This window comes from Burkholderia sp. Ax-1719 (assembly GCF_011753055.1).
Lineage (GTDB): Bacteria > Pseudomonadota > Gammaproteobacteria > Burkholderiales > Burkholderiaceae > Paraburkholderia.
The window spans coordinates 1-57,671 of record NZ_VWWJ01000016.1 but is presented as its reverse complement, the minus strand read 5'-3'; the positions used below and the strand labels follow the sequence as shown (position 1 = coordinate 57,671).

Genomic DNA, 57,671 nt, shown 5'->3' with positions numbered 1-57,671 from the left:
GCCGGACTCTAGTTGTGACATATAACAAAGCGTTGATGCGGTACATCAATAGCTTTTCAAGTGAGATACCTCGAGAAGTCGACGTTCGAAATTATCACCTGTTTGCAAGGGGCTATCTCGCGTCGCAGGGCAAGATGTCGGATACGTCAATAGCGTCGCCGCAGCAGCGCATCAACCTAATTACGCAAGCCCTCTCAGACGTGAAGGACGAATATGTGGAAGATGCATTTTTTCGTCGGAATCTGAAATTTTTCCTTGATGAGATTCAATGGCTTAACGGTCGGAACATTTTGTCTGTCGATCAGTACAATGATGTTGTCCGAACTGGTCGTGCATCCGCCCAAATGAATAGGGTGCTGCGGCCGATAATGTGGGAGATTCTGGAGCGTTACAGAACTCTTCGTCGAGAGCAGGGGAAATTGTACGATCTTGACGATATCGCTGCAGCTGTGTCGACCGCATTTGATGAGGACCGCTCCGCGAGAATGTACAAGCATGTCATCATCGACGAAGGCCAGGATTTGTCGCTGGAAATGATTCGATCTTTGACAAAGGCTGTGCCTCCAACTGGCTCTGTTACATTCTTCGGCGATGTTGCTCAGCGAATTTACGGCCATGGAAGAGGAATGAGCTGGCGCGAAGCGGGGCTGCAAACAAGGCAAGTCTGGAAGTTCGAACAAAACTATAGGAATACTCGTAACGTTGCCAACCTGGCCGTTGCGGTATCGAAGATGCCGTATTTCGCTGCAAATCCGGATATCATCGCGCCAATCGTCTCTGCCGCCGATGGTCCGAAACCGGCGCTCGTCCAATTTTCTGATTTTGAGGCTGAACGGCAGCTAGTTAGCTCACTCGTCGAAAATCGCTTTCGTTCACAAAGCGTTGCTGTTCTGCTGCGAACCCACGAAAAGATTCGAGAGATCAGACCTTATCTTCCGCGCGAAGCGATACAGCTGAAAGACGAAGGGGCAAACTGGACTGCTGGTCATGGAGCCTACTACGGCACATACCACGGGGCAAAGGGTCTGGAATTTGACCTAGTCATCATGCCATTCCTGTCGAAAGACAATATTCCGGATCTATCAGACATCGAAGCAGACGAGATCGCCGAGGTGTTTGCGGACGACGGCAGACTTCTTTATGTCGGCATTACCCGTGCAAAGGCCGGATTGGTGTTGACATACACCGGAGAGCCCACTGAGCTTCTGCCTACTGATGACGACCTTTACGCGCGGAGCGTACGATGAAGCTGGGTGAGGACATTCAGGCTGATTCGGTTCGGAGGGGGATTACGCGACTTTGTCACTTCACATCGTCGCGGAACCTGATTCATGTGTTGGCGACGGGCTATCTGAAAGACCGCGCAACGCTGGATGCAGAGACCGTGCAGGACGTCAATCCCACTGACGACTATCGTCTAGATGGGCATAGGGACAAAATCTGCTGCTCGGTCGAGTATCCGAACAGTTTCTACCTCGACATCGTAGCGAGGAAGGACCCCGTCTTTCTGGACTGGGTAATATTGTTCATCAATCCCGTTGTGTTGTGGAACCCGGGAACTCTATTTTGCCCACGCAATGCTGCTGCGGAGAGTGGCGGCCTCATCTCCGACGGGTGGCCTGGGTACCAGTCGATGTTCGCACAGCAGATAGCTGGCGCTGGAGGCAAGGTCTTCTCGCGAAAAAACGCCCATCTGACCTGCTCCCCTACGGATATGCAAGCTGAGGTCCTCGTACCCGGCCCAATCCCGGTCAATGCCCTGTTGGGCATGGCGATGTCAAGCGAAAAACAGGTCCACACGGAAAGAGCACGGTGGGACACCTTGGGATTGGCGGCGCCTCAGATACCGACTGTGGCCGGGCCTGACCTCTTCGATAAAATATCGCTAAGAAACCACATCTGGACCGGTCGGCGACCGGCCGAAACCGTCGTATGAGCGATAAGGCGTTGAACCATCTCATGGGGCAAAAAATTATCACTAGCCCTGACCGGGCTGTAGCAGCTTTTCTCGGCGCGGCCGTTGGGGATGCCTTGGGCTGGCCATTCGAAGGTCGAGCCGCAGCCAAACCTGTAGCACACGACTGGAGTGGCGAATTTCTGTCTTGGATGAAGCGTGGCGGGAGCCGGTTTGCTCCGACCTGGGAGGAAGTCAAGGCAGGCGAATACAGTGACGATACGCAACTAATTCTCGCGGTGGCACGGGCGCGTGCAACGGGTGAGGAGTGGTGGAGGTACTTTGCGACGGTCGAACTCCCGTTTTGGACGTGCTACGAGCGCGGCGGCGGCGGGGCAACGAAGCGGGCCGCAAGCTCATGGCTCGGTGGCGTAGCACCCTGGGATGCTGTCGGTAAAGATATCGCTAGTCGATACTTCGCCGCTGGAGGGAATGGCGCGGCAATGCGTGTCCTGCCGCACTGCGTTGCGCACGCTGGTAGCGATGATTTTTTGGCGCTCGCCGTAGATGTCCTGTCGGACGCTGTTACCACGCATGGCCATCCACGTGCGTTGCTTGGCGCATTGGCGTTTGCATACACCGTCTGGAACGCCCTCCGACGAGTCGGGGTGCTGGACTACGGTGATTTGGTCGAGCGCTGTATTGAAGACGTTCACGTGTGGGGAGCGCTTCCAGATATATCTCATCGATGGCCATCGTGGCTTTCGGCTGCGGAGGCACACGATCCCGACTATCAGGAGTATTGGGATTCGACTTCCGAAGAGATGATTCGGCAGATGCGCGTCGCTTCGGATGGGCTAACTGCCGGTGTGCTATCTGACGACCTGAGGATCCTTGGCGACATCGGAGGCCTCAATCAGAAGACCAATGGTGCGGGAACGACTACCGCCGTCGGGGCGATTTACCTCGCGTCAAGATACGCGGCATCGCCCGCAGAGGGTATGCGGCGCGCCGCGTCTGCATCAGGTGCCGATACCGATACGTTGGCTTCCATGACTGCCTGTCTGTTGGGCGTCGTGAATGGGACTGCGTGGCTCGATGCATATGTGAGGCACATTCAGGACGAGGAATACATTCGTAGAGTGGCGGAGGAACTCTTCTTCAAACGGGAGAATGAGCCACGCCATAGAGTGTTGGACAAACGCGAAATCAGCACGTTTGTGGCACACGTTGAGGAGTGGAGTCGCGAGTCAGATATCCGGCTCCCTGTCGGCGGACGGGTAATTTCCGTCGCAGAATCTGGTGAGCGCGAAGAGAATGGGCTACGCATCAAGCGGCGGTTGCTTGTGTCCACGGATATCGGGCTTACTCTATTTCTGCGCACCAATGGGACATCAAGAAAGGACGTCAAAAGGAGCATTGCTCGCGAACCCGTCGACGAAGCATCAGATTTTGAGCCCACCGTTGGTGTGGCACTGATGGTCCGCGATCTGGACGCCTCCCGACAGTTCTATGAACGATGTCTAGGTCTGAGAGTGTCGGGTGCGTCGAGCAGATCAATCCGGTATTCTTCAAATCTCGCGTTGCGTGAGACCGAGCGTGAAGTGGCTCCATCTTGTGATGGGCTCAAACTCTTCATAAACGTCGCCGATCTCGATGCTTGCCTTCAGCGAATGTACAAGGCGGCAGTAGTCGTTTCAGACACGGTTGTACGCGGCGACACTCGGTCATTCGAGTGCCGGGACCCAGATGGCTATACCGTCGAGGTATTCGAGCGAACCTCAAAAATGCGCGCCTAAAACTGGCGATTAGCCGCTCAATCTCGCTCCTCGTCGCGTTTGCACGCAGCGGCGATTGCGAGCGCAATGCAAGTTAATGCGTATGAATCGGCTTGCTGCGTATGCGTATCTCAAGGATGTGCTGTTCCGGCTGCCGATGCAATGGCGAGTGGATCGGGAAACTGCGGCCGTATCGCGGATTTCGGGGCTGACCTGGGAACAGTGGGCTCGTCGTGTGCCGACGTTTGACCTAGGTTTCAAATAACCAGTGATTGCACCGCCACCCAGTTACGCGCTTGGTAGGTAACTCTTGAAGGCTTCGCATCGGTCGTTAAGCGTGACCATGTGTTGGCCGCAACGGATATAGATCGGAAATGACGGACAAGCAGAGTAGTGCCGCGATACCAAAGGCGGCCAAGGCGGCCAAGGCGGCCAAGAATCCCAAGATTACTAGCGATAAAAAGACAGGCGGCGGTACGGCGGTAGGCGGCGGGGTCAATTTTCAGGCCGCCACAACGGCCATCGTCGGGATTCATATTCTGCGTGGCACGGCTTTGGGCTGGCTTGACGGCGTGTGCATCGACAAGCCTACCGCAGTTTGGGCAGAGAGCGAGGGGCCCGGCGATGATCTGCGCGTCGAGCTTGCGGACGGTTCAGCTATTGAGGTTCAAGCGAAGAAAGGTCTAGCTCGCGGCGCTAGCCTCTGGACTGCTTTGCAGTCTATTGCAGTCGCAATCGACAAAGGCCAGTTGTCACATGGGGTGTTGGCGGTTGCTGCTGATTCGAGCAATACAGTTCGCGAGGAGCTTGCAAAGGACATCCGACGTCTTGGGCAGGGCAGGACGGACCAACTAAGCGACATCGGTGCTGAGTGGTCTCAGCGATTGAGTCAGGCCAGCATAGCAGCTCAGACGGTATGTCGTTGCATGCGTATCAAGGTGATCCACGCCCTTAGCGAGGAGGACACTGGTATCCGTGCCGCCAAGGAGATATTACGTCACGTGTGCGCGCGGGACGAAGATGCCGATGCAGCATGGAATTGTCTTTACCTTCATGCCGTGCATCTAATCGCAGATCGTGGGCGGTGGACATTGCCCGACTTGGTGCGCCTGCTTAGCAGCTCAAACATCGCCATACGTGCAAACGACTTTCCCGCATCTGTGTTCGATCGCTATTCCAGGTGGATGATTGAGACGAACAGCCATTTCTCCGTTACTGGGATAAAACGCAAGATTCCGCTTGTGCACCTGCTTCCAATGCGTCTGGGGCCAAGACGTTTCGAAGACCCAGCTTTGGGCGACGCCGCGTTAGCGCTGGATCGTTATCACAAAGGCACGGAACGCAAGGCGATTGGGGAGGAGTTCGATTCTGTTTGGACCGCACGCTTCAAGATGCTCGCAGTGGTCGTAGCAGGTCCCGGCTTGGGCAAGTCCACGATGATCAAGGAGCTAGCTCATCAGTACGCTCGGGATGGTTATCTTGTATTGAGTGTTGCACTCAAGCCGATTGCCGCAGCCATGCAGCAAGGCGCAGCGTTCTCAGAGGTGCTCGTGAAGCACGCGCTCGGAGGTTCCTCGCTGACACCTGACCAGATTCGAAGTGTGCCTCGTCAGAATTGGGTCGTACTTGCAGACGGGCTGGACGAATGCGGCAGTGCCCACCACGACGTCGCGGAACAGATCAATAAGTTTGCTTTAGGCCATCCCGGTGTGCGAGTGGTTGTTACAACCAGGCCAATAGGTTATGAGACTGCCGAGTTGTCGAGTTGGACCCATTACAACCTTCTGCCTCCGAGAAAAGAGGAAGGGGCGAAGAATCTCGAGGCACTAGTGCGCGCAGTGCTGATAGTTGACTCTCCAGATTCGAATTCCGTTGATTTGTCGCCATTTCAAATCGGCAAAATATCGCCTAGCGAAGCGATTTCGGTCAGCCCACAACTTCTCGGGATGTCTGCGTCGCTGATTCGTCAGCGTAGTACGTTGCCTGGTACACGGCTAGGGCTTTACACGCAACTCATCAGCCTGTTTGAAAAGCGACCGATCGATAAATCTGCGGAGAAGGCTGACCTCTACAAAGTCGTGCTCGACATTATTGGTTGGATTCTCGTCTGCGATCCGCTGATTGTGTTCGATACACTAATTGATCGCGCGGCCGAGATGCTCGCCCCTCTAATGAAGGCTGCACCGTTGGCTCTAAAAGAAGACATTCGACGTGCGGTAACTCACTGGGAGAGGGTAGGTCTGATCGAAAAGGTGTATCACGACGGTACGGGCTTACTTACCTTTATTCACAAAACATTTTGCGAATTTGTCGCTTCGCGCTTCCTGGTGCGGGAATCAAGCAGTCTGCTTAACGATGTGGTCGACCATCCCGACAGGCAAGAGGTCTTAGGCTTTGCCGTTGGGCAAGGCTTGGCTGATGACTTGATCGAGCTGTACTTGGTTCGACATACCGCCGGGCTTCCACAACAATTGCGGCGAGCCCTTGGGTTGCTCGGCAATAGTGAAATTGTTGTGTCTGAACTGATGGCGCAGGAACTGGTACGACAGTCATTCAAGGCTGTCGAGGACGGTGCGAGCGATAAATTCAGCATAGGCGTTGCTCTCTCGGACATCGGTGCAAAGGCAAATTCCCTCGTCGAGCCCTTAGCTGCGGCAAGGCTTGACGCAACCAATCCGGCGACGAAGCTCGTAGCATGGGCCACCGCTATCCGCTGTGGTGCAATTCACTATGATGCTACGACCCTGTCTGCAGTTTTGGCCGAATTGCTTACAATTATCGAGCCGTTCAATGTACGCAATATCTTCGATAAAAAAGATCGCAGCGACCGCGACCTATTGGAGATTGTTGCCTTGGCGGCACTCAAAGCGCAGCCGGATGACCTGATTAGGTCCTTTGCGGAAAACGAACTCATGGACAAGAAGCTCCGAACTTTAGGGTTTAGCTTTCAAGTCAATGAGATTCTGAAATCTCGTGGAATTGAAGAATTACAGTCGCTCCTGCCAGATGACAAAGAAGTCGTATCGCCTGTCACCCTGGTGCCTGTTGGGCCTAGTATGGAAGATGCTTGGCTTTGCGCCTATCAATCAATTGCCAATGCTTTCGCAAACGGCTATTCAGAAACGACCATAGAGAAAAATCCTCGTCATGCCTTCGTTCAGTTTGCAGGGTTGATACATGCGTCTGGGTTCATGCAGAAGCCCGTTAGCGATATCTACTCTTGGTCGACTATTCACGACGAGCCCGCATTGCAGGCGACAATCAAGGCAGTCGCGCAGTTGCTCCCGCTCGACTTGCACTCTCTGGCGCAGGAAGCCAAAGAATTGGTACATAGAATCGATGCAAAATCATTCAAATCGGTATTTACTTTCCTCCCTGCTGTAGATATAGATCCGCCTGCCTGGGAGAAAGCCGCAAATGTACCGTTGAGCCGTAAAGACGTCATACGCGGACTTCTTCATCCGTCTGTGTGGATCAACGATCTCGCGGCGAATATATTCGAGGGGATTCAGATGACGCGGGAAGAGCTTGAGGCGCTCTTACGTGTCGCGAACGGCGATTCGTTACGCTATGTCATCTTTCTGGTTGAACGTCACCATATTGACGGAATGCCCCAGATGCTATTGCGGCGGCTGAGTGATGATGCCTCAGGTGATGTAAGCGGCATTTTCGATGCGCTTCGCAGGCTAGAGATCCCACCTTCGGCAGAGCTCACGAGTACGACACATACATGTCTATGTTCTGCCGATTCAAATACCGCTGAGTCAGCGACTAAACTTTTAAGCCACTGGCTCGATCAGGGCGTTGCAATAGATCAGGAATCTGTCGGCAAAGCCATCGAACACTGGGGCGGGCGTGATAGCTGGAAGCACAACCCCTTTTTGAAGACCCCGATTCATTTATTGAATGAGCTTTTCAATAGAATCAGAGCCGCTCAATGAGCCTTGTTGCCCTTGGTCGACACTTGCCTTGAATGTCACTGTATGACCGGGGGCGCGGCGAGCGGTCGCCGAACGCTCTCACGCACTGCGAATCTGCGAGCTGCGCTGCTTCACATTCGCATTAGATGAAGTCGTATCGGAAACTGCAGATGAACATCAACTAGATCGGCTTGGACGGACAGACAGTTAAATAGCTGCATCTACTGCATTGTCTGCCCGGCGTAGCGACAACCTGCCCGGAACACATCTTCCCGGCTGCTTTGTAGGCCGTGGTACTTTCAGGTCGTTGACTAATCGGTGCGTCGACCCTCTGTTCCACGACCAGAGTGTGGATGACCATCGGCATGGGGCGCCGTCCTGGGATGCCTCGCAGCAGCGGGCGCAAATATGACGCGGTTGCAGAGGCTCCGAGAGGGGAGAAGCGAACGAGATGTAGTCGTGCCGCGGAGCCTTTTCCTGTTTCTATGACCCAAGGTAACTCAACATCAGCGTCTCTGAGCGTGGCAACGAGCCCTTCACTGAACGTACCGTCGAGTTCCTTGATGACGGCTAACCCGCGCCGACATACAGTCTTTGCATCCCGGATGAGTTGCGGGTCGTCTTCCTCGGAAGGAAGTTGGTAACGAGCCCACGCATCATAGAACACCTGCTTCGGATGGGTTTTGTTTCGAGCATATTCTTCGAGCGTGTCCATGACAGCCCAGCGTGCCCGCAATGCCGCATCGACCTCTTGCTCATTGGGCAAACCCAAGTGGTAGCGGTAGTGATGTTGTAACGGGCAGCGGATATAGGCCTCAAATTCCTCGAACTTGACCGAGAGCGAAGTAGAAGTATTCGCTTCGGGCGCCGCGGCCGAATCGGCCGACGAGATCTCTCCGAGACTTTTGCTCAGGTATTTGGTCGAGTCAGTCGTGAGCTGCTTCAGGCGCGCCCTCGTGGCAAATTCGACGTTCTCGTAGAGTTGCAGCCGATTTTTCGCGCGTGATAGCGCAACATAGAAGAGGTTATTCCGCTCGACGGCTGTTTCAAACTGATGCTCGACGTCATTGCTACCCAATACTGCTGGCGGAACGAGCACCTGTGTAGAGTCGCCGAAGTTCCACGAGGGTTCGTCCGCCCCATAGGAGTCAGCGTCGATGTATCCGATGTGCACGGCTTCAAATTCGAGACCTTTACTCCCGTGAACCGTCATGACACGTACGGCGTCCATGGCGGTCGCTTCAGGAGGCAGCTCCCTGTCACCATGTGTGTCGCCAATGCGCTGCCTTAGCTGTTGCCGCAGCAAATATCTGGACAGGGTCGCTTGGCGCATGTCGCCGTCGCCATTGCGCACGGAATACGCAAACTGCCACAACGCCAGCCGAGCCGTCTGCGCATCAAGTGATGCATCATCCTCTGGTGGTAGACCAAACCGCCGGTCGAGTAGCATGTCGCAAACGAACTCCCAAGGACTCGTGTGGCGCGAAAATCCCGCAAGAAGGGACTTGAGCCGAAAGCTTGTGGATGCGCCTGCTGACGACAAATCCTCCGGTGCTTCGCCAAGCCATCGGCCGCGCTGCCAGGCAATCTGGCCTACCGATTGACTGAGCAAGATCGCAATGTCGCTCATGGGCATAGAAATCCCAGCGGTATTGCTCAGTCCAACTAGCGCTCGAGGAGCACGTTCACACAGGAGTTGCATCAGGCACAGCAGTCGCTTTATCTCCGGTCGATGAGCTAGCTCCCCTATGTACAGAATCGGTACGCCAGCCGCACGCATCTGGGTCGCGAGGTATTCGACATCGGCGGTCTTGCGACAAAGCAGTGCCTGTTCCCGGTAGCTGATGCCGGAATGCTGATGCTTTTTGACTTCATTCACTACGGCCTGGGAGACGGCCGTTCGCGACTCGCATGAAAGAAGTTCTGGCAGCGAGCCGGATTTGCCGTTGACGGCATGCATTTCGTCCAGCGGCAAACGCGATTCGAGCACGTGAACGCGACCGGCTTGGCCGAAGAGCTCAAGGATTTCCCAAGAGCTTCGGCGGTTTGCGTCGAGCGAGTACTTCTTGACCGTCGACGAGTCGCCGGCCGTCTTGAAGGCATGTTCGAATCTCAGGAGACTCTTGACTGATGCGCCGCGCCAATGGTGGATTGCTTGTCGCACGTCCCCAACGACCCAGAGCGATTTGGCGTTCGCGGCGAGCTGGCGCACCATCGTCACCATTGCTTCAGTGACGTCTTGATACTCGTCCACGAGGATGTGTTCAAAGTGGTCCGCAAGTTCGGTGACAGTCTCTCTCGCATCCCGCACTTTCATGGCTGGCTTTGCTACCAGATCCACAAAATCAACCATGTGCGCATCGCGCAGGATGTTTTCATGCAACTCGTACAGCGTTCCAACGTCCTCGCGCTCGTCCTGTATGACCTCTTCGGAGGCGCCCAGGCTCTGGAGCCGTGAACGATATTCCTCCGGGCTGACGAGTTCTTCCTTTAGGCGCTGTATGCAGGAGATGACCGTTTTCAGCCACTCATATGGATCCTCTACGCGCAGGTAGTGCTTCAACTCGACACGAGGAAGATTCTTTACGAGTAGCGATAGCTGCTGGAGTCTGTCTGCGACTAGTACGTCGGCGTTAAGGTCGAAATGCTGGTGATACTTCCGAAGGAACTCCAGGCCGAAGGCATGGAATGTGCCCGCCCATATATCGGCCGCGCGGGATATGCCTGCATTGCGCAACCGCTCAACCAGTTCAAAGGCCGCCTTGTTCGTGAAGGTGAGTACGAGTATCCGACTGGGGTCGACGCTAAGGTCTTCAATGAGGTACTTGACGCGATGAACCAGTGTGGTTGTCTTGCCAGTCCCAGGGCCAGCGACAACGTTTACAAAGCGCTCTTTCGCCTCCGCTGCCTTGCGTTGATCTTCGCTCGGCGCCGGCAATGGTTTTGCCGGCGGCGGCGTATAAGGGGGAAGCAAGACGCCGTCCAGCAACTGTACGCGAACTATCTCCAGCGGGAGAACGTACGTCTTGGCTATCTGGTGGGCGCTTTTGCCTGCCTTCCAAATCGAGTTGGCAGTGTCTCGCGGAAGCAGCAACTCACGAGCGAACACATTTGCCTGCAACTCCTGCCGTTCCCGAGCCCCGTAGGCTTCGACCTTTGCTACAGCTGGCGTCTCTGGTCCTGCAACCATTGCCTTGAGGTGAGCGACGCTGGTTTGTGGCTTGTCTACGTCCAACACCCAATGGCCCAGTTCATGAGCGACAAGATATGCGAACTCGGCTTCGCTGACGTCGTCACGGACATAGATGGAGCGCTCTGGACGGTCGAGAACGGCCGCGCCACCGCCAAGGGCCGGGTAGTCCGCAGGCACTTTCTCGACCGCTAAATCAAGCTCGTCCTCGACGACTGACAGAAGCTCGCGACTAGTTGGTGTGGAAGTGTCGCAGCATTCCAGAAGTCGTTGTCGCAATACCTGCGCTTCCGCGCGAGCTCGGTCAAATGGGTTCATTGATAGCTTAGTCTGCGAACTCGAGAAGTGCAGCGGTGTCTTCGTCTGTCAATTTCAGCGACTTAACCGCATCTTCCCAAGATTGCTTCTCGAGTCTGACTTCAGGCTTTTCGCCTTGAGCCTTGAATGCCGGGATGGGGGTATTCAGGAACGATTCGTTGAAGACTTGCTTGAGGAGCGGAATTGACACCTTAAGCTTCAAAGATAGCGCTCGAAGTACCGCCCGTGGAGCATCTGTCTTGCCCGAGAGGACGCCGCTCAGAAGAGGGCCGCGTTTGCCTAGCCCAATATCATCCGCAAGCCTGCGAACTGCCGGCCCCTTGAATTGCTCAACGATGGCCTTTGCCGACTCAAGCTCCGTTGGAACGACTGCACCTGGCACAATTGCGGTCTGTTTGACCAACGCGTCAGTTATACAAATGGCAGCCATGTACGACGCCGATTTCCCGAACTCTTTTGCGGAGAGCTTGATCCGTGTTGCCAGCCTTCGGTCCACGCGAACCATCCACTGCATGTTCTCGCCTTCGCAGTATGTCGCGAGCTTGGACTCGAAGCTGGCCAGCAACCGACTTTGGCTCTCCGTAAAGGACCGCGTTTCGAAGTCCTCGAATCCCCTCGCGACCATGTCTCGTGCTACCGCTGAAAGCGACTCGCCACGCGCCTGTGCTAGTACACCGATCGCGGTATGTAACGAGGCCTTCGTGCTAACGCCAATCGTTACCTGACGCTCCTTCGTTCGGGATGCGGTGGTTTCGCATTCGTCGAGTTGCATTTTGCCCTCCGGGTCTTGAGTGCAGCTTTGCTCGAGAACGAGCTGGTAGCGGGAACTCCAGTGATCATCTACTCGCGCGCAAAGGACGTCAGTTGTCAGCGCAAGCAGCAAACAACGTGCGGCCTCGTCAGCGCTCCGGGCTTGGCGACAGAGCCGTGTCTCATCTGGCAGCGCCACGGAGCACGTGACCCCATCATTGTCAGGGTTTGCAGTAAACTCGACGGTCCTAGATATTGACTCGACTAGCGCAGCAAATTCACGAACCATGCGGGCAGAACCTTCTGCTTCCAGTAGGGGAAGTGTTACGGATGGCATGGTTTGTCTCGCTTGAGCCGAGGATATCTCAACAGTATAGTCATGTATCAACTATATATCAACTTGATATCAACTCCCCGGGGGCTATCTGATTTCCGCTGAATACGCAGCCGCCGTTCGGGCAGTCGTGGACGCCTGGTGGAAGAACCAAACTCCCGAGCAGGTGAACGATGCGTTGCGCATGCCTGCAAAGCTGGTTGCTGAATTGTCCGATGCGGTCAGGGAAGCCTATGAAAAGGGCGCCGGGCAAGGCTTTGATGCGCTGATTGAGAGTATCCTCGGCGAGCCGTTCGCGTTGCTGCCGAAGGTATTCGTTCAGGGAGAATTGCCACCCACGCCACAGGGCTTCATCTCGGTCCCGGCCGCTGCGGGTACTTTGATTGCTCGCGTTTCAGCGATCATCGCTTTGGGTGCGCTCGGCATGGAAACGGTGTCCTACGGTTGCGAGAATGATGGCGAGTTGTTTGTGAACCTCGTTGTTCTTCCCGGCGAAGGGCGGAATGTCGAAAAGTCGAAGGGTGGCATGCGTGGGCACACCGACGCAGTAACCTTTCCGTTTCGAGGGCACTTCGACCCGGACAATCCAGACATCGCTCCCTCGCCGGACTTCGTCTGCCTTACAGGCCTGCGCAATCCCGATAGCGTTCGCACGACTGTGATGCCAATGACTGGTGTGCTGGCGGACCTCTCCGACGAACAGATTGAAGAACTGAAGAAGCAGCAGTTCGGTATTCGTTCGCAAAGCACTTTTATTTCAGGAATGAAGCTCATTCTTGGAGAGGAACATGGCGTCGACGACGCGGAGATTCTGCTGGACGTTGGCAACGAAACTTGGGTTCGTTATAGCCACAGCAGCATCTCTGTCGACACTGACGAACAGCCAGCGGCTGCTGCCGCCAACGACGCGTTTGCCGCTGCATGTCATCAGCACTGTAAGTCGGTTGTTGTCGAACCGGGCGACATCTTGCTCGTCAATAATCGCCTGGCTTTGCATGGGCGCAGCGACGTAGGCGGAGAACCGGGCGGCGAGTCTCGCTGGATACTTCGCAGCTACGGGCTCGACACGACTGGGTTGACAAAGGGGCAGCGTTATACGAAGCCTCCTTATATGCTCTTTCCCTGAGGGCAGTAGTCTTACGATCGCGCGCGGTCTTGAATCGCCAGCGCACAGAAGCGCCGATGCCGCTTCCGGAAACGCTAGATGCCTCTGATTCCAGAGGTATCCTCCACCCATACCGTGAGGCACCTCGTGCGTGCACAAATACCGTAGGGCCTCCCGTTGGATGATTCCGTCGATCGTGACATCGATCGCGGAATCATCGAGCCGCTGTATGCTCAAACAGCGCTCCCGGATTGGCCTTCACTCGTTGAGACAAATCTAACAATTCACGCATCTCCTTCTCCGATTCTCGAATCAAGTGAAATGAGTCTTGGAGAGCTGCCGCTTGCTCTTTTGCCGGGGCACGCTCGACCTTTTTCACGCGGAAGGTGAGGTCATTTACGAGTGTGAGCAACATCGCACTGAGCTTGGTAGCGGCGTCGACAGGGTCGAATGCACCCAGTTCGTCCCAGGCAAGATGGATATAGTCGCGCAGACTTTCTGGGTTTAAGTGCCCTGTGATTGATGCTACCTTGGCGAGTATTGTGGAGTAGTCCGCATCGTTTAGTGCCTGCATAGCGATGTCCAATCGAGGGGAGCAGAACTCCTTTAGATGAATTGCTACGAGACTTGTGATCGCGCGATGTCGGAACATGCTTAAACAAGCCCGTTCGTTTATATCAGCGTATCGGCAAAGTCTCTCGAATTGCCTAGTAAGTGTCTCTTTGGTTAGCGGATTACCAAGGGTATTCAAAAAAAGGAAATCGCTCGGATTGGGGTTCTTCCCGGCAGTGCGTAGTTGATCGAGCATCTCTGAGCGATATTTTCGTTCGTATACCGCGAGCTTGATGACGATGTTCATAGTGACGGGGACTTCACGTTCGGCCCCCTTCTTTTGCTTCATAGTTGCAAGAACGAGTTTCTTATCCGAACCCATTTTCTCGAGATTCTTGGTTCGACTCATCGTAGATACCTCGGCTGGCCTGCATCCGAAGGCCAAACATACAGTCAGCACTCCATCCCAGGTGGCTCGTTGAAATTCGAGATACTTTCTTAACGCATCTTCGTTCTGGAATCTACGCCTTAGCCGAGGATGGCAGTTCTCAATGTCATACTTCTTTGTGATCGCGTCAAAAAGCTTATCGATGCTCTCTTTAGGCATCGGAGTTTTCAATTGTCGAGTAGAGGATGGCGGATTTCCGAAGAAATGGTAGGAGGTGTACGTCCGACCCGTGCGCTGATCCTTCGTTTTTTTGAGTTTTAATAGAATCTGATGAGGTTTGCCTTTTACGTCTACGATGGTGCGATGGGGAAGGAGTGACTCTTGTAACCAAGTCAAGAAGCGAATGCAGGAGTCTGAGATCTCAAGTACTTGGTTGAGTTCACGCGCTTTTCTTCCATCTGGCTTGATTTCGTCCTTTAATTCATCGATAAAGCGTTGAAAATGATCAGACCAAATATCCCAAAAATTTAAGCCGTTCTTATAGCAAAACCTTACGAGGGGAGAGAGCTTAACGGCTTCTTGTCGAACGGAGCCGCCGTTTCTGTCCAGTCTGGCGCCATTCTCTGCGAGTGACAATAGATAGAGTTCTATCTCGAGACAGGGTTGCCCATTTGGCCATCGCATAAAGACCAGCGCGTCCGCGCGTCTAGTCGTCGAAGTGTCATAGATTCCGCTGTCATTGTCAAAAGATGGATACTCTATAAGATGTACGTCTCGAACAACGGTGAACAGTTGACGACTGGTTGATTCGCCGTCCCGGGTTCCATGTTCTTCACTTCTTCTCATCGGTTCCTCCCGCTTCGGAAAGCAGTTTGATGTCAAACATAGCCTCGTGGCGCTTTAGGCGGTCAGAGAGATTGGGACTTAGTGTTCGATAGGTCTTGAGCAAGTCAACAATATCGGAGTAAGCCTGAAGTAGGGTGGCCCTGCTACGTAAGAGATGCTGGTATCGATCGTTCAAGATCGCGATTTCGTCCTTCTTTGTGCGCAGCTGAAATCCCAGGCCGCGTCGGCTTCTTCGCTCTGGATAGTTGTGTGCGATGGCGCGAAGAAACAGTCGCATCCGCAAATCATTCATTGCATGCCATCCGCCGTTTTCTACAGCTAGCTCTGCGGCAGACTTCAATGTATTCAAGGCGAGCGGCCGTATCTCCTTTTCTTCAGACTCGAACGCTGCCAGTGATTCTTGCGTAGCGCAAGCGTTTAAGAGCGCACGAGGAGGGTTGATTGAGTCTGTTGCTGCGGTGAGTTGGACCCATAAATTTCGCGCACTGTTTATGGCTCTCGCTGATGGTCGATGGGATTTCATGGCCTATCCTTTGACATCTTGAAGCACTGAGATATTTACTTGGAAATCCGAAACCGAAGAGCAATTTTCTGCTTTCCGGTTCTTGTGATGAGGTTTATTACGTCGATGTGAATTTTTCCTTCGAAAAGAGAGTATTCGAGGTAGTCGTTTAATTCTTTCTGGTTCACTTCGCTAATCTCGCGAACGTGAAAGTGAGCTTTGACTCTACGATAGAGGGCGCTGATGTTTCTGACTTCAGGTTTTCTACTGGGTGAAATGCCGAAATCCCAGAGCATCTCGGCTAGGAAATCTGCCTCAAGCTCTGATATTTCTTCGCCCGGGATGTTTGCTTTGATGTAGGCAAGGATGTGATTGGGGTCGGTATGTCCAGCTAGCCATCTGGCTGCATCCAAAGACGAACTTTTGAAATACCAGACAAATGATAGAAGGAATGCCTTTCGGTTTTCATGGATGCGCACATACCACCGTCGACCAAGCTCGTCAGGCGGGAGCCCGATATGATCACAAAAGATATCTAAAGCATATTGGATTGATTTGTCGTCACGTCTTTTGATGGCTTGTGTTTCAAGGGAGTGAAATATAGGTAAATAGAACAGGAATTTTTGGTTGAGCTCTTTATATCCGGATACGAACTCCCTCGATTTCACACCTATACGGATAAGCAGACCTATTGCCGTTGCAACCACTTGTGGAACAGGGACATCCATGGAATGATGCTGATCATTCTCGACAGCCTTTCCGCGTCGCTTGCGCAACCAAAACCCATCGCCATCGGTAAAGCTAATACAGGTTTTCTCCAGTGACACGATCTCATCAATTCTTGCCGGAAGAACGCCGGAGATAATGTAGATGCAAGCGCCGAGAAAAATAGTCATCGCCTTTGTTATCGGGAAAGGCGCGGTGCCATGAATTCTGGTTTTTCGGAAACTGGACCATCCTGTTATGCCAGCAGATTTAAGCTTTTCCGGCATGTTTTCCTGCGTCCATAGTTCACGGGCTTCTATTCGCTCCATGGGTGAACCAGATATCAATAAGCTGCTTTCTTTAAAATATTTTGATGCTTTGAGATAAAAATCTACAAGAGGCTCCCCGTACTCGAGGATCCAGCGTAGTGATTCGTTGAGGTACACGAAGGACGTCTCGAGTGGAATCCAAGGTGTGTGGTCGCCGGGATCAGAATCTCTCAGATAGCGATTCAGTGGTGATTTCAAGCTTGATGCCGCAAGCGGTCTCAAGCTAAGTGGTAACGTCTCCGAAAGTGCCTCTAGACATCGAATTGTAGTAATGGTATGGGCGATTTGTTTTGTCGGTTTGTTGGAGTTTACCTGATCAATGGTATAGGTCCTGTGGGAAAGAAACTTATGATTTATCTGTGCGACGCGCACCATTAGTCGACCGAATTTTTTAATGTACTCGGGTTCAAACTGACGGAAGAATACACTTGCGCCCGGAATTTTCATGACGGAGACGTCCGCTTGCATCAATTCAGCGACTTTAGTCCGATCAACATATTTCAATCCAGAATTAGGTCCAATCCCCTCGGTAACGCTGTAGAATCCAAGGTAGTCGAGTTTTTTGCAGATCGAATCGACAATATCTTTTGGAAGAACTCTAATGGATGGTTTTGGGCGCAACGCGTTCCATTTTGAATACAATTCTTTGTCAATGGACTTCAAGAATTTAGCGCCATAATCGCCGACCTCGAATAATCCACCGGCAATGTATTTTTTCATGAAATCGTGAATTCCCGATGCGTCAACCTTCGAAAAACCGTGTTCAGCCGGGGAGAAGCGATTTGATTGCGAAAAAATCCAATGTGTAAGCGCCTTCAGGATAGAAATGTGAATGGCGTGGGTGCTGCTTGCTCGTATGTCCAGAATCTCTTCCCTTAGCAAAAATGCGGATCGTTGGAGAAACTCAAGGTATCGCTGATTACATTCGTCTGTGAGCTTGGATCCATCGGGAAGCTTGTCGTCCCAGTCAATGGTGATCACGGCACGCCATTCGCCATCTATCAGAACGCTATCATCCGTCCTCAGACGCCAAACCGGGTCATGTATCGGCGAGAGCAACCATGGCGCAGTCCAAGTGCGCACCTCTATGGTCTTTAGAGCATGTGCCTCTTCGAGCAACTCTGCCAAGATAGTTGCCTCACTTCTTAGTGCAGATTGCGGACGACGGCGCATGGCTCGTTCTCCGTTACCCAAATGTGGCGCGAACGCCTTCGCGCATGCTTTCGATGATTTTTGGCGTCAAAAACTCGGCTTCCCGATGTGCCGCGCGAAAGCTCGGATCGTGATGATCACGGATGCGTGTGTCTAGCAGGTCGGCGAGGTCGATAATGGCCTCAGGCAAGATGTCGCCGGGCTTTGGTTTTCCTGTTGTCATGCACGCGATGCCTTTTTCGTAGGCTAGATCCCGATAGGCATAGAGAGCCGCAAGAGTTGCCGGAGTGATGCCAATGACAAGGGAGCTTTCGTCGGTCGCCTTCGGTTTGTCAGAACGCGGATCGACGCTTTCGGGATGCCGGAAACGTTCGTGCATTAGCCGGGCGAGCTTACTGCTAGAAGGGGCATGCTGACTAAGCATGTCGTCGATGAACTTCTTGAGTTCCGCCGGCTTGGAAAAATCGGTAGCCCGGAGGAGATAGGGCTCGTTGGCGGCGGCCGTCGCCAAGAAGATATTTTGGAAGCGTCTAATTAGGCGGACATTCCAAGCTCTGAGAAGTGCTTCAGGAATGTAGTGTTTAATGATAACCTTGGTTGTATTGCCAATTTTTCGAGCCGCAGCAAGAATCGATCCGGTCTTGAACCATTCAAGGACTGCATTAGTTCGGCGAAGCCTTTTAGGTACGATGTGTTTTGGTGGTATCTTCAGGGCAGCCGTCTTGGGCAGGAAATACTTTACCGAGCGGCCGTCGCTATCTTCAGAAAATGAATAAAGTGATTGGTACTTCAACCCGTGTGCACCCGTATAACCAATTGCGAAGAACAGCAGATTTTTTAAAGGATTGCCGGCGGTCATTCGATCGCGCGCGCGTTTAGTCATCTTAAGAAGTGTTTCTATGGCAAGGATGCTCTCAGAGTCTAGAGTGCTTGCCTTCCGTGACTTAGCCCGGCGCTTGTCTACCGAATAAGATATCCCGTCGACAACTACCGTAAAGTATGAGTGACCATGTTTGTCGTTCAGATTCGCATAGAAAAGTGGTGACGCATTAAATTTAGGATTTCTAATTGAAAGTAAGAAATGGGTGATCGAAAGATCAGCTGCGTCTAATAGGCCCAGCATCCACCGGAAGCGTCGCGTGTCACTTCTAAGTGCTGAGTGGGGAGGGGGTGGCGCGTTCAGCGGGAAGTTGAGCATCTGCCAGCTTGGGAGCCAAGGCGTGTTCGCAAAGATCATCTTGAGCTTTGCATTGGGTTCTGCGCGTAAAAAGAGGCGGAGGACCCGTGCCAGCGAGATTTCGGTTGCGCCAACGGAATTGCCTGGCTCGAGGTCCTTTCGCATCTCACGGTAAGTGAGGTAGGAGGCCTGAAGTAGATCAGCTTCCTCTTCTGAGCACATCCCTAAGATACGTTGCCCGTAGTCAAAATGCGCGGCCATCGACGTCACGTAAGCGACGCAATCGTCATCCAAAGCAGCGCGCGCCTCAATTAACCTGTCCCGAAAATTCTCAAGATATTCGGCGTCGGTCCGGCTGAGGTCCAGATTCAACAATAAGGCCGAGCTCTCGTTTATTTCTTCGGACGAACTCCGTTGTTTGGTTTCACCACCGCAAATGGTGCCCGTCCTGAAGTTCGGTCGCCGCACGCTTCGATATCGTCTTTTGGGCGGTATTTTTACGCTTTTGGGTATTACATTTTCAATATCGCGCAGGTATTCAAGCATTGGTTGTGTGCTTCCCTGCCATTTCGCCATGCGGGTATCTAAAGTAGATTTGCCCGATTGTCCGCTGATTTGATGCTCATAAATTTTGATTACCGCCGTCTGCCAGCCGCTTGCCGAGGTCGGCATTGAGTGTATGCCCTTTTCATGGGCAGATCTTACAAAATCCCTCAGCGCTTGCGCTTCGAGATTACGTGTGTAGAAACTGTCGCTTCGGTAGATGAAAGACTTAAGCGCAGTTAAGACGCGCCACGCTTGTTGCCCGTTGTCAAAAAGAGGACCGAGTATGTGAGGATGCGGGAGTCCGGCCTCATCTACGACAGTCACTTTAAAGCCTCCATCTATATATTCGAATCCATCCATTGCCGGCTCCCCAAAGCGGTCCCTTGCGACGATATACGCCGATAATCCATCTGCTCTCATTCAAATCAGTTCGGCCGTAGTTCTTTTAGGGAGTACGGCGTAAAGTCGGATGATGTCAGGATCTGACGCGAGGGAAGGGCTACCGCTGTGAAACGCGCTGATGGGGGGCTCCTCCCGAATGTGCCGGAATGCTTTCCCCAATCGCACGTCTACGCGCCAAGGGATCAGTTCCTCAACGGCGCGCAAGAACTCAAGGATCGGCCGAATGCCTCCTTGCCATGCTCTCAAGCGGGCTCCCAGCGCGTTACCTGACATCGAACTAAGGTGAAGTTCGTAGTTCTCGTAGATGACCGTCGGCCACTCAAGTGCCGAGATAGGTATGACAAATGGACTTGTGGTCTGAAAATAGTGCGCGAGTTTGCTCCAAGAAAGGGCTCTGAGGCAGCGAGACTGGAGGCTCTTGTGCTTTCTGTAGACGAATAGCCTAGCTGCCTTTGAGAACCGCACAGCGTCTCGCACATTGTCGGAATGTGAATAGAGGCTATACCTGCGATAGCTTCCGGCGTCATCTGTGACCAAGGCTGCTCTGAATCCGCCATCCGTTAGCACTAATCCTTCCATTGCCGGCTCCTTAGAGTCTCGGTCCCGCGAAACCATCGATCGCGGCGGCTGCCTCGGTATTAAAAATATTTATTTATCGAATCTGCATTTCGTTGCATGAAAACTATTGGTGCGCGAAAGTTATCCACATGCATCGGCGCGCGAACTGCCGATTGATGAACTTTGATCGTAGGCGGAGCGCGACCGTTGGCCGCCGACTGCCTCCAGCGACGCAGTAAGACTTGCAACGATTAGTCGTCAAAGGCCATCGTCAACAAAGTCTCCTAATTACTCGACATAAAAGGGAGTCTAGGACGTTTTGACGAAAATTGTAGTCTGGAAAACAATGTCTTGTTCGGCGGCAGCCTGCTGCGCTGGATCGACGAAGAGGCGGCCATCTACGCGATTTGCCAGCTGGACAACCAGCGCGTCGTGACCAAGCTCATCTCCGAAGTGAACTTCGTGAGTTCGGCGCGTCAGGGCGACATCATTGAACTCGGCATCACGGCGACCGACTTTGGCCGCACGTCGATCACCCTGCGCTGCGAAGTGCGCAACAAGGTCACGCGCAAGAGCATCCTGACGATCGAAAAGATGGTGTTCGTGAACATGGGCGCCGATGGCAAGCCTGCGCCGCATGGCCGCGACCGCATTCGCTACGCGGAAGAAGCGTACGAGCTGTATCGCCAGACGGTGCATACGGCGATGGATGCGACGGCCGTTGCGGTGGCAAACGAGGCCGCGCGCGAAGAACGCCAGGAAGACGAAGCGGTGCATTGAGCTGAGTTGTTTTCCGCTTAAGGCAGAAAAAACCCCGGCAAGGTCGATGACCTTGCCGGGGTTTTTCACATCTGGATTCGCCCGCTCGCGCAGGCGAATCCATCACATCGCGTTCGAGCTCAAGGCGCCGAGGCCGGTTGCGCCGGCGCAGCAGTTGCCGGAGCCGAAGCCGCTTTCGCTGGCACAGCGCCAGAAGCCGCCTTGGGAGCGGAAGCGGCAACCGGCGCGGACGCCGCCGTACCTGCCGCAACACCCGCCGTACCCGCAGCGGCAGCCGCCCCTGCGCCCGCACCCGTCGCACCGGCGGCAGGCGTCGCTGCACTGCCCTCGCCCGGATCCTCGTAATTCGGCAGTCCGTTATTCGACTTGCCCGCGCCAGCACCGCCGCCGTTGTCGTCGGTGGCGCCTGGGTCGCCGTAGTCCGGCAGCGGCGCGTTGCTGTTCTGCGAGCCGTTGATCATCGACTGGCGCTGCTGGCGATACGCGTCGCGCACGAACGAATACTTGTCGAGCGCGGCCTGTTGCAGCAGGTCGGTTGCGCCCAGCAGATCGGCGCGCGTGCTGACGAACTGCGCGATATACATCGGGTTGCGCACGGCGGGCTCGATGTAGTTGAGCAGGTTGAACTTCACGTCCACGCCCATGCCGATACCGTCGCGAATCGAGCTGGGCCCGAACACCGGCAGCACGAGATACGGACCCGCCGGCACGCCGTAATGGCCCATCGTCAGACCGAAGTCCTGATGGTGCTTCGGCAGGCCCGCGGGCGTAGCGAAGTCGATCAGGCCGCCCAGACCGAAGGTCGTGTTCATTGCCAGACGCATCAGGTCTTCGGTCGCGTCGGTGATTTTCAACTGCAGCAGATCATTGGCGAAATTGCTGATGTCGCCGAGATTCGAGAAGAAGTTGGAAATCGCCTGGCGCATCGGCTGAGGCGTGACTTTCTGGTAACCCTTCGCGATCGGCTGCGCGATATGGGTGTCGAGCGCGTCGTTAAACGTAAAGATCGCCCGGTTCGCGGGTTCGAACGGGTCACCCGGCTTGCGCTCAGGACCGGTTGCGCAGCCCGACGTCACGAGGAGCGTCAGGCTCGCTGCCGCCATGGTGAGCGCGGCTTTTTTCTTCATCATTGATCGATCCCCTGCATTTGCGATCGTGTGCGCTTTGCGCGCGGCTTGCCCATCAGCACCGGCTGGAACACCACGGCGCCGATCAGCGTACATAACAAGGACAGCGCGAGCAGTTTGCCCATGCTCGACGTGCCCGGATGGTGCGAAAGCCACAGGCTGCCGAACGCCGTGGCGGTGGTTGCGGCCGAGAACAGCACCGCGTGTGTGAGGCTCGAATGCAGGAGGCCGGTTTGCCCCGCGCGCCATGCCATCACGAAATAGATTTTGAACGCGACGCCCACGCCCAGCATCAGGGGAAGCGCGATGATGTTGGCGAAATTGAGTTGGATACCGAACACAACACACAACTCTAGTGTCACGAGCGCCGATACCAGCAGAGGAATCAGCGTGCGCAGCACGTCGCCGAAATGGCGCAACGTGATCCACAGCAGCGCGGTGATGAGCAGCACCGACCAGCACGCCGCCTGCAGGAACGCCAGAATGATCACGTTGGCCGAGTGCAGGATCGAGATCGGGCCGCCGATCGCGCCCGGCTCCGCCTTCTTCACGGCGTGCGAGAAGCGCGCGAGCATGACGTCGTCGTTCGGATCGACGCCTGCGGGCACGCGCGGCGCGACGTCGACAATCGCCTGCCCCGTGACGGACGACACCCAGTCGCCGACCATCGCGGGCGGCAGATTTTCACGCGTGATTTCCGACGGCTGCAGCAGGCGCTCCAGCTGCGCGAAGGCGAGCCTGAGCGGCTGGCTGAAGGCGGTTTCGGCCTTGTCGCGCAGGGCCGGGCTGGCGGCCGCCAGCTTCATCAGCCCATCCGACAGATGTTTGGCTTCGGCTGCGCCCGGACCCGGATGATCGCCCGCCGCCAGCGCGAGCTGGTTGGCCGCGCGCTTGAGCGTATCGACGCGCACGGCGTCGGTGACTGGCGACGAGGGCTGCTGCGTGAGCGCGGGCATCAGTTGCTGCGAGGCGCTCGAAATCAGCATGAGCTTTTGCTGCTGGTCCGTGGGGATCAGCGAGCTGAGCGTGGTCGCGCGGCCCACTTCCGGCAGCTTTTCGAGCTTCGCGGCGATGGTGTCGGCAGCCGCCAGCGTGGGCGCGAGCACGCTCACGTCGTTGATCGAAATGACCGGCGAATTTTTCAGCGCGATCAGCGTCGCCATCGATTCCGTATGCGGATCCTTCAGATGCAGCGGATTGAAGTCGAAGCGCAGGAAATACAGCAGCGGCGATGCGCCCACCACGACGATCAGCGTGCCGATCAGCACCGGCTTGCGATGCTCCGCCAGCCATTTATCGACGGGCGCGAGAAACGCAAAGCCCGGCGAAGCGCGCTCGCCCTTCGGCTTGAACACGCTGATGAGCGCGGGCAGCAGCGTCATGTTGGCGATATACGCGACGAACATGCCCACGCCCGCGATCTGGCCGAGTTCGGACAGACCCTTGTACGCGGTCGGCAGGAACGAAAAGAAACTTTCGGCCACGGCGATGGCGGCGAGCGTGAGCGGCACGCCGATCAGGCGCGCGGTCTTGAGCAGCGCGACGTCGAGCCGGTCGTCCTGGAAGCGCTCCTCGCGATACTTCACGCCGAACTGCACGCCGAAGTCCACGCCCAGCCCCACGAACAGCACCATGAAGGCGACCGACAGCATATTGAGCGAGCCGATCATCGCCAGACCCAGCGCCGCCGTGACGATCAGGCCGACCACCAGCGTGATGAGCACGGCGCCGATCAGGCGGCCCGAGCGCAGCGCGAGCCACAGGATCACAAGCACGACGATGGCGGTGATCGCGCCGTTGAGCGCCGCGCCGTCCTGCACCGAGGCGAATTCGTCATCGGCGAGCGGTTGTTCGCCGGTCAGGCGCACGCGCGCGCCGTATTCGGTGTCGAGATGCAGCGATGCGGCCGTATCGCGGATCGCCTGCGAGGCGCTTGCGCCGGCCTTGAGCGCGGCGAAATTCAGCACCGGTTGAACGGTAACGAAGGAGAACGCGGGTTTGGTCGCGGCGTCCTTGTCCACCAGCGCGCGCCACGAGAACGCGGCGGGCCGGCCGGCGAGCACATCGTCGACGGTATTGGCGGCGCTGCCGAGCAGGCTTGCCATTTGCGGCAACTTCACCTGACCGATCGTGAGCGGCAGTTGCAGTGTGGTGGTGAGCGTGCCGGCGAGGCCAGCGAGGCTTGGATCCTTCGCGAGCTGGTTGATCAGCGGGCGCGCCTGCACGAGCTGGCCGGTGGTCGACAGCACCGTTGGCGTCGACGGGAACAGCAGGCCGTTGTGTTCGAAGAACGGGCCGCCCGCGGGTTGCGAGACGGCGCTGAATTCGTTCGTGTGCTGCTTGAGGGCGTCGGCGAGTTTGTCGGCGGCGGCGTCCGCGAGTTCGGGCACCTGGGCTTCGACCACCACCAGCAGTGAGCCGCTTCGATTGGGGAACGCCTTGTCCTTGGCGTCGCCGAGCGCGGCCCATTCGGCGTTGTTCTCGACTAGGCCGCTGATGTCCGTGTTGATCTTGAAATGCTTCGCAACGTACACGCTACCGAAGACGGCCAGCGCGAGCGCGAGTGTGATGACCCACGCCGCGCGGCGCACAGACCAGGCGACGAGGTGGATGATGAATGGCTTCAGCATAAAGGCGAGGGGGCCTTGTCGTTTAACTAGTTCTTGATGTGAAGCGCTCAAGTATACCGGCCTCGCCCAGCAAGGCGCGCCTCGCGCACACGAGCGCAACCGGCAAAGCCGTTATACTGGGTCAGCCGGGGCGGGATCGCAGCGTCGCTTGCGCCGCAACCTTGCCCCATCCCACCGGCACCTGAAATTCACTGCTCCAAAAACGCGTATGAAACGTTATCTCACCGCATTTATCGCCGCCGCCTTCCTGTCGGGCGTGTCGGGCGCCGCTTTTGCCCAGTCGTCTCCGGACGCCGTCGTCAAAGCCGCCGTGGAAGGCACCGTGAAGGCGATGCAGGCCGATCCGCAAGCCCGCGGCGGCGACATGGCCCAGATCACCAAGGTGGTCGAGACCCATTTCGTGCCCGCCACGGATTTCCAGCGCACCACGCGTATCGCCATCGGCAAGGCCTGGACGACGGCTACCCCCGACCAACAGCAGAAGTTGTATGAGCAATTTCAACTCCTGCTCGTGAAGACCTATGCATCGTCGCTCGCGCAACTTCGCGACACCCAGGTGAACTTCAAGTTCGCGCCGTCGAATACGGGCGCGGCTGCGAAGGACACCGTCGTGCAGTCGCACGTGTTGAGCAACGGCGGCGACGACGCCATCGACTACCGCCTCGAACGTTCCGGCAACGGCTGGAAGATCTACGACATCAACATGATGGGCGCGTGGCTGATCCAGGTCTATCAGACCCAGTTCGCCGACCAGATCGCCAAGGGCGGCATCGACGGCCTCATCAAGTTCCTCGTCGATCACAACGCGCGCAGCTAAAGCTTCATTCAGCTTAGTCGTTCGCGCAGGAATCAGACGGCACGGCGCGCACTCTTTCGCGAGAGTGCGCGCCGTGTGCGTTTGGGCGTTGCGTTTTGAGCGCTTACTTTCTGCGGTTCTCCACCGCGAACTTGATCAGTTCCGCTTGACCGTCGATATCGAGCTTGCGCTTCAGATTGAGCCGATGCGTCTCAACAGTACGCACCGACAAACCCGCGCGCTGCGCGATCTGCTTGCTCGATAAACCTTCGGCGAGCGCATCCAGAATGTCGCGCTCGCGCGGCGTGAGACGCTCGATGGGCGTTTCCTTGAGCGACGCCTGGATCATGCGCGCGCCCAGCCCCGCGCTGAAAAACGTCTGCCCCGCCAGCACGGCTTCGATGGCGCGCACAATCTCCGCGCCCGGCGAATCCTTCAGCACATAGCCGCTTGCGCCCGCACGCAGCGCCTGCGTCACGTATTCGACGTTGTCGTGCATGGACAGCATCAGCACGCGGATCGCCGGAAAGCGCTCGTGAAAAATGCCCGCCAGCGCGATGCCGTTGATGCCGGCCATGCCGACGTCCATCAGCGCGAGATCGGGTTCGAGCGCGGCGGCCAGGGCGATGGCCTCATCGGCGTTGCCCGCCTCGCCCGCGACTTCGAGGCCCGGCACGGCTTCGAGTCGCGCGCGCAGTCCGTCGCGCACCAGCGGATGGTCGTCGACGAGCACGAGGCGCGCGATCTTCGCCACCTCCTTTGATGGTTCCACTGCTTCGTTCATGGTGTCTCTGTGTGCTTCTTTATGTGCGGGCGCCGCCCGGGCGGATCGGCACCCACGCGGTTAGCACCGTATGTCCCGGCTTCGAGCTGATGGAAAGCTGGCCGCCCAGCGGCTCCAGTCGCTCACGCATGTTGCGCAGCCCCATACCCGCGCGCGGATCGGCCTGCGCGAGCGCCACGTCGAAGCCGCGCCCGTTGTCGGCGATGGCGAGCGTCACGCCATCCTGCCCGATGTCGAGCGTGAGCGCCGCGCGCCGCGCATGAGCATGCTTCACGATGTTGGTGAGCGCTTCCTGCGCGATGCGGAACAAGACCGTGTTGACGGCGTCGGGCAAGGGCGCGGCCCGCGCGCTCGCGCGCATGGGTGCGTCGCCCTCGCCTTCCAGCGTGAAGCCGATCTCCATCGACGATTCGTCGGCGAGCTCGCGCGTGAGTTGTTCGAGCGCGGCGGCCAGCCCGAGATCGTCGAGCATGGCCGGGCGCAGCGCGTGCGAGATGCGGCGCACCTCGCGCAGCGTGTCTGACAGACGCGTGAGTCCGGTGGACAGCGATGCCTCGGCGGCGGCCACGCGGGTTTCGCCGCGCTCGAAGCGCGCGAGCGCCGATTCGAGCAGCAGTTTCGCCGACACCAGCATCTGGCTGATGCCGTCGTGCAACTCGCGCGACAGCCGTGCGCGCTCCTGCTCCTGCGATTCCACGACCTGCTGCGCGAGACGTTTGAGCTTGGCGTCGGTGCTGCGGTACTCGCTCACGTTGAGCACCAGCGCGCCGAGCGCGAACACGCCTACGCCCGCCAGCGCGATCACGCCGAGCCATTGCAGCGTGCGCTCGATATTGGCCGAGGCGCGTTCGTCGATATGGGCGAGCGTGGAATCGACATCGTCCAGATAAATGCCTGTGCCGACCATCCAGCCCCAGCGCGGCAGCGCCACCACGTAGCCGAGCTTGGGCGCGAGCTTGCCCGTCGAAGGCCGGTGCCACATGTAGCGCACGTAACCGCCGCCGTGCTGCGCCGCCGTCACGAGTTGCTGGATCGTGAGCGCGCCCTGCGGATCGCGCAGGTTCCACAGATCCTGGCCGACGAGGCTGGGCTCGCGCGGATGCATCAGCGAACGGCCATGCATGTCGTAGACGAAGAAATAGCCGTCGGGGCCGAAGTCCATCTTTTGCAGCACGGCGAGCGCCGCGCGCTGGCGGGCGGTTTCATCGGCGGGCGGGGTGGTCGCGCCGGCGGCGTTGGGATCGTAAAGCGGCTCGATGGCGCTGGTGGCCAGTTCGACGTAATGGCGCAGCTCGATCTCTTTGCTCGACAGATACGCCGCCTGCATGGTGGCGTGTTGCGTGCGCGCGAGCGCGGTCGCCTGCTGCCGCACGCCAATGCCGATGCTTGCGATCGCGGCGAGAAACGGCACGACCGCGAGCAGAAAGATTTTTGTCTTCAGCCGGTCGTTGAAGAAAAATGGGGCGGGCATGGCGGCCGGGGCTGGCAGTATTGGGAAGCAGAGTGTGCAAGCATAACCGGGCGCGTCTGTCAGGGCGGGCAATTTCCGCGCGGGCCTGCCTGTGTTGCACGTATCGCGCGATAGATGCACGCGCAACGATTTCACGCATCCCCGATTTTCTACGAGCCGATCATGATCCGAACGATGACTTTGCGTGTTGCGATGGGCGTTTCGATCGCTTCGATACTGGCCGCATGCGCGAGCGAACCCGCATCGACGGCGAGCGCGTACAGGCACACCGTGCCGCTCGTGATCGCGCATCGCGGCGGCACGGGCGACGCGCCCGAGAACACGCTGATTGCGATCCGCACGGCGCTCGCGAATCACGCCGATGCCATCTGGCTCACCGTGCAATTGAGCCGCGACGGCGTGCCGGTGCTCTATCGCCCTGCCGATCTCGCGGCGCTGACCGATGCACACGGTCCGGTCGCTTCGAAGACCGCCCCGGAACTCGCGCGCGTGAACGCGGCCGCGCACGTCAAGCCGCAGACGTTCGCAGGCATTCCAACGCTTGTCGAAGCGCTGGCGGCCATTCCCGCCGATATCCCCGTCATCCTCGATATGAAAGCGCTGCCCGCCGCGCCGCAGGCCGCCGCCGTGGCGCGGGTGCTCGACGAAACCGGGGCGTGGGGCCGCGTGCTGCTCTACTCCACCGAAGCCGCGTATCAGCAGGCTTTTGCTGCGTGGCCGCGCGCTCGCGTGTTCGAGTCGCGCGATGCAACGCGCGGACGGCTTGCGGACGTGGCGCTGGCGCATCGGTGTGACGCGCCGCCGCGAGCGGGCACGTGGGCGGCCTTCGAATGGCGGCGTCCGCTCGATCTGACGGAGCGCTTCACGCTGGGCGAAGCGCATTCCACCGTCGCCGATGTACAGCTCTGGTCGCCGCAAGCGGTGCAGTGTTTTCGCACCAATGCGGACGTGCATATCGTTGCGATTGCCGTGAATAACGCGGCGGATTACCAGGCGGCGGCGTGCGCAGGTGTGGATGCGGTTCTCGCCGATTCGCCGCGCCAGATGACGCCGGTGCGCGACGCGATGCGACAGGGTTATCGCTGTCCGTAAATGCGTAATCGCCTGTTTGGCTACGTAGTACTACGTAGCCGCCTTACGTAGTTGTCCGGTTGTGGGAGGCGCGTTGAAAGCGAATACTGTGCGCCACGCTCCGCTCATTCTTTGTCTAGTATGAAGAACGCGGGCAAAAGACCACCCAATAGAAAACATAAAATGGAGACGCCATGAGTCGGACATCCAGTTTTGTCGTCTGGACGTTAGTCGCGCTGCTCGGCGCGTTCGCGTTCGGCACTATCGCGCTCGCACACGGCGAGCGCATTTCCGCGTTGTGGATCGTGATTTGCGCGGTCTGCGTTTATCTGATCGCTTACCGCTTCTACTCGCGCTTCATTGCGTCGACGGTGCTGCAACTCGACGGCCTGCGCATGACGCCGGCCGTGCGCCACAACGACGGGCTCGATTACGTGCCCACCAACAAATACGTGCTGTTCGGCCACCACTTCGCGGCGATTGCGGGCGCGGGTCCGCTGGTCGGTCCGGTGCTGGCCGCGCAGATGGGCTACATGCCCGGCATGCTGTGGATTCTCGCGGGCGTGGTGTTCGCGGGCGCGGTGCAGGACTTCGTGGTCCTGTTCCTCTCCACGCGCCGCGACGGCCGCTCGCTCGGCGACCTCGTGAAGATGGAACTCGGCCCGATCCCGGGCGTGATCGCCCTCTTCGGCACCTTCCTCATCATGATCATCATTCTCGCGGTGCTCGCGCTGATCGTGGTGAAGGCGCTGACGAACTCGCCGTGGGGCACGTTCACCGTGGCCGCGACGATTCCCATCGCGATCTTCATGGGCCTGTACGTGCGCTACATCCGTCCGGGCAGGATCGGCGAGATTTCGGTGATCGGCTTCATTCTGCTGATGGCGTCGATCGCCTTCGGTCAGCACGTGCATGATTCGCCCACGCTCGCCGCCTGGTTCACGTTCACGGGCACGCAGCTCACGTGGATTCTGATTGGCTACGGTTTCGTGGCGTCGGTGCTGCCGGTGTGGCTGCTGCTCGCGCCGCGCGACTACCTCTCCACGTTCCTGAAGATCGGCACGATCCTCGCGCTTGCGATCGGCATCCTGATTGTCGCGCCGGAACTGAAGATGCCGGCGTTCACTAAGTTCATCGACGGCAGCGGTCCGGTGTGGTCGGGCAACCTGTTCCCGTTCCTCTTCATCACGATTGCGTGCGGTTCGGTGTCGGGCTTCCACGCGCTGATCTCGTCGGGCACCACGCCCAAGCTGCTGGATAACGAAACCAACGCGCGCTTCATCGGTTACGGCGCGATGCTGATGGAATCGTTCGTCGCGATCATGGCGCTGGTGGCCGCTTCGGTCATCGAGCCGGGCGTGTACTTCGCGATGAATGCGCCGCTCGCGGTGCTGGGCACCACGCCGGATGCGGTCGCGCAGACGGTGGGCCACTGGGGCTTCATGCTCACGCCGGACATGCTCACGCAAACGGCGCATGCGGTGGGCGAAACCACCATCGTCGCGCGCGCTGGCGGCGCGCCGACGCTGGCCGTTGGCATGGCGCAGATCCTGCACCAGGTGATCGGCGGCGAAGCGATGATGGCGTTCTGGTATCACTTCGCGATCCTGTTCGAAGCGCTGTTCATCCTGACGGCGGTTGACGCAGGAACGCGTGCGGGCCGCTTCATGCTGCAAGATCTGCTGGGCACGTTCCATCCGGCTTTGAAGCGTACGGAATCGCTGCCTGCGAACCTGATCGCCACCGCCTTGTGCGTGGCCGCCTGGGGCTACTTCCTGTATCAAGGCGTGGTCGATCCGCTCGGCGGCATCAACACGCTGTGGCCGCTGTTCGGCATCTCGAACCAGATGCTCGCCGGTATCGCGCTGATGCTCGCTACTGTGGTGCTGTTCAAGATGAAGCGCGAGAAGTTCGCATGGGTCACCGCACTGCCGACGCTCTGGCTGCTGATCTGCACGCTTACGGCGGGTCTGCAGAAGATTTTCGACAGCAACCCGAAGGTGAGCTTCGTTGCGCACGCGCAGAAGCTGCAGGCGGCGCTGGATGCGGGCAAGATCCTCGCGCCCGCAAAATCGGCGGAACAGATGCAGCGCATGATTTTCAACGACTACGTGGATGCGGCGCTCTCGGGCCTGTTCATCTTCGTGGTGGTGAGCATCGTGGTGTACGGCCTGATCGCGATTGCGCGCGCGCGCCGCGCGGATCGTCCGACCGTGCATGAGACGCCGTATGAAGCACTGCCTGCGGGCGCGACCATCGCCGCGCGTCATAGCGCGCACTAAGACCATCGCATCACGGAGCGCACCATGTTCTCGGAACTTCGCGACAACGTGCAGACGGCCGGGCGCTATCTCGGCCAGGCCATGCGCCTGATGGTCGGTCTGCCGGACTACGATGGCTACGTCGCGCACATGCGCGCGACGCATCCGGATCGTCCGGTGATGACCTACGAGGAGTTTTTCCGCGAGCGGCAGAACGCGCGCTATGGGTCGGGCGCGGGAAAATGCTGCTGATCTGAAGCCACAGGCAAAAAAGCGCGATGACGAAAATCATCGCGCTTTTTTTCAGACCGCACAAAACACAAAGGGCGCAACGGCTTTCACCGTTGCGCCCTTTCCTGTTTCAGCGCCGTAACAGCGCCGAAGAAAAACTTAGCTAGCCGCGACCGTCACCGGTTTCTTCGTCTTGGCCGAGTTCTTGATCTCGTCGAGCTTGATTTCGACGTGACGCGAGAACACGTATTCAGCCGGACGTTGCGTATCCAGCGGGATGTCCTTGACGAATGCGCCTTCGGTCTTCGGGCCGCTGATCGCGACCTTCAGCGCCTTCAGCGGATGCGCGACCGTGTCCATCACGGCGGTCGCCTCGAAGCCGCAGTGGACCATGCAGTCCGCGCACTTCTCGTACTTGCCCGTACCGTACTTGTCCCACTCGGTCGTTTCCATCAGTTCCTTGAAGGTCTTCACATAACCTTCGCCGACCAGATAGCACGGCTTTTGCCAGCCGAACACCGTGCGCGCCGGGTTGCCCCACGGCGTGCATTCGTAGGTCTGGTTGCCGGCCAGGAAGTCGAGGAACAGGCTCGACTGGCTGAACGACCACTTCTTGCCGTTGTTGCCGCGCTTGAAGATCTCGCGGAACAGGTTCTTGGTCTTGTCGCGGTTCAGGAAGTGCTGCTGGTCCGGCGCGCGCTCATACGCATAGCCCGGCGACACCGTGATGCCGTCCACGCCGATAGCGTGCGCCGTGTCGAAGAACTTCGCCACGCGATCGGGCACGGCGTCGTTGAACAGCGTGCAGTTGATGTTCACGCGGAAGCCGCGGCGCTTGGCTTCCTTGATGGCCGAGACGCACTTGTCGTACACGCCTTCCTGCGACACCGAGTGATCGTGCGCTTCGCGGTCGCCGTCGAGGTGGACCGACCAGACGAAGTACGGGCTCGGCTCGTAGTCGTCCATCTTCTTTTCCATGAGCAGCGCATTCGTGCACAGGTACACGAACTTCTTGCGCGCCATGATGCCCTTGACGATCTGGGGCATTTCCTTGTGCAGCAGCGGTTCGCCGCCGGCGATCGAGACCACCGGCGCACCGCATTCGTCCACCGCGCCGAGGCATTCCTCGAGCGACAGACGCTGGTTCAGGATGGGATCCGGATAGTCGATCTTGCCGCAACCGTTACAGGCCAGGTTGCAGCGGAAAAGCGGCTCAAGCATGAGCGCGAGCGGATAACGCTTATTGCCGCCGAAATGCTGGCGGAAGATATAGGCGCCAACGCGGACTTTTTGGAGCAGCGGAATAGACAAGAGGTGTCCTCCTTAAACTTCGCGTGCGACGAGCGGTTGCAACAGCTTCGACGGCAGCTTGAATTCGACTTTTTCTTCACGGCCCGCCATCGTCGACACCTCGACAGGCCCCAACGCGCGCAGCGCGTCGATCACGTTTTCCACCATTTCTTCGGGCGCCGACGCACCAGCCGTCAGGCCGACCGTCGTGACACCGGCAAACCACTCCGGCTTGACTTCCGAACCGTCCGCCACGAGGTAGCTCGGCAGACCCGATTCGCTGCCGATTTCGCGCAGGCGGTTCGAGTTCGAGCTGTTCGTTGCGCCCACTACCAGCAGCACGTCCACTTGCGACGACAGATCGCGCACGGCGGCCTGACGGTTTTGCGTGGCGTAGCAGATGTCGCGCGTGTCCGGACCGACGATGTCGGTGAACCGCTTGACCAGCGCGTCGATGATGCCGCGTGTGTCGTCCACCGACAGCGTGGTTTGCGTCACGTACGCGAGCGGCGCATCGAGCGGCAGGTCCAGCTTTTGCACATCGGCTTCGCTTTGCACCAGCAGCACGGTGCCGGGAATCTGGCCGATCGTGCCTTCGACTTCGGGGTGACCGGCATGGCCGATCAGGATCAGCGTGCGGCCCGCCGCGACGTACTGGCGGCCCTGCACGTGAACCTTGGTAACGAGCGGGCAGGTTGCGTCCAGCACGTCGAGTTCGCGTTCTTCAGCGGCGCGCTCGACGGTCTTGGCCACACCGTGCGCGCTGAAAATCGCGACGGCGCCTTCGGGCACTTCGTCGAGTTCTTCCACGAAACGCGCGCCCTTGTTACGCAGGTTCTCGACCACGTGACGGTTGTGGACGATTTCATGGCGCACGTAGACCGGCGCGCCGTGCTTCTGCAATGCGCGATCGACAATCTCGATAGCGCGGACAACCCCCGCACAAAAGCCGCGGGGTTGGGCAAGGATCACTCGCATAGGGTGGCGAACTCCGACTGCCGCGCATCACGAAAAAGCCCTTTCGGACTCGCTCGCCGCGGCGATCATATTAATAAGGTGCTAATGAATGCATGCATCCGCCAGGGGGAGGGCGGAAAAACCAGACGCGCATTTTAACCCCATCGCCGCAGCTTTGCTGTGTGGCGCACGAGAAGGTGCGGCGCGCACGCGACGATAATCGGCATGAATCGCGGTTCGACCCTTTCAAAACCCTGTTATTGCCCCGGATTTTCTGCTGTCTTGACCCCGCCCGCAGGCCCGCGCGGCGGCATGGCAGCGCGATGACAAGCCCACGGCAGGCGGGTGACCGACCCATGACACGGTCGTGGCGCGCGCACGCCGGCGACTGATTTGAAAGATTAATGAAAGTAATCCGTGTGCAATTTTCCGAAACAAGGGCCAAAAAGATCGGAGCGAGGGATGGCGCGGTGCAACATGCCGCGGGAACCCTTAAACTAACGTCCCCGCTGCCTAAGCGCACGGCGCGATGCGGGCCCGACCCCAATCAGGACGCCTGGATGGAACCCGACCACTACGACGATTTTCCGGTAGCGAGCCTGTTGCTGCCGAAGGCGCTGCGAGCGCCTGTCGGCGTGATCTACCACGTCGCGCGCACGCTCGACGATATCGCCGACGAAGGTGACTGGAGCCGCGAAGAGCGCCACCAGCGGCTGGCCGATTTCCGCGACGGACTCGACGCCGTGGCCCAGGGGCGCGCCGCGCCGGTGCATCCGATGCTGTTCGCCAGGCTCGCGGACGTGGTGCGCCGCTGCCGTCTGCCGCTGCAGCCGTTCTACGATCTGGTGTCGGCGTTCGACCAGGACATCGACACCACGCGCTACGCCGACCGTCTGGCACTGCTGGACTTCTGCCGACGCTCGGCGAACCCGGTCGGGCATCTGATGCTGCATCTGATCGACGAGGCCACGCCCGAGAACCTCGCCGATTCCGACGCCATCTGCACCGCCTTGCAACTCATCACCTTTTTGCAGGACGTGCCGGCCGACTGGCGGCGCGGGCGCGTCTATCTGCCGCACGCCGACCGCGAACGTCTGAACGTGACCGAGGCGCAGATAGCCGCGGGCGTGGTGGACGACGCCTGGCGCGCACTGATGCGGCACGAAATTGCCCAGGTGCGTGCGCTGATGCTCAGCGGCGCGCCGCTGGCGCTGCGCGTGCCGGGGCGCTTCAGCCTCGAACTGTGCAGCGTGGTTCACGGTGGCCTGCGCATGCTCGACGTGATCGAGCGTGCCGACTACGACGTATTTCGCGCGCGGCCCGCGCTGCGCGCTTCCGACTGGGCCGCTGTGCTGATACGCACCGCGGCCATGTGGCTGTCGCGCCGCGTTGGCGTGCGCGCGCCTTCGATCAAGAGTAATAACGCATGATGACCACGATTCTGTTCGCCGTTTCCTGTCTTTCGCTAGTGATCTGGCTGGTGCTGCTGCTCGGCCGCGGCGGCTTCTGGCGCTCGCGCCCCGCCGATCCGCTGCCTGTGATCGAGCCCGCGTCCGGCTGGCCGTCGGCCTGCGCCGTGGTGCCCGCGCGCAATGAAGCCGATGCGATCGGCGAAGCGGTGACTTCGCTGCTGCGTCAGGAATACGGCGGCGACTTCCACGTCATCGTGATCGACGACCACAGCACCGACGGCACCGCCGAAGCCGCACGCGCCGCCGCACTCGCGCTGCAGTGCCCGGAAAAGCTCACCGTCGTGACGGCGAAGCCGCTGCCGGCGGGCTGGTCGGGCAAGGTGTGGGCGCAGTCGCAGGGCATCGAGGCCGTGCGCACGCTGGGCCTGGACGCCGATTACCTGCTGCTCACCGACGCCGACATCGGCCATCCGGAAGACGCGCTCGCGCAGCTCGTGGTGCGCGCACAGGCCGAAAAGCGCGATCTGGTTTCGCTGATGGTGCGTCTGCGTTGCGACTCGTTCTGGGAAAAGGCGCTGATCCCGGCCTTCGTGTTTTTCTTCGCCAAGCTTTATCCGTTCTCGTGGGTCAACAATCCGCGCAACAAGACGGCGGCGGCGGCGGGCGGCACCATGCTCGTGCGTCGCAAGGCGCTGGAAGAGGCGGGCGGCATCGAATCGATCCGCGCCGAACTCATCGACGATTGCAGCCTTGCCGCGCGCATCAAGCATCGCGGCGAGGGGCATCATCCGATCCGTCTGGACGTGGCCGCGAAGAGCGTGTCGCTGCGCCCCTACGATTCGTGGAAAGACATCTGGAACATGATCGCGCGCACCGCGTTCACGCAGCTGCACTACTCGGCGTGGCAACTGGCGGGCACGCTGCTTGGCATGGCGGTGATCTATCTGGCGCCGCCGGTCGTGGCGCTCGTGCTGGGCGCGAAGGGCTGGCCCGCGTGGCTGGCCTGGGCGCTGATGTGCATTGCCTACTCGCCGATGCTGGCTTACTACCGCCGCTCGCCGCTGTGGGCGCCGTTCCTGCCGTTGGTCGCGCTGTTCTACGTGGGCGCGACGTTTGCCTCGGCGTGGCGTTTCTGGCGCGGCAAGGGCGGCCAGTGGAAGGCGCGCGTGCAGGCGCCGGCGCAGGGACGCTGATCGATTGTTTGCGGCGTGCGAACCTTCGCACGCCGCAGATGCAAAAAAGCCGTCGCGTGCTGCACGCGACGGCTTTTTTTATTGCGGCCAGACCAGCGCTTAGCGCTGCGTCAGCATCATGTACATCTGCACGACCATGTCGGGCGAGAACGTGAACGGCACCCAGCCGTGGCCAGTGTGGCGCATCACCAGCAGACGGTCGCCGTTCGACTGCTTCTGCACGGCCATCATCGGATTCTTCGTCGAAGCGAAGCGCCAGCCCGGCGGAATGGCGGCCGGCGGCTCGGGCTGCATCGAAGCGCGCACGTTCGCGAGTTCCTCGATCAGCTGGCTCACCTGCATCGGATGCAACGACACGGTCTGGCCGTTGATCGTCATCGTGATCTCGTTCTGGGCAGGACGGCCGACTTCCAGCGTGCCGCGGGCATCGGCGGCCGGTGCTTCAGCGGACGCTGCCACTTCGCTTGCGGCTTCCGGTGCGTCGGGCTGCGCCTGTGCCGCAGCGGCTTCGGCTTCGGTCTCGGCACACGCCTGCGGTTCGGTATGCGCGGCGGTCTCCGGCGCGTCTGCTGCTGCGTCGCTGGTTGCGTCGGGCGTTGCGGTCGAAGCCGTCGATTGCGGGGCCGTTGCGTCGGTCGCGCCGGGCGCGTGCGCGGCGCTGGCGGCCTGAATGAGTTGATCGACGCCCACGTCGATCGCGCCGATCTGGTCTTGAAGATTCATGCGAGCTTCTCTGGTAAGACCCGGGATTTTACCCACAGAGCGCGGGAACAGGTCGGCGGTCGTTGTAAGGAGGTCGCAACAAAAGTTGTAACAATTGATGGTGCGACCTGCTTTTGACTGGCCAGAAGCGCTCGTTCGCGCCTTATTTCCTGCCCAGATAACCCGCTTCGCCGAACCACGCGAGCGCATCTTTCAGGCCCTCGCGGTAGGGCCGCGCACGATAACCCAGCTCGCGTTCCGCCTTCGCCGACGTGAAGTACATCTTGTTCTTCGACATCTTCAGCGCGTCGACGGTCACGAACGGCTCGCGCTTCGTGATGCGCGCGACGGCTTCCGCGCCCATCGCGAGCGGGTAGAGCGGCCAGCGCGGCAGCGCGATGGTCGGCGGCTTGCGCCCGACCATGCCGGCTATATCGGCGAGCATCTGCTGCAGCGGCAGGTTCTCGCCGCCCAGGATATAGCGCTCGCCAATGCGCCCATGCTCCAGCGCGAGAAAGTGGCCGTTCGCGACGTCGTCGACGTGCACGAGGTTCAGGCCTGTATCGACGAAGGCAGGCATCTTGCCGGTCGCCGCTTCGACGATGATGCGGCCGGTGGGCGTGGGCTTCACGTCGCGCGGGCCAATCGGCGTGGACGGATTGACGATCACGGCGGGCAGACCGTCCTGCGCGATCATGCGTTCGACGGCGCGCTCGGCGATCACCTTGCTGCGCTTGTACACGCCGATCGCCTGATCGGCCTTGAGCGGCGAGGTTTCGTCGGCGGAATTGCCGGAGCTGGTCACCTTGAGCGTGGCCACGCTGCTGGTATAGACGATGCGTTCCACGCCGGCGGCGAGTGCGGCGCGCATGGTGGCTTCGGCGCCTTCGAGATTGGCGCGCTCGATTTCGAGCGGATCGGGCGCCCACAGGCGGTAGTCGGCGGCCACGTGGAAGAGGTAGCGCACGCCGTCGAGCGCTTTGCGCATCGAGGCTTCGTCGCGCATGTCGCCGGTGACGGTCTGTGCGCCAAGGGCTTCGAGCGCTTCGAGATTCTTGCGCGGGCTGGTCGCACGCGCGAGCAGGCGCACGGCAAAGCCTTTTTCCAGCGCGATACGGGCGACGGCCGAGCCGACGAAGCCGGACGCGCCGGTGATCAGCACGAGGTCCTGGTTAGCGCGGGAGGTGTCGGTCATTCTGGTTTCGCATTCGGGTTCGATGATGGGCGCCGGGTCAATACAACGACACGCGGGACGCCGCAGTGGCACGGATTGTACGTGGCGCGCGTGCGGCGCGGGTCTCACACGCGCCGGCGCAGCGGCGCGAAAATCGCGTCTACAATGCCGACCGTATGCCGTACGCAGTGAAACAGGAGATCGAAATATGAGCGAACCGGATCTGGATGCGCGCGTTGAAACGTATTACGTGCGCGTGCGCGGAACGGTGCAGGGCGTGGGTTTTCGGCACGCGACGGTGCGTCAGGCGCACGCGCTGCGTATTCGCGGTTACGTCGCCAATCTGGAGGACGGCTCGGTCGAAGCCGTGATTCAGGGCCCGGCGAATCAGGTGGATCGCATGCTCTCGTGGCTGCGCCACGGGCCGCCCGCCGCGCGCGTGAAGTCGGTGGAGAGCGAAGAGCGCTACACCGAAAAGCGTTACGAGCGCTTCGAGCAGCACTGAAATACCCCGCAAAAAAAGCGGTGCGCCCTGAAGAGCGCACCGCTTTTTTGTTTCTGTCAGCGTGAAATCACGCGACTGCCAGCAGGCTCTCTGCAAATCCCCAATCCTTCTCGACCCATTGCCGTGCGCAGGTGAAGCCCGCATCGGCGGCGATCGCCGGGATTTCGTCGGCGTGGTATTTGTGGCTGCTCTCGGTCCAGATGGTCTCGCCGGCTTCCATGTCGATATCGATGTGCGCTGCGCCCACATGCGCGTGGACGTGACGCTTCGCACGCAGATGCATTTCGACACTGCGCGCGTCGGGATTGAAGCGCGCGACGTGCTCGAAATCATGCAGGTCGAAATCGGCATCCAGCTCGCGGTTGATGCGCGAAAGCAGATTCAGGTTGAACGCGGCGGTCGCGCCAATCGAATCGTCGTAGGCGGCGATCAGCGTATCGACGGGCTTCACGAGATCGGTGCCCAGCAGCAGCGTGTCGCCGGGGCGCAGCATCGCGCGGATCTCGCGCAGGAAACGCGTGGCCGCGAGGCGCGCGAAGTTGCCGATCGTGCTGCCGAGAAACAGCACCAGCAGCCGTTCGCCGTTTTTGCGCTGGCGGCTCACTTCGGCGAGACCGGCCAGGTAATCGCGCTCGTAACCGACGATGGAAATGCGCTCGATATCGGCCAGTTCGCGGCGGCACAGTTGCAAGGCGGTGCGCGAAATCTCGATCGGACAATACGAAGTGGGGCGCTTGCGGCACAGCGCTTCGAGAATGCGGCGCGTCTTGCGCCCGCTGCCGCTGCCGAGTTCGGCGACAGTGACATCGGCGGGCAGCGCCTCGACGATCTCGTTGGCGTAGCGCGTGAGCAGGCGCTCTTCCGAGCGTGTGACGCCGTATTCGGGCAGCACCGTGATGACTTCGAACAGCGCCGAGCCGACCTCGTCATAAAGATACATCGACGGCAATTCCTTCTGCGGCGCGTGCATGAGGCCGTTGCGGACATCGGCGGCGAAGCTGGCGTGGGCGGGATTGAGCGGTTCGGGGCGGGAGGCGGGCAGGGTCATGCGGGCTCCTGATGCATGGGACGGCAGGCGGCCGGGGCGTGTTCTCGGTGGAGTGCGTCTGTCAATGTTCCGATGAATTCACGCGCCGGACGAAGGGCGGTTCTCCAGCAAAGACTTCCGTTCTAGTCCATCGCGCGGGGCAATACACGGACTAAATCGCGAGTTTCGCTGCTGCAGCAGCGGGCGCATCGGCCGTGCCCGCCGCACCGGCGGGGCTTGCGTCGCATTAGAATGCCGGCTGGCGCGCGAGCCCCGACAGCACGCCTAATTCAATAGCCGATTCACATGACAACGCTTTTTCTCGTGCCGCCTGTTTTGACAAAGGCCGCGCGCGGGGACGTTTCGTCCCGATTTTTCTCCCGTTCGCAAACGGCACGCGCCGTGATCCGCCGATGAACACCTACGATCCCAGGCGCGGCATCACGCTCTCCGTCGGCGCTTCCGCGCTGTTCGCGTGTCTGTCCGCGTATACCTTGTTGCTCGCGCCGCTGGGCGGCCTCGACATCTTCGCGTGGCGCGTAATCTGGACCGCGCCAGGCGCGCTCGCACTACTGGTGCTGCGCAGGCGCCTGCCCCAATTGCTGGAGCTGGTCACGCGGGCGATTCGCCAGCCGCGCGTTGGCTTGATGCTGGTGGCGAGCGCCGCGCTGCTGGGCGTGCAATTGTGGGTGTTTCTGTGGGCGCCATTGCACGGACGCATGCTCGAAGTGTCGCTCGGCTACTTCATGCTGCCGCTGGTGATGGTGCTGGTCGGGCGCTATTACTATCACGAGCGTCTGGAGCCGCTGCAATGGGCGGCCGTGGCCTGCGCGGCGGTGGGCGTGGCGCACGAGCTGTGGGCCACGCATGCGTTTTCGTGGCCGACGCTGCTGACCGCGCTCGGCTATCCGCCTTACTTCGTGCTGCGCCGCAAGATCCACGCGGATTCGCTCGTCACTTTCGCCGTCGAGATGGTGCTGCTGGTGCCGGTGGCGTTCCTGGAAGTGCATGCGGGCGGCTCGCTGGCGCTGCTCAGCCAGCATGCATTTCTCGCGTGGGTGCTGCTGCCGGGCCTGGGCGTTATCAGCACGATTGCGCTCGCGACCTATCTGAAATCCAGCCGCCTGTTGCCCATGGCGCTGTTCGGCATCCTCGGCTACGTGGAGCCGGTGCTGCTCGTGATCGTCTCCGTCACGCTGCTCGGCGAGCATCTGGGGCTGCGCCAGCTCGCCACTTATGTACCGATCTGGATTGCCGTCGCGCTCACGGCGCTGCATGGCGCGCGGCTGGTGCGCCACTCGCGCTGACTTCCCGGCCGTTATCGCGCCGCGTGCCCGCGCGGCGGATTGATATGCGTGGGACCCGCCTTGGCCTCGATGGCGGCGAGCAAGGCGGGACGCCAGCCCAGACTGAACAGCGCTTCGGCGAGCACGAAAATCGGCCCGATGACGAGGCCGACCAGATCGTCCACGAAAGCCGGTTTGCGATGCTCGTAAGCCACGTGGCCGATGAACTGGAACACCCAGCCCACCACGAACAGGCCGATGCCGCCCGCCAGCCACACGGCCGTGCCCTGCTGCGCGAGCCATGCGCCGAACGCCAGACACAGCGCCGCGACGACGGCCATCATGAGCCCCAGCGGCACGTCGAGCACGAGGTAATAGAGCGTCGACGCGCCGAACAGCAGCCACGCAGGCGACAGCGGCACGGCGGCGAGCGGCCAGCCCGCACCTGACAGCACTGGCCGCGAAAGTAGCACCGCAATCGCCAGCACGATCATCGGAATGCCGACGAAATGCGTGGCGATGTTGCGCGTGTCGCGATGATATTCGGCGTACTGGGCGAGCTGATCGGTCAGGTTTCTCATGGATGTCCCCTTGTCTCTAAAGTCATTATGATCGTCGGGCGCACCGCTCCAGACCTTCGGCTAGCCGACAATCTCGAATTGACGATGTATCGATGACTTCGCGCCCAGATTCCACCGCCTCCCGGCTGACGCTCGATTCCGCTTCGCCGGGCCACGCTGCGCTAGCCGCCGCGCTGGAACGCAGCAGCTGGTTCGCCGGGCTGCCCGCGCCGTTGCGCGACAGCCTGCGCGCAACGGGCCGCGTGCGCGCGCTGCGTGCGGGCGAGCGCCTGTTTCTGCGCGGCGATCCAGCCGACGGCGTCTATTGCGTGCTGGAAGGCGCGGTGCGCGTGGGCGCGGCGAGTCTGTGCGGACGCGAGGCCCTCCTTGCGCTGATGGGTCCGGCGAGCTGGTTCGGCGAAATTGCGCTGTTCGATTCAGGCGTGCGCACCCACGATGCCTACGCCGAGCGCGACACCACGCTCTTTCACGTGCCGCGTGCGGCGCTGGGCGCGCTGCTCGACGAAACGCCCGCGTACTGGCATGAATTCGGCCTGCTGCTGGCGCAAAAGCTGCGCCTCGCCTTCGACGCCATCGAGGAGAGCGCGCTGCTGCCCGCCGCACCGCGCGTCGCGCGGCGGCTGTTGCTGCTGGCGGCCGGCTACGGCGAAGCGGGCCGCGATTCAGCCAGCGACGTGGCCAAGAGCGCGGCCGCCAGCGTGAGCGAAAACGCGCACACCACGCGGCCCATCGTGCACGTGCCACAGGAAGACCTCGCGCTGATGCTGGCGCTCTCGCGTCAGACCGTGAACCAGATCCTGCGCCAGTTCGAGCGCGACGGCCTGCTGGCGTTGCGTTACGGCGAGATCGAAATCGTCGATGCGGCGCGTCTGGAGCAGCAGGCGCGCTGATTCCGCGTGAGCGCGCGAAATGCGTATTCGGCTTGCGCCGTTGCAGCCGCGCTCCATTTGCCCCGACAATGACGCGGGCTTACAGCGGGCTTGCCGCGTCTGCTTCACTTCCTTTTCGATCAACTTGCCGCCTGAGCGTGGCGCTTTCCGATACTGCTTCATGACCGACCGCGTCATTGCCGCCTTCGATTTCGACGGCACCATCACCACGTCCGACAGCTTCCGCGCCTTCATGCTCGACGCCGCCGGCAGTACGCGCTTCGCGCTCGCCGCGCTGCGCTGCCTGCCCTGGCTCATCGGCATTGCGCCGGGCTGGTCGCAACGCGGGCCGACCAAGGCGCGCTTTCTTCTCGCCGCGCTGGGGCCGGTGCGCCGCGACAAGCTCGAAGCCGCCGCGCAGCGTTTTGCCGATACGCGCCTGCGCGATCTGCTGCGCCCGGAGATGCTGGCGCGCATTCGCGAACATCAGGCGCTTGGGCATGAGGTCGTGCTGGTGAGCGCGTCGCCTTCGGTGTATCTGCGCAAATGGGCGCCGACGGTGGGTATCGAAACGGTGCTGGCGAGCGAGCTGGAATGGCGCGATGGCGTCTACACTGGCCAGCTTGCGGGCCGCAACTGCTGGGGCCCGGAAAAGGTCGCGCGGCTGCGCGCCTGGTGGGGCGACAAGGCGCCCGCCACGCTCTACGCCTACGGCGACAGCCGCGGCGACCGCGAAATGGCGCAACTCGCCAACCACGCCTGGATACGCGGCGAAGCGCCGTTGCCACCGCTTCTGCCGACGGGCGGATTCGGCGCAACGGCTTAAAAAAACACACGCACGGCCCGACCCCACGAACACAAGGAGACGACCCCATGAACGGACAATGGACCACGGTAAAGTCGCGCGACGGCGGCGAATTCCGCGCCTACACGGCACTGCCGCCCGAGGGCAGCGGCCCAGGTCTCGTGCTGCTGCAGGAGATCTTCGGCGTGAATGCGAGCATGCGCGCGACCGCCGAGCGTTACGCGGAAGAAGGTTACGTCGTCATGGTGCCTGACCTGTTCTGGCGTCTGGAGCCGGGCGTCGATCTGGGCTACGACGGCGCGGACATGACGAAGGCGCTCGCACTGTATGAGCGTTTCGACGTCGATCTCGCGCTCGACGACATCGCGCAGACGCTCGCGGCGCTGCGTGCGCATCCGTCACAGCGCGGCAAGGTGGGCGCGCTGGGCTTCTGCCTGGGCGGCAAGCTCGCTTACCTCGCGGGCGCGCGCACCGATGTCGACTGTGCGATTGGCTATTACGCGGTTGGGCTCGAACACTATCTGGACGAAGCGCGCACGATCCGCTGCCCGCTGATGCTGCACTTCGGCGCAGAGGACAAATCGTGCGATGCCGCCACGCGTGAGCGTATCGAGGCCACGCTGGCGGGCAAACCGGGCGTCGAGCTGTACACCTACGCGGGCTGCGATCACGCTTTCGCCTCGCCCGCGCGAGCGCAATTCGACAAGGCCGCCGCGATGATGGCGTACTCGCGCTCGCTCGCGATGCTGCGCCGCGTGATGGGCCCAATCTACGATTTCAACGCGCTTTGGGAAGAGCATTGCTACCACGAGTTCGTCGCGCGTAATCCCGATGATGTGATGCCGACCATGGTCGCGCAGCCCTACGTCAATCACATCCCGACCATGACGGGCGGGGTCGGCCACGATGAACTCAAGCGCTTCTACACGCATCACTTCGTGCATTCGAACCCGGAAGACACACGCCTGATTCCGATCTCGCGCACCATTGGCTCGGATCGCGTGGTCGACGAATTCATCTTCTGCTGCACCCACGACCGCGAGATCGACTGGCTGCTACCGGGCCTCGCGCCCACGGGCAAATACTTCGAAGTGCCGATGCTTGCCGTGATCTGCTTTCGCGGCGCGAAGCTCTACAACGAGCACATTTATTGGGATCAGGCTTCGGTGCTTGCGCAGATCGGCGCGATTGACCCGACTGGCCTGCCGATTGCGGGGATCGAAAGCGCAAAGAAACTGCTCGACGAGACCCTGCCGTCCAACACGCTCATGGCGGCGTGGAAAAGCAGCGAAGGCAAGCCGTTCTGAGCTTGCCTTCGTGAGGTGAGTCCGTCCAGGTCTTACTGGAACGGATTGTCGATGACGCCGGGCTTTGCGTCCGGCTCGTCCTTCACCTGCGCGGGCAGATGCGGATCGGCCTGCAATTTCGCCACTACATTGTCTAGCGCCGCCTTCAGCGCGAGCGCGGCGGCGAGCCCGCGTTTGTCGCGCGTGAATTCGAGCGTACCGGCCAGCGTCACACGCGTGGTGCCGTTGGTGAGCGTGAGCGCGTCGCCCTGCACGTTCAGGACATCGTCGTCGTTTGCGTATGCGTCGAACACCTTCCATTCCTCCTTGAGTGCGATGCACGTTGGGCTCGCATTATAAGAAGCGCTGCGTGCTGCCATCAAACGTGAAGCGAATGTGAAACGAACGTGGCCCCACGGCCATGCCTTCGAGGCCGCGTGGCGTCAACGCTGACGCAGATCAAGACCGAATCGCGAATCCGCTGCACTTCGCGGCAAACCGATGATGATGACGCACCTGAGTTTGAACGAGGAGTGCGTCATGGGAATTCTAGACAAGGCTGCCGCTATCGCCGGCGCGGCTGCACAAATGTCGTGGCTGGTTTGAATATGCGCCTTTCGCATGGGATCTCGCGTTTTGCGCGATTTGCGCGTTTTCGTGCGCCTGCGCGAGCGGGATGGCTCGCCATGACGGCGGTGCTGGCCGCGGGCGTGACGCTGCTGGCGGCCTGTACTTTTACGCCGTGGCATACGCTCGGCCGTCCCGGCGACGAGGGCGGCGCGGACGCAGCGGCGAGCGACGCTGAGGCGGCATCCTCCGGTGCGAGCGCATCCGCCGCGCCTTCTGCCATGCCCGTTGTCGCGCCTGCCTCCAGGGTCGTGGCCGAAGTGCCCGCGGCGGGTGCGGCCAGCGATCTGTATCGCGTGAAGGCGGGCGACACGCTCTATCGCATCGCGGCCGCGCACGGCCAGCGTGCCGCCGATATCGCCGCATGGAACAAGCTGCCCGCATCGGGGCAAGTGAAGGTGGGGCAGATGCTGCGCGTCAAGCCGCCCGCGAAGGCAGCGACGGCTTCGGTGCCTGTTGCCGCTGTGCCAGTTGTGCCAGTTGTGCCGGCAGCGTCAGCTGCCGCTGTTGCGTCGGCGGCTTCGGAACCCGCCGCCCGGCCGCCTGCCGCCAAGGCGCCCGCCGCAAAGCCACGCGCGGCCGCCGCCCGGCTCGCCTGGCCGATGAACGGCAGCGTCGTCACCCGCTTCGCGCCCGGCAAGTCGCGCGGCATCGTCATCGCGGGCGCGCCCGGACAGCCAGTCAAAGCCGCCGCAGCCGGACGCGTGGTGTACGCGGGCAGCGGCATTCAGGGCTACGGCAAGCTCATCATCGTCAAGCACGACACGCATCTGCTGACCGCCTACGGGCGCAACGGCCGCCTGCTCGTCAAGCAAGGCGACGCGGTAAAGCCCGGCCAGACGATTGCCACCAGCGGCGCGGATTCAGCCGGCGTCGGCATGCTCCTCTTCGAAGTCCGCGAAAACGGCAAGCCTGTCGATCCGCAGGATTGGTTGCCGCGCCCGCAATCGTAGTTGTCGTTCTGGAGTGCAAACAAAAATGGAAAAGATGAATCGAAGACAATTTCTCGCTACCGGCGCTGCTGGCGCCGCCACGTTCGCGGGCCTCGTCGCCTGCACCATGACGCCGGCGACCGCCAGATCGTCCGAGGACAATCTGCACGCGCGCCGCGAGATCGATGCCAGCGTCGATGGCGCGCTCTCGCGTCTCTATGGCACGGTGAAGGGCTCGCGCGAACTGCTTTTGAAGGCGCGCGCCGTGCTGGTGTTCCCCGAGGTCATCGGCGCGGGCTTTGGGATTGGCGGCCAGTATGGCAAGGGCGCGTTGCGCGCGGGCGGCCGTTCGGTGGGCTATTTCAGCACCACCGCCGGTTCGCTGGGATTCCAGGTGGGCGCACAGTCGCGCGCAGTTTTCTACGCCTTCATGACGCAAGGCTCGTATGAGCGCTTCCGGCGCAGCAGCGGCTGGGCAGCGGGTGCCGACGGCACCGTCGCACTCGTGAAAATGGGCGCGAACGGCACGATCGACACGACGACGGCCGTCAATCCCATCGAAGCCATCGTGCTGACCAACGCCGGGCTGATGGCGGGCGTCTCGCTGGAAGGCTCGAAGGTTTCGCGACTCGACCTCTGATCCCGTCGCACATCAACGAAAGGCGCGGCGCACCGTTCGGACGCCGCGCCCTTTTTATTGCGCCGCGCTTACCAGCCCCATTTGCGCACGGCAAACGCGTGGCCGTTGAACGCCACGTTGGTCTTCGCGGCGACTTGCGCCGGAATGCCCGGAAACGCGATGCCAGCCTGCGAGCTCAATTCGGCGACCGGACGAATGTCGTAGCGGTCGACGGTGGTGTTGTCCGCGACGATGGCGAACGCGAGCTGCTGCGACGGCACGTACACGACCTTGAAAATCTGCGTGGGCACGAGCACGCGCGTCGCGCCGATGGTCTGCAACTGTGCGCCCGTGAAGAGCGGGCCGGTCACGACGTAGGCGTCGCCGTATTTATCGGCGAGCTTGCGCACGGCCGTTTCGATGTGCGCCCACAGACGCTGGTTGTTCTCGCGATTCTGGGGAACGATATTGGCCAGCGAAAACGACTCGGCCATTGCCTGCGGATTCCAGCGATTGCCCGCCGGGCTCATGTGACCGCGATCGAAACCGCTGCGCTTGTAGTCGGCGAGCGTCGCGCCTTCGCCTGCGGGTAGACGGTCGTCTTCGAAGAAGCGATTGGTGCGCGTCATGTCCTTCGCGGCTTCGAGGTGATCGCGCGTGAGATGTTCCGCCGACCAGAGCGGACCGTGCGTGATGCCCGAGTGCAGCACGACGAAATCCGAGTAGCAGAGCATGCGCGTTTTCGGCGCCATGCGCGCGTTGGTGATGGCGGGGAACTGGCCGTCGGGGACGAATGCGGAACAGGCGGGTGCGGCGAACGCATGACCTGCGAAGGCCATGGCGAGACAGGCAAACAGCTTCTTCATTGGCGAATCGGAAATGCGAGAGGTGCGCGGGCGCTGCGCTCGATCTGCTCGATGCACGACGCCGCGTTCGTAAAGGGCCTGAAAGTATAGCGGGCAGGCACGCGCGCGGCCACATCACGTCATGCGCGATCTGGCGTCAGGGCGAGCGTCGGCGTGCGCATCGCGACAACGATGCACAGCGAACGTCACTGCGCCGCGCGAGGCGGCGCAGTGAGCGGAAACATCGAGAGGGAACGGCCAGGTGCTGCGCGCCAGAACAGCGCGCTGCGGTCAACCAAAGTCAACCTGCGAACAATGCGTTTTCTGCGTGGACGGCCTGCCGATCGACTGCCTGCAGGCGCCACTGGCCTTCCATCGGCGTGTGCGAGACTTCGCATGACCACGTGGCGTCGCCGTGGGCGGAACTGATTTCCTGGCGGCGGTTGACGTGCAGGCCGCGCAGCGTGCAAAGCGGTTGATCGGCGAGTGGCGCGCAAAGCGCCGTGACGCCGCCGTTATCGTGCATCTCGCCCCATTCGGGGAGATCGATGCCGGCGTGTGACTCACGCGACCAGCGTTGCTGGTCGGTATCAAGCCAGAGCACTGCATAGTCATGATTCACGGTCGGATCGGGACCGTTGATCAAAATCGTCAGTCGCATGTGAACTCCGAAAATGGCGCGAGGGGCGGTCGCGCGACCAGGCTGGACGAACTCTCAGTCTAGAACGTATGCATCCATGTGCAAGTCGGTTTTTCACATATTGGGACGCCTACGACTTCAGGTTAGACCATAGAACCGACACACCGTCTGTGACACGCCGTCGCGCAAGGCCTGGCCGCGATTTGTCCGCGCACTATCGGCGGGATTGAAATTCGCAATTGGGAACGCAAACCGCATTTCCTAGATTGATAGAGCGGCGTAGTCCGCATGATGTCTTGCTGCACCGCACGAAGATGCGTAGCGCCGCGTCCCCACAAAACAGGATGGATGGAGGCACAGATGACACAGCTCAAAGGCTCGAAGACCGAGCAAAATCTCAAGGACGCCTTCGCAGGCGAGTCGCAGGCAAACCGCCGTTATCTCTACTTCGCAGCCAAGGCCGACGTCGAAGGCCAGAACGATGTCGCCGCGCTATTCCGCTCGACGGCGGAAGGCGAAACCGGCCACGCGCACGGTCACCTCGAATATCTGGAAACCGTTGGCGACCCCGCCACGGGCCTGCCCTTCGGCACCTCCCGTCTCAATCTGGAAGCCGCCATCGCCGGTGAGACGCACGAATACACCGACATGTATCCCGGCATGGCCAAGGCGGCGCGCGACGAAGGTTTCGACGAGATCGCCAACTGGTTCGAAACGCTAGCCAAGGCCGAGCGCAGTCACGCGAACCGTTATTCGAAAGCGCTGGAAGCGCTGGTCGAATAGGCGCGCGGGTTTCAGGCCTCGTTTGAGCCTTCAGGCTCGTGCACGGCGCGGCACGCAGCGACTGACGCACACAACGCTCAGGCGGCGTGCGCGGTCGGCGCACGCGTGCCTGCGCGCACCGCGCAAAAAATCAATTAGAAAAAGGAGACGTCATGCCCCACAAGGAAGGCAGTCTCGAAGCGCCCACGCGGCATCCGCTGGACTGGCAGTCCGAGGCGTTCTACGACCAGGCAAAGCTGGACGATGAGCTGGCGCGCGTGTTCGATATCTGCGCGGGCTGCCGGCGTTGCGTCTCGCTGTGCGGCGCGTTTCCGGCGCTATTCGATCTCGTCGACGAAACCGACACCGGCGAGGCGCACGATGTCGATAAGGCATCCTATGGAAAAGTGGTCGATCAGTGTTATCTCTGCGACCTCTGCTATATGACGAAATGCCCGTATGTGCCGCCGCATCCGTGGAATGTCGATTTTCCGCATCTGATGCTGCGCGCGAAGGCGATTCACTATCGCAACGGTGAAGTCGAACTGCGCGACCGCGTGTTGTCGAATACCGATGCGCTGGGTCATCTCGCGGGCATTCCGGTCGTCACGCAAACCATCAACGCGGTGAATGGCACGAAAGCGATGCGCGGTCTTATGGAAGATGCGCTAGGTGTGGATCGGCAGGCGTGGCTGCCTTCGTTTGCCACACGCAAGTTTCGCAGTGCGGCGCGCAAGGCCGCGTCGAGCGAAGTGCGCGACGGCGAGCGCACGCCTGGCAAGGTCGCCATCTACGCCACCTGCTATGTGAACTTCAACGAACCCGGCATCGGCCACGATCTGCTGGCGCTGCTCGATCACAACGCGATTCCCTACGTGCTGGTCAAAAGCGAGGCGTGCTGTGGCATGCCGTTGCTCGAACAGGGCAACCTCGAAGGCGTAGCGAAGAAGCAGGCCGCGAATATGCCCGTGCTCGCGCAGTACGCGCGTGAAGGCTACGCGCTGCTGGGCGCTGTGCCGAGTTGCGTGCTGATGTACAAGCACGAACTACCGCTGATGTTCCCCGACGACGCCGACACGCGCGCCGTAAGCGAAGCGTTCTGGGATCCGTTCGAATACTTCGTGGCGCGCAATCGCGACGGCCTGCTCAAGACCGATTTCAGCACGCCGCTGGGCAACGTCTCGTATCACGTGCCCTGTCACGCACGCGTGCAGAACATCGGGCGCAAGACGTCGGACCTGCTGTCGCTCGTGCCCGAAACGAAAGTCACTGTGGTCGAGCGTTGCTCGGGCCATGCGGGCACCTTCGGCGTGAAGAAGGAGTTTCATGCGATGTCGATGAAGATTGGCACGCCGGTATTCAAGCAGATGGCGCAGGGCGGGCCCGATTTCATTTCGTCCGATTGCCAGCTTGCGGGGCACCATATCGCGCAAGGCATCGAGGAGAACAAGCTTGGCGCCGCCGATGGCGGGCCGCCGCTTGCGCACCCGCTTACCTTGTTGCGCCGCGCCTACGGAATTTAATACGGACTACGATGATTTAGCGGCGTGAGCCAACCACGCAAAAGGATAAACCGATGACGATCGCAAGAGATTCGCTGCTCTCGCTGGAAGCCTATTCGAAGCAACGCACCGCGATGCGCGGCAAGATTATCGAACACAAGAAGCGCCGCGCCGTGGCGCTGGGCAACCACCTGACGTTTCTCTTCGAGGACGAAGCGACGATCCGCTATCAGATCCAGGAGATGCTGCACATCGAGAAGATTTTCGACGAGGAGGGCATACAAAGCGAACTCGATGCTTATCTGCCGCTCGTGCCGGACGGCCGCAACCTGAAGGCGACCCTGCAGATCGAGTACGAGAACGCCATCGAGCGCCAGGCGGCGCTCGCGCGATTGATTGGTATCGAGGATCGCGTGTTCATGCAGGTGGAGGGCGAGCCGCCCATCCACGCCATCGCCGACGAAGACCTTGACCGCGACAACGACGAAAAGACCTCGGCGGTGCATTTCGTGCGCTTCGAATTCACGCCGGCGATGATCGACAAGCTACGCGCGGGCGCGGCGCTGTCGATGGGTTGCGATCATCCACACTATCGCCTGCCCGCGCAGATCATCGAAGGCGAGGTGCGGACATCGCTACTCGACGACTTCGCGTAGCGGCTTGCCCGCGTTAAACGTCCTTGCGATACATAACGAAGCCGGGCTTGACGGCGACATCGTCATAGAGGCGCATTGCCGTGTGATTCGTCTCGTGGGTGTGCCAGTAGACGCGCTTCGAATTGGAGGCCTGTGCGTGCGCATAAACCGCTTCGATCAGCGCGCGCCCCACGCCCTTGCCGCGCAGATCTTCGACGGTGAACAGATCCTGCAGATAGCAGATCGGGCCGTCGAGCGTGGTATTGCGGTGATAGATGAAATGCACCAGACCCACCACGCGTTCGCCATGCAGCGCGATGAGGGCATGCATGGGTTCGTAGCCGTCGAAGAAACGCGTCCACGTGGTTGCGGTGATCGATTCGGGCAGCGCAGTCGTATCGAAGCGGCCATAGAAACGGTTGTAGCCGTCCCAGAGCGGACGCCACGCGTCATAGTCGGCCGGCGTGACTGCGCGCACCTGGATCGTCTGGCTCATCGTCGTTCTCCTTGTCTTGTCTTCAATCGATAACAGACGCCAGCGTAAGCGTTTTGTGGCACCATTGTTAGTCCCACCCCAGCGACAAAACATGGAGCCACGAGATTGGACTACGCGCTGATGATGTCGGCTTACGAGCGCAAGGCGCGTGCGAACGCATCGCGCCGCCTGACGCAGCAGGATCTGCTCTACGAGAGCCTGCGCCGCGCGATTCTCGACGGCGATATTGGTCGCGGTACGCGTCTCGCATCCAGTCGAACGCTGGCTGAGGAGCTCAATATTGCGCGCAATTCGGTGCTCTATGCGTACGAGCGGCTGATCGACGAAGGCTTTGTGACGGCCACGCGCCATGGCTCGGTCGTCAACGACGTGAAAGCCACGGCCGCGCAACCCTCGGTGGAAATCGAGCCGGGCGAGACCGCGCCGCGCATGCTCTCGCGCCGTGTGCGTCAGTTGCCGCCGCGCCGTGCGCCCAGCAGCGACGCCATCGCCTTTCGGCCCGGCGTGCCCGCGCTCGACGCCTTTCCGCTCGTGCAGTGGCGCACTGCGCTCGAACGGGCGATGCGCGAGGTGGACGCGAGCGAACTCGGCTACGGCGACAGTGTGGGCCAGCCCGCCTTGCGGCAGGCCATCGCGCAATATGTGCGCGTTTCGCGCGGCGTGCGCTGCCAGCCCGATCAAGTATTCATCACCGACGGCACGCAAACGAGCCTCGATATCTGTGCGCGTTTTTTCGCCGACGAAGGCGAGCGCGTGTGGATCGAGAATCCGGGCTACCTGGGCGCACGCGTGGCGATGCTTGCGGCGGGACTTTCACTCGTGCCGATACCCGTGGATGCGGCGGGCATGGCCGCGCGCGAGGAAGACTGGCGTGTCAGGCCGCCGCGTCTGGTGTATCTCACGCCCTCGCATCAATATCCGCTCGGTTGCGTGCTGAGTCTTGAGCGGCGGCTTGCGTTGATCGAGCATGCGCGCGCGTGCGGCGCGTGGATTATCGAGGACGACTACGACAGCGAGTTGCGTCACGATGGGCCGCCGCTGCCATCGATCCAGGGACTCGCCGATGACACGCCAGTGATTTACCTCGGCACCTTCAGCAAGACCTTGTTTCCGGCGCTGCGTATCGGCTTCATGATCGTGCCGCGCCAGGTGGTGGCGCAGATGGAGACGGCACATCGCACGCTCCAGCGACAAGGGCGTGTGGCCGAGCAACTGGCGTTGGCGGACTTTATCGAAAGCGGACGCTATGCGCGGCATCTGCGGCGCATGCGCAAGCTGTATCTGGCGCGTCGCGATGGCCTCGTCGCGGCGATCGAAAAGCATCTTGTGGGGCTGATGACGGTGTCGGCGGATGCGGGCGGTATGCACCTGAGCGTGCGGCTGGATGCGCCGCTCGACGATGTCGCGGTGAGCGAGGCGGCGCGTGCGTATGGACTCGCGCTCTCGCCATTGAGTGCGTATTGCCTGGCTGATGGCGCGCCAGCGGGTCGCGCACCCTATAACGGCTTCTTGCTGGGATATGCGGAAGCGACGCCCGAGGCGTCGGATACGATGATGGAAGCGCTGGGGAGCGTGGTGAGAGGGATGCTGATGGAGGCTAAAGGCGCAACATCCCGCTTGCAGTGAGGTGAACTGGTTGTCTGTCGCAAACGACCTCAAAGCTGTCATTTCCGCCTCTATGGCGCGAGCCGGGGCAGCGCCTAGAATCTGTACACACCTAACCCGCATGTACGAGAGACGCGATGAACAATCACGATGAAAGCCTGCTCGACAATCCCTCGTGGTTTGCCTTGACCACGAAGCAGGCGAATCTCGCCTTGGGAACGGGCGCGGCGCGGCGTTACGACCCGGCGGTCGCGCCCTTCTCGGCTGTTCAAACGCCGACGCGAGAAGCTTTTCAGGCGCTGGGGGCGTTGATCGGCAAGGACGCATCGGCCGTATTGCAATCGGCGTCGGAACTTCCCGCAGTCGAAGGTTTAAAGGCCGAGCGCCTGTTTGCCGTCTTGCAGATGATCGACGAAAAGCCCATGAAACCCGTCGACGATGCCGAAGTAACCCGCCTGAGCGCAGCCGACGCCAGCGATATGCTAGAGCTCGCAACCCGCACCCAACCCGGACCATTCGGAATCCGTACGATTGAAACGGGAAACTATATCGGCATTCGGGATGGCGGCGCGCTCATTGCGATGGCTGGCGAGCGGATGAGACTGAATGGGTATGTGGAAATCAGCGCCGTGTGCGTTGATGACCGCTATCGCGGCCGGGGCATTGCCGCGCGCCTGATGAACATCCTTCGCGGCGAGATCCAGGCGCGTGGCGACACCCCATTTCTGCATGTGCGCGACGACAATACGTCGGCGATAGCGCTTTACGAGCGCCTTGGATTCAAGGCGCGCAAGATATTTTCGCTCTATCGCGTCACACCCGCGCTTTAGAACATCTCCAGCACGCGGTGATACATCATGCCGATTTCCAGCGCGGGCCTGCGCCACGCCGGGCCGCCTGGGAAGCGCGCATGACGCACCTGCGAAAACAGATCGTAGGAAGCGCGCTCGCCCGCGATGGCCTGCGCCACCACGCGCCCGGCGATGCCCGTGAGCGCAACGCCGTGCCCGGAAAACCCCTGCACATAAAAATAGTTCGGGTCTACCGCGCCAAAATCCGGCGCGCGATTGCGCGTGACGTCGACAAAGCCGCCCCACGCATATTCCGCCTGCACGCCTTCGAGTTGCGGAAACACGCCGGTCATGCGCGTCTTCATCGCTTCGGCAAGCTGGGCGGGTGCGGCGCCTGTCGAGTCGGCGCGGCCGCCGAACAGCAGGCGATCGTCCGCCGATAGCCGGAAATAGTCGAGAAAGAAGTTGTTGTCGCAAATCGCCGCGCGGCTGGGAATCAGCGCGTTGGCGCGTTCACGGCCCAGCGGTTCGGTGGCGATGATGTATGAGGCGATCGGCGCAATGCGCGCTTCGATGGAGGCCGGCAGCACGCCACCAGGCGCAGCATTGCAGCACGACACCACGAAGCGGCAACGCACCTCGCCGCGTGCGGTCTTCACCACCGGTTTCGCGCCGCGCACCACATCGACAGCACGCGAGTGCGCGAACAGTTGCGCGCCTTCCTTGCGCGCGGCAGCCGCAAGCCCCAGGCAATACTTGAGCGGATGCAGATGGCCGGAAACGGGATCGTAGACGCCCGCCAGATAGGCCTGCGAATTCACGCGCGCGCGCGTCGCATCGGTGTCCTGCCATTCGAGCTTGTCGTAGCCCCAACGCTTCTGCGCCGCATCCATCCACGCGCGCAGATCGGGCACGCGCTTGGGCCTGGTCGCCACGGTCATATAGCCCGACGTGAAATCGCAGTCGATGCCGTAGCGCGCGATACGCTCTTTCACCAGCGCCACGCCTTCGATCGAAAGCGCCCACGCCGCACGAATCCCTTGCGCGCCGAGTTGCTTCTCCAGTACTTCATCCTTCGCGAATCCGACGAGCGTTTGCCCGCCATTGCGCCCCGACGCGCCCCAGCCAGGCCGATGCGCGTCGAGCACCACGACCGACAGCCCGCGCGCGCGGCATTCGAGCGCCACCGACAGCCCCGCGAAGCCCGCGCCGATCACGCAGACATCCGCTTCGACGGCGCCTTCGAGTACCGGGTCGTCGTCGGCGGGGCGCGTGGCGGTGGCTTCGTAATACGAGTGGCGGGCGAGCACGTCCGCCTGGGCGTCGAGGTCCAGTTTCATCGGTGGTGTTCCATCAAAAGCGTTGCATCAAAGCAGGTCCTTCATTCGATACCATGCCATCGCGAGCACGAGGGCAGGGGTGCGTAGTGCTGCGCCGCCAGGAAAGTCGCGGTGGCGGATCTTGCCGAACAGGTCGAAGCGCGCGGCCTGGCCGTGGATGGCTTCGGCGATCAGCGTGCCCGCGAGTCCCGTGGTGTTCACGCCGTGGCCCGAAAAGCCCTGTGCGAAATATACCGTGGGCGAAAGGCGGCCAAAATGCGGCGCGCGATTCATCGTGATATCGACGAAGCCGCCCCACGCATAGTCAACCTTGACATCGGCGAGTTGCGGAAAGGTCTTGAGCATATCGCTGCGCATGGCCTCGCCCAGATTGCGCGGCTCGAAGGTCGAATAACTGACCTTGCCGCCCCAGAGCAGGCGCGTATCCGGCGCCGGGCGGAAGTAGTCGAGCACGAAGCGGCTATCGCAGACAGCCGCCTGTGCGGGCATGAGGGCGGCCATACGCTCTTTGCCCAGCGGCTCCGTGGCGATCACGTAGGTGCCTACCGGCATGATCTTGCGCGCGAGGTCTGGCGCGAGCGTGCCCAGGTGCGTATTGCATGCGAGCACAACGAATTTCGCACGCACCTTGCCTTGCGCGGTTTCGACGGTGTGTCCACCCTGTTCGTCGCGCAGGTTCGTGACGGCGCTGTCTTCGAAAATCTGCACCCCCGCTTCGCGCGCCGCGCGCGCAAGCCCGAGCGTGTAGTTGAGCGGATGCAGATGACCGCTATCGGGATCGTACAGGCCGCCAGGATAGCGTTCCGACTGGACGTACTGGCGCACGCCGTCGCCATCCACGTAGCGGAAGCGGTCGTAGCCAAAGCGTTGAGCGGCTTCGTCGCGCCATTGCTTGAGGTCGTCGACGTCGCGCGCCTTGTTTGCAGCGGTGAAATAGCCTTCGGTCAGGGCGCAGTCGATCTGATGCTTCGCCACGCGCGACTTGACGATGTCCAGCGTTTCGAGCCCCATCGCCCAGATCTGCTTGACTTCGCCTTCGTTCATGAACTGCCCGAACGTGTCGATGCCGCATGCGAAGCCGCCGATCAGTTGTCCGCCGTTGCGTCCGCTTGCGGCCCATCCGACTTTCGACGCTTCGAGCAGCGCGACGCGATAGCCGCGTTCCGCGAGATTGAGGGCCGTCGAAACGCCCGTGAGACCAGCGCCGATCACGCAGACATCGGCGTCGATCGTGCCTTGCAACACGGGATGGCGCGTGGCGTCGTTGGCGGTGGCTGCATACCACGACGGCACGTGAGACTGATTGGCGAATTTGAGCATAGAAGAGACGTACGGGTTAAAGCGCGTACGAAAAAAGCGGGCGGCGGCGCGGAGCAATCCGCAGGCGCGCCACCCGAAGACGCACTCCTTAGAACGAGTAGATGAACTGCGCGCCCAGCAAGTCATTGCTCTTGCTGTACGAGCCGTCGTTACGCAGGAACACCTTCTGTGACGCCCAGTCGTGGCGATATTCCACCTTCACCGTGATCTGCTGAGTCGGGTAGAACAGCAGGTCCAGCGCTACGTCCTGACGCACTGCGCCCTTGCACTGGAAGCCCAGTCCGCCATTGGCTTCCGAATTCGCCAGGCAGTCCGCACCAATACCAAAACCGTTGTACGGGTCCATGCCGTTGCCGTTGAGTGCCACGCCGCCACCGCCGCCGCCGTTCTTGCTGTCGGCGAGCACGTCATAACGGGCGGTCACGCCCATGCGGCCCACCACCGGCGCGTTGAACTTGTGGTGCGCGAGCAGCGAGAAGCCGTACCACTGCGCGTTGCCGCCGTTGTACGCGGCGCGCTGCTGCTGGCCGTAATCGACTTCGGCGTTGTACTGGGTATCCGCTGCCGTGTAGCTCGCGTCCACTTCGCCAAAGAAGAAGTAGCCGCCCGAGCTGGTCGCCTGACCGCCTGCGCCGTAGACCGCCTGGCCCGTGGTGGAATCGATCGCGCTCGACAGCGTCTGGCGGCCGATATTGAACGATCCGCCGATATCCAGCGCGCTCGACCACGTGTAATCCGCGCGGGCGGTGAAGGTCGGGATCTTGTTGCTGGTGGTGATCGGATCGCCCAGCGCGTTCGTGCCCGTCTGCGTGACCGAGCCGTAGGTGCGGTACTGCTCGTTACCCAGCATGAACTTGAAGGCCCACTGGCTGC

General features: G+C 60.5%; 47 protein-coding genes (1 of these 47 running past the window's edge). 24 read left to right on the top strand and 23 right to left on the bottom strand.

The window, feature by feature from the left end:
- The 4 genes from F3J17_RS23525 to F3J17_RS23510 form a co-directional block, all read left to right on the top strand.
- Nucleotides 1-1,247, top strand: partial view of a 3'-5' exonuclease gene (locus tag F3J17_RS23525; RefSeq protein ID WP_167064494.1) — the 3' portion only. It extends 154 nt beyond the left edge of the window; 1,247 of the gene's 1,401 nt are visible here — the last part of the coding sequence; the start codon falls outside the window, past its left edge; the stop codon is at nucleotides 1,245-1,247.
- Nucleotides 1,244-1,936 (top strand): DarT ssDNA thymidine ADP-ribosyltransferase family protein, encoded by a 693-nt coding sequence (locus tag F3J17_RS23520; protein ID WP_167064491.1) that lies wholly within the window; start codon nucleotides 1,244-1,246, stop codon nucleotides 1,934-1,936. The genes F3J17_RS23525 and F3J17_RS23520 overlap by 4 nt, the downstream gene beginning before the upstream one ends.
- Nucleotides 1,933-3,693 (top strand): ADP-ribosylglycohydrolase family protein, encoded by a 1,761-nt coding sequence (locus F3J17_RS23515; protein ID WP_167064488.1) that lies wholly within the window; start codon nucleotides 1,933-1,935, stop codon nucleotides 3,691-3,693. The genes F3J17_RS23520 and F3J17_RS23515 overlap by 4 nt, the downstream gene beginning before the upstream one ends.
- Nucleotides 3,694-4,046: 353 nt before the next feature.
- The gene (locus F3J17_RS23510; protein ID WP_167064485.1) at nucleotides 4,047-7,613 is read left to right on the top strand and encodes a hypothetical protein; all 3,567 of its coding nucleotides are present in this window, start codon (nucleotides 4,047-4,049) and stop codon (nucleotides 7,611-7,613) included.
- 160 nt (nucleotides 7,614-7,773) lie between these two features.
- On the opposite strand, the gene F3J17_RS23505 is transcribed toward F3J17_RS23510, so the two are convergent.
- Both F3J17_RS23505 and F3J17_RS23500 read right to left on the bottom strand, forming a co-directional pair.
- Nucleotides 7,774-11,100, bottom strand: a complete 3,327-nt coding sequence (locus F3J17_RS23505; protein WP_167064482.1) for an ATP-dependent helicase — start codon at nucleotides 11,098-11,100, stop codon at nucleotides 7,774-7,776.
- Between the two features lie 7 nt (nucleotides 11,101-11,107).
- The gene (locus F3J17_RS23500; RefSeq protein ID WP_167064479.1) at nucleotides 11,108-11,872 is read right to left on the bottom strand and encodes a hypothetical protein; all 765 of its coding nucleotides are present in this window, start codon (nucleotides 11,870-11,872) and stop codon (nucleotides 11,108-11,110) included.
- Nucleotides 11,873-12,314: 442 nt separating this feature from the next.
- On the opposite strand from F3J17_RS23500, the gene F3J17_RS36620 reads away from it, so the two are divergent.
- Entirely contained in the window at nucleotides 12,315-13,310 is a 996-nt protein-coding gene (locus F3J17_RS36620) for a TauD/TfdA family dioxygenase (protein WP_167064476.1), read from the top strand.
- A gap of 193 nt (nucleotides 13,311-13,503) precedes the next feature.
- Here the strand turns inward: F3J17_RS36620 and F3J17_RS23490 are convergent, their stop codons facing one another.
- The 4 genes from F3J17_RS23490 to F3J17_RS23475 are packed head-to-tail and all read right to left on the bottom strand — an operon-like array spanning nucleotide 13,504 to nucleotide 19,846.
- Nucleotides 13,504-15,075 (bottom strand): tyrosine-type recombinase/integrase, encoded by a 1,572-nt coding sequence (locus F3J17_RS23490; protein ID WP_167064473.1) that lies wholly within the window; start codon nucleotides 15,073-15,075, stop codon nucleotides 13,504-13,506.
- Nucleotides 15,062-15,598, bottom strand: coding sequence for a hypothetical protein (locus tag F3J17_RS23485; protein ID WP_167064470.1), 537 nt, complete (start codon nucleotides 15,596-15,598; stop codon nucleotides 15,062-15,064). Before F3J17_RS23485 ends, F3J17_RS23490 begins: the two co-directional genes overlap by 14 nt.
- A gap of 35 nt (nucleotides 15,599-15,633) precedes the next feature.
- Nucleotides 15,634-17,784, bottom strand: coding sequence for a hypothetical protein (locus F3J17_RS23480; protein WP_167064467.1), 2,151 nt, complete (start codon nucleotides 17,782-17,784; stop codon nucleotides 15,634-15,636).
- A 13-nt stretch (nucleotides 17,785-17,797) separates the two neighbouring features.
- Nucleotides 17,798-19,846, bottom strand: a complete 2,049-nt coding sequence (locus F3J17_RS23475; RefSeq protein WP_167064464.1) for a hypothetical protein — start codon at nucleotides 19,844-19,846, stop codon at nucleotides 17,798-17,800.
- A gap of 951 nt (nucleotides 19,847-20,797) precedes the next feature.
- On the opposite strand from F3J17_RS23475, the gene F3J17_RS23470 reads away from it, so the two are divergent.
- Complete coding sequence (locus tag F3J17_RS23470; protein WP_240161127.1) at nucleotides 20,798-21,226, top strand: hotdog domain-containing protein; 429 nt, start codon at nucleotides 20,798-20,800, stop codon at nucleotides 21,224-21,226.
- Between the two features lie 119 nt (nucleotides 21,227-21,345).
- Here F3J17_RS23470 and F3J17_RS23465 read toward each other — a convergent pair whose 3' ends face one another.
- Entirely contained in the window at nucleotides 21,346-22,356 is a 1,011-nt protein-coding gene (locus tag F3J17_RS23465; protein ID WP_167064461.1) for a VacJ family lipoprotein, read from the bottom strand.
- Nucleotides 22,353-24,983, bottom strand: coding sequence for an MMPL family transporter (locus tag F3J17_RS23460; RefSeq protein WP_167064458.1), 2,631 nt, complete (start codon nucleotides 24,981-24,983; stop codon nucleotides 22,353-22,355). Before F3J17_RS23460 ends, F3J17_RS23465 begins: the two co-directional genes overlap by 4 nt.
- A gap of 208 nt (nucleotides 24,984-25,191) precedes the next feature.
- Between F3J17_RS23460 and F3J17_RS23455 the strand changes: the two genes are divergently transcribed.
- On the top strand, nucleotides 25,192-25,800 hold the full coding sequence (locus tag F3J17_RS23455; RefSeq protein ID WP_167064455.1) for an ABC transporter substrate-binding protein: 609 nt from the start codon (nucleotides 25,192-25,194) through the stop codon (nucleotides 25,798-25,800).
- A 103-nt stretch (nucleotides 25,801-25,903) separates the two neighbouring features.
- On the opposite strand, the gene F3J17_RS23450 is transcribed toward F3J17_RS23455, so the two are convergent.
- Nucleotides 25,904-26,563, bottom strand: a complete 660-nt coding sequence (locus tag F3J17_RS23450) for a response regulator transcription factor (protein ID WP_167064452.1) — start codon at nucleotides 26,561-26,563, stop codon at nucleotides 25,904-25,906.
- 19 nt (nucleotides 26,564-26,582) lie between these two features.
- Nucleotides 26,583-28,034, bottom strand: coding sequence for a cache domain-containing protein (locus F3J17_RS23445; protein ID WP_167064449.1), 1,452 nt, complete (start codon nucleotides 28,032-28,034; stop codon nucleotides 26,583-26,585).
- Nucleotides 28,035-28,196: 162 nt separating this feature from the next.
- Between F3J17_RS23445 and F3J17_RS23440 the strand changes: the two genes are divergently transcribed.
- From F3J17_RS23440 to F3J17_RS23430, 3 genes are all read left to right on the top strand, one after another.
- Nucleotides 28,197-29,126, top strand: coding sequence for a glycerophosphodiester phosphodiesterase family protein (locus F3J17_RS23440; protein WP_167064446.1), 930 nt, complete (start codon nucleotides 28,197-28,199; stop codon nucleotides 29,124-29,126).
- 173 nt (nucleotides 29,127-29,299) lie between these two features.
- Complete coding sequence (locus F3J17_RS23435; protein ID WP_167064443.1) at nucleotides 29,300-31,387, top strand: carbon starvation CstA family protein; 2,088 nt, start codon at nucleotides 29,300-29,302, stop codon at nucleotides 31,385-31,387.
- 24 nt (nucleotides 31,388-31,411) lie between these two features.
- Nucleotides 31,412-31,618: a YbdD/YjiX family protein gene (locus tag F3J17_RS23430; RefSeq protein WP_027820406.1), complete on the top strand. Its 207-nt coding sequence runs from the start codon at nucleotides 31,412-31,414 to the stop codon at nucleotides 31,616-31,618.
- Between the two features lie 138 nt (nucleotides 31,619-31,756).
- Here F3J17_RS23430 and hpnH read toward each other — a convergent pair whose 3' ends face one another.
- Together hpnH and ispH are read right to left on the bottom strand one after the other, a co-directional pair.
- Nucleotides 31,757-32,908, bottom strand: coding sequence for an adenosyl-hopene transferase HpnH (gene hpnH, locus F3J17_RS23425; protein ID WP_167064440.1), 1,152 nt, complete (start codon nucleotides 32,906-32,908; stop codon nucleotides 31,757-31,759).
- Between the two features lie 12 nt (nucleotides 32,909-32,920).
- The gene (gene ispH, locus F3J17_RS23420) at nucleotides 32,921-33,865 is read right to left on the bottom strand and encodes a 4-hydroxy-3-methylbut-2-enyl diphosphate reductase (RefSeq protein WP_167064437.1); all 945 of its coding nucleotides are present in this window, start codon (nucleotides 33,863-33,865) and stop codon (nucleotides 32,921-32,923) included.
- Nucleotides 33,866-34,404: 539 nt separating this feature from the next.
- Here ispH and hpnC point away from each other — a divergent pair.
- Nucleotides 34,405-35,274: a squalene synthase HpnC gene (hpnC, locus tag F3J17_RS23415; RefSeq protein ID WP_167064434.1), complete on the top strand. Its 870-nt coding sequence runs from the start codon at nucleotides 34,405-34,407 to the stop codon at nucleotides 35,272-35,274.
- Nucleotides 35,271-36,449: a glycosyltransferase gene (locus F3J17_RS23410; RefSeq protein ID WP_167064431.1), complete on the top strand. Its 1,179-nt coding sequence runs from the start codon at nucleotides 35,271-35,273 to the stop codon at nucleotides 36,447-36,449. Before hpnC ends, F3J17_RS23410 begins: the two co-directional genes overlap by 4 nt.
- Before the next feature lie 99 nt (nucleotides 36,450-36,548).
- Here the strand turns inward: F3J17_RS23410 and F3J17_RS23405 are convergent, their stop codons facing one another.
- Entirely contained in the window at nucleotides 36,549-37,172 is a 624-nt protein-coding gene (locus F3J17_RS23405) for a hypothetical protein (RefSeq protein WP_167064427.1), read from the bottom strand.
- 142 nt (nucleotides 37,173-37,314) lie between these two features.
- Nucleotides 37,315-38,346: a hopanoid-associated sugar epimerase gene (hpnA, locus tag F3J17_RS23400; protein WP_167064424.1), complete on the bottom strand. Its 1,032-nt coding sequence runs from the start codon at nucleotides 38,344-38,346 to the stop codon at nucleotides 37,315-37,317.
- A gap of 187 nt (nucleotides 38,347-38,533) precedes the next feature.
- On the opposite strand from hpnA, the gene F3J17_RS23395 reads away from it, so the two are divergent.
- A complete protein-coding gene (locus tag F3J17_RS23395; RefSeq protein ID WP_167064421.1) occupies nucleotides 38,534-38,830 on the top strand; it encodes an acylphosphatase in 297 nt (98 codons plus the stop codon).
- A 67-nt stretch (nucleotides 38,831-38,897) separates the two neighbouring features.
- Here F3J17_RS23395 and egtD read toward each other — a convergent pair whose 3' ends face one another.
- Nucleotides 38,898-39,878 (bottom strand): L-histidine N(alpha)-methyltransferase, encoded by a 981-nt coding sequence (egtD, locus tag F3J17_RS23390; RefSeq protein ID WP_167064418.1) that lies wholly within the window; start codon nucleotides 39,876-39,878, stop codon nucleotides 38,898-38,900.
- Between the two features lie 392 nt (nucleotides 39,879-40,270).
- Between egtD and rarD the strand changes: the two genes are divergently transcribed.
- Complete coding sequence (rarD, locus tag F3J17_RS23385) at nucleotides 40,271-41,164, top strand: EamA family transporter RarD (protein WP_167064415.1); 894 nt, start codon at nucleotides 40,271-40,273, stop codon at nucleotides 41,162-41,164.
- Nucleotides 41,165-41,175: 11 nt separating this feature from the next.
- On the opposite strand, the gene F3J17_RS23380 is transcribed toward rarD, so the two are convergent.
- Nucleotides 41,176-41,724 carry an Mpo1-like protein gene (locus tag F3J17_RS23380; protein WP_167064412.1) on the bottom strand — a complete coding sequence of 183 codons (549 nt, stop codon included), beginning with the start codon at nucleotides 41,722-41,724 and terminating at the stop codon, nucleotides 41,176-41,178.
- A 92-nt stretch (nucleotides 41,725-41,816) separates the two neighbouring features.
- On the opposite strand from F3J17_RS23380, the gene F3J17_RS23375 reads away from it, so the two are divergent.
- From F3J17_RS23375 to F3J17_RS23365, 3 genes are all read left to right on the top strand, one after another.
- The gene (locus tag F3J17_RS23375) at nucleotides 41,817-42,614 is read left to right on the top strand and encodes a Crp/Fnr family transcriptional regulator (protein WP_167064409.1); all 798 of its coding nucleotides are present in this window, start codon (nucleotides 41,817-41,819) and stop codon (nucleotides 42,612-42,614) included.
- A gap of 160 nt (nucleotides 42,615-42,774) precedes the next feature.
- Nucleotides 42,775-43,419 (top strand): HAD family hydrolase, encoded by a 645-nt coding sequence (locus tag F3J17_RS23370; protein WP_167064406.1) that lies wholly within the window; start codon nucleotides 42,775-42,777, stop codon nucleotides 43,417-43,419.
- Between the two features lie 47 nt (nucleotides 43,420-43,466).
- Nucleotides 43,467-44,705 (top strand): dienelactone hydrolase family protein, encoded by a 1,239-nt coding sequence (locus F3J17_RS23365; RefSeq protein WP_167064403.1) that lies wholly within the window; start codon nucleotides 43,467-43,469, stop codon nucleotides 44,703-44,705.
- Nucleotides 44,706-44,737: 32 nt separating this feature from the next.
- Here the strand turns inward: F3J17_RS23365 and F3J17_RS23360 are convergent, their stop codons facing one another.
- The gene (locus F3J17_RS23360; RefSeq protein ID WP_167064400.1) at nucleotides 44,738-44,998 is read right to left on the bottom strand and encodes a hypothetical protein; all 261 of its coding nucleotides are present in this window, start codon (nucleotides 44,996-44,998) and stop codon (nucleotides 44,738-44,740) included.
- A gap of 372 nt (nucleotides 44,999-45,370) precedes the next feature.
- Here F3J17_RS23360 and F3J17_RS23355 point away from each other — a divergent pair, with 372 nt between their 5' ends.
- Together F3J17_RS23355 and F3J17_RS23350 are read left to right on the top strand one after the other, a co-directional pair.
- Complete coding sequence (locus F3J17_RS23355; RefSeq protein ID WP_167064397.1) at nucleotides 45,371-46,264, top strand: peptidoglycan DD-metalloendopeptidase family protein; 894 nt, start codon at nucleotides 45,371-45,373, stop codon at nucleotides 46,262-46,264.
- A 34-nt stretch (nucleotides 46,265-46,298) separates the two neighbouring features.
- A complete protein-coding gene (locus F3J17_RS23350; RefSeq protein ID WP_167064394.1) occupies nucleotides 46,299-46,883 on the top strand; it encodes a YSC84-related protein in 585 nt (194 codons plus the stop codon).
- Between the two features lie 68 nt (nucleotides 46,884-46,951).
- Here F3J17_RS23350 and F3J17_RS23345 read toward each other — a convergent pair whose 3' ends face one another.
- Both F3J17_RS23345 and F3J17_RS23340 read right to left on the bottom strand, forming a co-directional pair.
- On the bottom strand, nucleotides 46,952-47,728 hold the full coding sequence (locus F3J17_RS23345; protein ID WP_167064391.1) for a DNA/RNA non-specific endonuclease: 777 nt from the start codon (nucleotides 47,726-47,728) through the stop codon (nucleotides 46,952-46,954).
- Between the two features lie 280 nt (nucleotides 47,729-48,008).
- Nucleotides 48,009-48,368, bottom strand: coding sequence for a DUF3564 domain-containing protein (locus F3J17_RS23340; protein WP_167064388.1), 360 nt, complete (start codon nucleotides 48,366-48,368; stop codon nucleotides 48,009-48,011).
- Between the two features lie 339 nt (nucleotides 48,369-48,707).
- On the opposite strand from F3J17_RS23340, the gene F3J17_RS23335 reads away from it, so the two are divergent.
- The 3 genes from F3J17_RS23335 to F3J17_RS23325 all read left to right on the top strand — a co-directional run bounded on the left by F3J17_RS23335 (nucleotide 48,708) and on the right by F3J17_RS23325 (nucleotide 51,267).
- Entirely contained in the window at nucleotides 48,708-49,130 is a 423-nt protein-coding gene (locus tag F3J17_RS23335; protein ID WP_167064385.1) for a rubrerythrin family protein, read from the top strand.
- A gap of 152 nt (nucleotides 49,131-49,282) precedes the next feature.
- The gene (locus F3J17_RS23330) at nucleotides 49,283-50,632 is read left to right on the top strand and encodes a heterodisulfide reductase-related iron-sulfur binding cluster (RefSeq protein ID WP_167064382.1); all 1,350 of its coding nucleotides are present in this window, start codon (nucleotides 49,283-49,285) and stop codon (nucleotides 50,630-50,632) included.
- A gap of 53 nt (nucleotides 50,633-50,685) precedes the next feature.
- Nucleotides 50,686-51,267: a DUF3501 family protein gene (locus F3J17_RS23325; protein ID WP_167064380.1), complete on the top strand. Its 582-nt coding sequence runs from the start codon at nucleotides 50,686-50,688 to the stop codon at nucleotides 51,265-51,267.
- 13 nt (nucleotides 51,268-51,280) lie between these two features.
- Here F3J17_RS23325 and F3J17_RS23320 read toward each other — a convergent pair whose 3' ends face one another.
- Nucleotides 51,281-51,742 (bottom strand): GNAT family N-acetyltransferase, encoded by a 462-nt coding sequence (locus F3J17_RS23320; RefSeq protein ID WP_167064378.1) that lies wholly within the window; start codon nucleotides 51,740-51,742, stop codon nucleotides 51,281-51,283.
- Nucleotides 51,743-51,847: 105 nt separating this feature from the next.
- On the opposite strand from F3J17_RS23320, the gene F3J17_RS23315 reads away from it, so the two are divergent.
- On the top strand, nucleotides 51,848-53,368 hold the full coding sequence (locus F3J17_RS23315) for a PLP-dependent aminotransferase family protein (RefSeq protein WP_167064376.1): 1,521 nt from the start codon (nucleotides 51,848-51,850) through the stop codon (nucleotides 53,366-53,368).
- Between the two features lie 116 nt (nucleotides 53,369-53,484).
- Nucleotides 53,485-54,177 carry a GNAT family N-acetyltransferase gene (locus F3J17_RS23310; protein ID WP_167064373.1) on the top strand — a complete coding sequence of 231 codons (693 nt, stop codon included), beginning with the start codon at nucleotides 53,485-53,487 and terminating at the stop codon, nucleotides 54,175-54,177.
- Here F3J17_RS23310 and F3J17_RS23305 read toward each other — a convergent pair.
- The 3 genes from F3J17_RS23305 to F3J17_RS23295 form a co-directional block, all read right to left on the bottom strand.
- Entirely contained in the window at nucleotides 54,174-55,478 is a 1,305-nt protein-coding gene (locus F3J17_RS23305; protein ID WP_167064370.1) for an FAD-dependent oxidoreductase, read from the bottom strand. The two genes, F3J17_RS23310 and F3J17_RS23305, sit on opposite strands and share 4 nt — an antisense overlap.
- Before the next feature lie 27 nt (nucleotides 55,479-55,505).
- Nucleotides 55,506-56,798, bottom strand: a complete 1,293-nt coding sequence (locus tag F3J17_RS23300) for an FAD-binding oxidoreductase (protein ID WP_167064367.1) — start codon at nucleotides 56,796-56,798, stop codon at nucleotides 55,506-55,508.
- 88 nt (nucleotides 56,799-56,886) lie between these two features.
- Nucleotides 56,887-57,671 (bottom strand): DUF3138 family protein (locus tag F3J17_RS23295; protein WP_167064365.1); only part of this gene is annotated, 785 nt, incomplete at its 5' end.

Coding starts and splice junctions, on each gene's coding strand:
- F3J17_RS23370 (WP_167064406.1), top strand. CDS start 42,775: ATGACCGACCGCGTCATTGCCGCCTTCGATTTCGACGGCACCATCACC.
- F3J17_RS23325 (WP_167064380.1), top strand. CDS start 50,686: ATGACGATCGCAAGAGATTCGCTGCTCTCGCTGGAAGCCTATTCGAAG.
- ispH (WP_167064437.1), bottom strand. CDS start 33,865: ATGCGAGTGATCCTTGCCCAACCCCGCGGCTTTTGTGCGGGGGTTGTC.
- F3J17_RS23335 (WP_167064385.1), top strand. CDS start 48,708: ATGACACAGCTCAAAGGCTCGAAGACCGAGCAAAATCTCAAGGACGCC.
- F3J17_RS23345 (WP_167064391.1), bottom strand. CDS start 47,728: ATGAAGAAGCTGTTTGCCTGTCTCGCCATGGCCTTCGCAGGTCATGCG.
- F3J17_RS23510 (WP_167064485.1), top strand. CDS start 4,047: ATGACGGACAAGCAGAGTAGTGCCGCGATACCAAAGGCGGCCAAGGCG.
- rarD (WP_167064415.1), top strand. CDS start 40,271: ATGAACACCTACGATCCCAGGCGCGGCATCACGCTCTCCGTCGGCGCT.
- F3J17_RS23475 (WP_167064464.1), bottom strand. CDS start 19,846: ATGGATGGATTCGAATATATAGATGGAGGCTTTAAAGTGACTGTCGTA.
- F3J17_RS23480 (WP_167064467.1), bottom strand. CDS start 17,784: ATGCGCCGTCGTCCGCAATCTGCACTAAGAAGTGAGGCAACTATCTTG.
- hpnA (WP_167064424.1), bottom strand. CDS start 38,346: ATGACCGACACCTCCCGCGCTAACCAGGACCTCGTGCTGATCACCGGC.
- F3J17_RS23520 (WP_167064491.1), top strand. CDS start 1,244: ATGAAGCTGGGTGAGGACATTCAGGCTGATTCGGTTCGGAGGGGGATT.
- F3J17_RS23465 (WP_167064461.1), bottom strand. CDS start 22,356: ATGATGAAGAAAAAAGCCGCGCTCACCATGGCGGCAGCGAGCCTGACG.
- F3J17_RS23320 (WP_167064378.1), bottom strand. CDS start 51,742: ATGAGCCAGACGATCCAGGTGCGCGCAGTCACGCCGGCCGACTATGAC.
- F3J17_RS23365 (WP_167064403.1), top strand. CDS start 43,467: ATGAACGGACAATGGACCACGGTAAAGTCGCGCGACGGCGGCGAATTC.
- F3J17_RS23455 (WP_167064455.1), top strand. CDS start 25,192: ATGAAACGTTATCTCACCGCATTTATCGCCGCCGCCTTCCTGTCGGGC.
- F3J17_RS23405 (WP_167064427.1), bottom strand. CDS start 37,172: ATGAATCTTCAAGACCAGATCGGCGCGATCGACGTGGGCGTCGATCAA.
- hpnC (WP_167064434.1), top strand. CDS start 34,405: ATGGAACCCGACCACTACGACGATTTTCCGGTAGCGAGCCTGTTGCTG.
- F3J17_RS23450 (WP_167064452.1), bottom strand. CDS start 26,563: ATGAACGAAGCAGTGGAACCATCAAAGGAGGTGGCGAAGATCGCGCGC.
- F3J17_RS23445 (WP_167064449.1), bottom strand. CDS start 28,034: ATGCCCGCCCCATTTTTCTTCAACGACCGGCTGAAGACAAAAATCTTT.
- F3J17_RS23430 (WP_027820406.1), top strand. CDS start 31,412: ATGTTCTCGGAACTTCGCGACAACGTGCAGACGGCCGGGCGCTATCTC.
- F3J17_RS23305 (WP_167064370.1), bottom strand. CDS start 55,478: ATGAAACTGGACCTCGACGCCCAGGCGGACGTGCTCGCCCGCCACTCG.
- F3J17_RS23440 (WP_167064446.1), top strand. CDS start 28,197: ATGATCCGAACGATGACTTTGCGTGTTGCGATGGGCGTTTCGATCGCT.
- F3J17_RS23300 (WP_167064367.1), bottom strand. CDS start 56,798: ATGCTCAAATTCGCCAATCAGTCTCACGTGCCGTCGTGGTATGCAGCC.
- F3J17_RS23310 (WP_167064373.1), top strand. CDS start 53,485: ATGAACAATCACGATGAAAGCCTGCTCGACAATCCCTCGTGGTTTGCC.
- F3J17_RS23375 (WP_167064409.1), top strand. CDS start 41,817: ATGACTTCGCGCCCAGATTCCACCGCCTCCCGGCTGACGCTCGATTCC.
- F3J17_RS23330 (WP_167064382.1), top strand. CDS start 49,283: ATGCCCCACAAGGAAGGCAGTCTCGAAGCGCCCACGCGGCATCCGCTG.
- egtD (WP_167064418.1), bottom strand. CDS start 39,878: ATGACCCTGCCCGCCTCCCGCCCCGAACCGCTCAATCCCGCCCACGCC.
- F3J17_RS23355 (WP_167064397.1), top strand. CDS start 45,371: ATGACGGCGGTGCTGGCCGCGGGCGTGACGCTGCTGGCGGCCTGTACT.
- F3J17_RS23350 (WP_167064394.1), top strand. CDS start 46,299: ATGAATCGAAGACAATTTCTCGCTACCGGCGCTGCTGGCGCCGCCACG.
- F3J17_RS23485 (WP_167064470.1), bottom strand. CDS start 15,598: ATGAAATCCCATCGACCATCAGCGAGAGCCATAAACAGTGCGCGAAAT.
- F3J17_RS23490 (WP_167064473.1), bottom strand. CDS start 15,075: ATGAGAAGAAGTGAAGAACATGGAACCCGGGACGGCGAATCAACCAGT.
- F3J17_RS23410 (WP_167064431.1), top strand. CDS start 35,271: ATGATGACCACGATTCTGTTCGCCGTTTCCTGTCTTTCGCTAGTGATC.
- F3J17_RS23380 (WP_167064412.1), bottom strand. CDS start 41,724: ATGAGAAACCTGACCGATCAGCTCGCCCAGTACGCCGAATATCATCGC.
- F3J17_RS23395 (WP_167064421.1), top strand. CDS start 38,534: ATGAGCGAACCGGATCTGGATGCGCGCGTTGAAACGTATTACGTGCGC.
- F3J17_RS23435 (WP_167064443.1), top strand. CDS start 29,300: ATGAGTCGGACATCCAGTTTTGTCGTCTGGACGTTAGTCGCGCTGCTC.
- F3J17_RS23340 (WP_167064388.1), bottom strand. CDS start 48,368: ATGCGACTGACGATTTTGATCAACGGTCCCGATCCGACCGTGAATCAT.
- F3J17_RS23505 (WP_167064482.1), bottom strand. CDS start 11,100: ATGAACCCATTTGACCGAGCTCGCGCGGAAGCGCAGGTATTGCGACAA.
- F3J17_RS23515 (WP_167064488.1), top strand. CDS start 1,933: ATGAGCGATAAGGCGTTGAACCATCTCATGGGGCAAAAAATTATCACT.
- F3J17_RS23460 (WP_167064458.1), bottom strand. CDS start 24,983: ATGCTGAAGCCATTCATCATCCACCTCGTCGCCTGGTCTGTGCGCCGC.
- F3J17_RS23500 (WP_167064479.1), bottom strand. CDS start 11,872: ATGCAACTCGACGAATGCGAAACCACCGCATCCCGAACGAAGGAGCGT.